The 57,671-nt window shown below is 39.6% G+C and carries 44 protein-coding genes, 1 rRNA gene and 1 pseudogene (1 of these 46 running past the window's edge); 21 read left to right on the forward strand and 25 right to left on the reverse strand.

Features of this window, described 5'->3' with window-relative positions; genetic code table 11:
* From KME09_00315 to KME09_00325, 3 genes are all read right to left on the reverse strand, one after another.
* Window positions 1–76 (reverse strand): 16S ribosomal RNA (locus KME09_00315); the annotation flags it as partial.
* A gap of 361 nt (window positions 77–437) precedes the next feature.
* Complete coding sequence (locus KME09_00320; GenBank protein MBW4532363.1) at window positions 438–1,694, reverse strand: 50S ribosome-binding GTPase; 1,257 nt, start codon at window positions 1,692–1,694, stop codon at window positions 438–440.
* A 20-nt stretch (window positions 1,695–1,714) separates the two neighbouring features.
* Window positions 1,715–2,053, reverse strand: a complete 339-nt coding sequence (locus tag KME09_00325; GenBank protein MBW4532364.1) for a hypothetical protein — start codon at window positions 2,051–2,053, stop codon at window positions 1,715–1,717.
* A gap of 122 nt (window positions 2,054–2,175) precedes the next feature.
* Here KME09_00325 and aat point away from each other — a divergent pair, with 122 nt between their 5' ends.
* Both aat and polA read left to right on the forward strand, forming a co-directional pair.
* Window positions 2,176–2,751 (forward strand): leucyl/phenylalanyl-tRNA--protein transferase, encoded by a 576-nt coding sequence (aat, locus tag KME09_00330; protein MBW4532365.1) that lies wholly within the window; start codon window positions 2,176–2,178, stop codon window positions 2,749–2,751.
* Window positions 2,752–3,468: 717 nt separating this feature from the next.
* Window positions 3,469–6,396, forward strand: a complete 2,928-nt coding sequence (gene polA, locus KME09_00335; protein ID MBW4532366.1) for a DNA polymerase I — start codon at window positions 3,469–3,471, stop codon at window positions 6,394–6,396.
* Window positions 6,397–6,644: 248 nt separating this feature from the next.
* Here polA and KME09_00340 read toward each other — a convergent pair whose 3' ends face one another.
* Both KME09_00340 and KME09_00345 read right to left on the reverse strand, forming a co-directional pair.
* A complete protein-coding gene (locus tag KME09_00340) occupies window positions 6,645–7,823 on the reverse strand; it encodes a tetratricopeptide repeat protein (GenBank protein MBW4532367.1) in 1,179 nt (392 codons plus the stop codon).
* 3 nt (window positions 7,824–7,826) lie between these two features.
* The gene (locus KME09_00345; protein ID MBW4532368.1) at window positions 7,827–10,370 is read right to left on the reverse strand and encodes a DNA topoisomerase 4 subunit A; all 2,544 of its coding nucleotides are present in this window, start codon (window positions 10,368–10,370) and stop codon (window positions 7,827–7,829) included.
* Between the two features lie 238 nt (window positions 10,371–10,608).
* Between KME09_00345 and KME09_00350 the strand changes: the two genes are divergently transcribed.
* Window positions 10,609–11,007 (forward strand): response regulator, encoded by a 399-nt coding sequence (locus KME09_00350; GenBank protein MBW4532369.1) that lies wholly within the window; start codon window positions 10,609–10,611, stop codon window positions 11,005–11,007.
* 205 nt (window positions 11,008–11,212) lie between these two features.
* Here the strand turns inward: KME09_00350 and KME09_00355 are convergent, their stop codons facing one another.
* From KME09_00355 to KME09_00370, 4 genes are all read right to left on the reverse strand, one after another.
* On the reverse strand, window positions 11,213–12,358 hold the full coding sequence (locus tag KME09_00355) for a glycosyltransferase family 4 protein (protein ID MBW4532370.1): 1,146 nt from the start codon (window positions 12,356–12,358) through the stop codon (window positions 11,213–11,215).
* Between the two features lie 188 nt (window positions 12,359–12,546).
* Window positions 12,547–13,020, reverse strand: a complete 474-nt coding sequence (locus KME09_00360; protein ID MBW4532371.1) for an SRPBCC family protein — start codon at window positions 13,018–13,020, stop codon at window positions 12,547–12,549.
* Between the two features lie 109 nt (window positions 13,021–13,129).
* Window positions 13,130–14,587 carry a 9,9'-di-cis-zeta-carotene desaturase gene (gene zds / locus KME09_00365; GenBank protein ID MBW4532372.1) on the reverse strand — a complete coding sequence of 486 codons (1,458 nt, stop codon included), beginning with the start codon at window positions 14,585–14,587 and terminating at the stop codon, window positions 13,130–13,132.
* Window positions 14,588–14,648: 61 nt separating this feature from the next.
* Window positions 14,649–15,263 (reverse strand): hypothetical protein, encoded by a 615-nt coding sequence (locus tag KME09_00370; GenBank protein MBW4532373.1) that lies wholly within the window; start codon window positions 15,261–15,263, stop codon window positions 14,649–14,651.
* Window positions 15,264–15,826: 563 nt separating this feature from the next.
* On the opposite strand from KME09_00370, the gene KME09_00375 reads away from it, so the two are divergent.
* Both KME09_00375 and KME09_00380 read left to right on the forward strand, forming a co-directional pair.
* The gene (locus tag KME09_00375) at window positions 15,827–17,332 is read left to right on the forward strand and encodes an anion permease (GenBank protein MBW4532374.1); all 1,506 of its coding nucleotides are present in this window, start codon (window positions 15,827–15,829) and stop codon (window positions 17,330–17,332) included.
* A gap of 139 nt (window positions 17,333–17,471) precedes the next feature.
* Complete coding sequence (locus KME09_00380; protein MBW4532375.1) at window positions 17,472–18,647, forward strand: glycerate kinase; 1,176 nt, start codon at window positions 17,472–17,474, stop codon at window positions 18,645–18,647.
* Between the two features lie 10 nt (window positions 18,648–18,657).
* Here KME09_00380 and KME09_00385 read toward each other — a convergent pair whose 3' ends face one another.
* From KME09_00385 to KME09_00395, 3 genes are all read right to left on the reverse strand, one after another.
* A complete protein-coding gene (locus KME09_00385) occupies window positions 18,658–20,193 on the reverse strand; it encodes an anthranilate synthase component I family protein (GenBank protein MBW4532376.1) in 1,536 nt (511 codons plus the stop codon).
* Window positions 20,194–20,509: 316 nt separating this feature from the next.
* Entirely contained in the window at window positions 20,510–20,944 is a 435-nt protein-coding gene (locus tag KME09_00390) for a photosystem I reaction center subunit II (protein MBW4532377.1), read from the reverse strand.
* Window positions 20,945–21,101: 157 nt separating this feature from the next.
* Window positions 21,102–23,141: a GAF domain-containing protein gene (locus KME09_00395; GenBank protein ID MBW4532378.1), complete on the reverse strand. Its 2,040-nt coding sequence runs from the start codon at window positions 23,139–23,141 to the stop codon at window positions 21,102–21,104.
* A gap of 238 nt (window positions 23,142–23,379) precedes the next feature.
* On the opposite strand from KME09_00395, the gene KME09_00400 reads away from it, so the two are divergent.
* The 6 genes from KME09_00400 (at window position 23,380) to KME09_00425 (ending at window position 31,672) form a co-directional block, all read left to right on the forward strand.
* Window positions 23,380–24,234, forward strand: coding sequence for a M23 family metallopeptidase (locus KME09_00400; protein MBW4532379.1), 855 nt, complete (start codon window positions 23,380–23,382; stop codon window positions 24,232–24,234).
* Between the two features lie 84 nt (window positions 24,235–24,318).
* Window positions 24,319–28,500, forward strand: a complete 4,182-nt coding sequence (locus KME09_00405) for a hypothetical protein (GenBank protein MBW4532380.1) — start codon at window positions 24,319–24,321, stop codon at window positions 28,498–28,500.
* A 53-nt stretch (window positions 28,501–28,553) separates the two neighbouring features.
* On the forward strand, window positions 28,554–29,498 hold the full coding sequence (locus KME09_00410) for a hypothetical protein (protein ID MBW4532381.1): 945 nt from the start codon (window positions 28,554–28,556) through the stop codon (window positions 29,496–29,498).
* Between the two features lie 188 nt (window positions 29,499–29,686).
* Entirely contained in the window at window positions 29,687–30,235 is a 549-nt protein-coding gene (locus tag KME09_00415; GenBank protein MBW4532382.1) for a late competence development ComFB family protein, read from the forward strand.
* Window positions 30,236–30,358: 123 nt separating this feature from the next.
* The gene (locus KME09_00420) at window positions 30,359–31,015 is read left to right on the forward strand and encodes a sigma-70 family RNA polymerase sigma factor (GenBank protein MBW4532383.1); all 657 of its coding nucleotides are present in this window, start codon (window positions 30,359–30,361) and stop codon (window positions 31,013–31,015) included.
* A 150-nt stretch (window positions 31,016–31,165) separates the two neighbouring features.
* The gene (locus KME09_00425; protein ID MBW4532384.1) at window positions 31,166–31,672 is read left to right on the forward strand and encodes a zf-HC2 domain-containing protein; all 507 of its coding nucleotides are present in this window, start codon (window positions 31,166–31,168) and stop codon (window positions 31,670–31,672) included.
* 27 nt (window positions 31,673–31,699) lie between these two features.
* On the opposite strand, the gene KME09_00430 is transcribed toward KME09_00425, so the two are convergent.
* Window positions 31,700–32,098 carry a hypothetical protein gene (locus tag KME09_00430; GenBank protein ID MBW4532385.1) on the reverse strand — a complete coding sequence of 133 codons (399 nt, stop codon included), beginning with the start codon at window positions 32,096–32,098 and terminating at the stop codon, window positions 31,700–31,702.
* A 413-nt stretch (window positions 32,099–32,511) separates the two neighbouring features.
* Between KME09_00430 and KME09_00435 the strand changes: the two genes are divergently transcribed.
* Window positions 32,512–33,228: a heme oxygenase (biliverdin-producing) gene (locus tag KME09_00435; protein MBW4532386.1), complete on the forward strand. Its 717-nt coding sequence runs from the start codon at window positions 32,512–32,514 to the stop codon at window positions 33,226–33,228.
* Between the two features lie 258 nt (window positions 33,229–33,486).
* On the opposite strand, the gene KME09_00440 is transcribed toward KME09_00435, so the two are convergent.
* From KME09_00440 to KME09_00450, 3 genes are all read right to left on the reverse strand, one after another.
* The gene (locus KME09_00440; GenBank protein MBW4532387.1) at window positions 33,487–33,720 is read right to left on the reverse strand and encodes a hypothetical protein; all 234 of its coding nucleotides are present in this window, start codon (window positions 33,718–33,720) and stop codon (window positions 33,487–33,489) included.
* A 239-nt stretch (window positions 33,721–33,959) separates the two neighbouring features.
* Window positions 33,960–34,616 (reverse strand): glutathione S-transferase family protein, encoded by a 657-nt coding sequence (locus tag KME09_00445; protein ID MBW4532388.1) that lies wholly within the window; start codon window positions 34,614–34,616, stop codon window positions 33,960–33,962.
* Between the two features lie 96 nt (window positions 34,617–34,712).
* Window positions 34,713–35,627: an ROK family protein gene (locus KME09_00450; GenBank protein MBW4532389.1), complete on the reverse strand. Its 915-nt coding sequence runs from the start codon at window positions 35,625–35,627 to the stop codon at window positions 34,713–34,715.
* A 144-nt stretch (window positions 35,628–35,771) separates the two neighbouring features.
* Here KME09_00450 and KME09_00455 point away from each other — a divergent pair, with 144 nt between their 5' ends.
* Window positions 35,772–36,572 (forward strand): DUF975 domain-containing protein, encoded by an 801-nt coding sequence (locus KME09_00455; GenBank protein MBW4532390.1) that lies wholly within the window; start codon window positions 35,772–35,774, stop codon window positions 36,570–36,572.
* A 22-nt stretch (window positions 36,573–36,594) separates the two neighbouring features.
* Here KME09_00455 and KME09_00460 read toward each other — a convergent pair whose 3' ends face one another.
* Together KME09_00460 and hslO are read right to left on the reverse strand one after the other, a co-directional pair.
* A complete protein-coding gene (locus KME09_00460) occupies window positions 36,595–38,634 on the reverse strand; it encodes a chromosome segregation ATPase (GenBank protein ID MBW4532391.1) in 2,040 nt (679 codons plus the stop codon).
* Between the two features lie 280 nt (window positions 38,635–38,914).
* Window positions 38,915–39,808, reverse strand: a complete 894-nt coding sequence (hslO, locus tag KME09_00465; GenBank protein ID MBW4532392.1) for an Hsp33 family molecular chaperone HslO — start codon at window positions 39,806–39,808, stop codon at window positions 38,915–38,917.
* Window positions 39,809–40,397: 589 nt separating this feature from the next.
* Here hslO and KME09_00470 point away from each other — a divergent pair.
* A complete protein-coding gene (locus tag KME09_00470; GenBank protein ID MBW4532393.1) occupies window positions 40,398–41,426 on the forward strand; it encodes a HEAT repeat domain-containing protein in 1,029 nt (342 codons plus the stop codon).
* 12 nt (window positions 41,427–41,438) lie between these two features.
* On the forward strand, window positions 41,439–42,497 hold the full coding sequence (locus tag KME09_00475) for a glycosyltransferase family 4 protein (protein ID MBW4532394.1): 1,059 nt from the start codon (window positions 41,439–41,441) through the stop codon (window positions 42,495–42,497).
* 13 nt (window positions 42,498–42,510) lie between these two features.
* Here the strand turns inward: KME09_00475 and tatA are convergent, their stop codons facing one another.
* Entirely contained in the window at window positions 42,511–42,684 is a 174-nt protein-coding gene (gene tatA / locus KME09_00480; protein ID MBW4532395.1) for a twin-arginine translocase TatA/TatE family subunit, read from the reverse strand.
* 137 nt (window positions 42,685–42,821) lie between these two features.
* Between tatA and KME09_00485 the strand changes: the two genes are divergently transcribed.
* A complete protein-coding gene (locus tag KME09_00485) occupies window positions 42,822–43,598 on the forward strand; it encodes a phycocyanobilin:ferredoxin oxidoreductase (protein MBW4532396.1) in 777 nt (258 codons plus the stop codon).
* 11 nt (window positions 43,599–43,609) lie between these two features.
* Here the strand turns inward: KME09_00485 and KME09_00490 are convergent, their stop codons facing one another.
* A complete protein-coding gene (locus KME09_00490; protein ID MBW4532397.1) occupies window positions 43,610–44,905 on the reverse strand; it encodes a tetratricopeptide repeat protein in 1,296 nt (431 codons plus the stop codon).
* A gap of 88 nt (window positions 44,906–44,993) precedes the next feature.
* Between KME09_00490 and murJ the strand changes: the two genes are divergently transcribed.
* From murJ to KME09_00505, 3 genes are all read left to right on the forward strand, one after another.
* Complete coding sequence (gene murJ / locus KME09_00495; protein ID MBW4532398.1) at window positions 44,994–46,592, forward strand: murein biosynthesis integral membrane protein MurJ; 1,599 nt, start codon at window positions 44,994–44,996, stop codon at window positions 46,590–46,592.
* A gap of 286 nt (window positions 46,593–46,878) precedes the next feature.
* Complete coding sequence (locus tag KME09_00500; GenBank protein MBW4532399.1) at window positions 46,879–50,769, forward strand: amino acid adenylation domain-containing protein; 3,891 nt, start codon at window positions 46,879–46,881, stop codon at window positions 50,767–50,769.
* 414 nt (window positions 50,770–51,183) lie between these two features.
* Window positions 51,184–51,411, forward strand: a complete 228-nt coding sequence (locus KME09_00505) for a hypothetical protein (GenBank protein MBW4532400.1) — start codon at window positions 51,184–51,186, stop codon at window positions 51,409–51,411.
* A gap of 119 nt (window positions 51,412–51,530) precedes the next feature.
* Here the strand turns inward: KME09_00505 and KME09_00510 are convergent, their stop codons facing one another.
* From KME09_00510 to KME09_00520, 3 genes and pseudogenes are all read right to left on the reverse strand, one after another.
* Entirely contained in the window at window positions 51,531–52,592 is a 1,062-nt protein-coding gene (locus KME09_00510; GenBank protein ID MBW4532401.1) for a M42 family peptidase, read from the reverse strand.
* 82 nt (window positions 52,593–52,674) lie between these two features.
* Window positions 52,675–53,976 (reverse strand): annotated as a pseudogene (gene glnT / locus KME09_00515) (type III glutamate--ammonia ligase).
* A gap of 105 nt (window positions 53,977–54,081) precedes the next feature.
* Entirely contained in the window at window positions 54,082–54,999 is a 918-nt protein-coding gene (locus tag KME09_00520) for a fatty acid desaturase family protein (GenBank protein ID MBW4532402.1), read from the reverse strand.
* 96 nt (window positions 55,000–55,095) lie between these two features.
* Between KME09_00520 and KME09_00525 the strand changes: the two genes are divergently transcribed.
* Window positions 55,096–55,830, forward strand: a complete 735-nt coding sequence (locus KME09_00525; GenBank protein MBW4532403.1) for a GntR family transcriptional regulator — start codon at window positions 55,096–55,098, stop codon at window positions 55,828–55,830.
* A 21-nt stretch (window positions 55,831–55,851) separates the two neighbouring features.
* Window positions 55,852–56,685 carry a pentapeptide repeat-containing protein gene (locus tag KME09_00530; GenBank protein ID MBW4532404.1) on the forward strand — a complete coding sequence of 278 codons (834 nt, stop codon included), beginning with the start codon at window positions 55,852–55,854 and terminating at the stop codon, window positions 56,683–56,685.
* A gap of 31 nt (window positions 56,686–56,716) precedes the next feature.
* Here KME09_00530 and KME09_00535 read toward each other — a convergent pair whose 3' ends face one another.
* Both KME09_00535 and KME09_00540 read right to left on the reverse strand, forming a co-directional pair.
* Window positions 56,717–57,352 carry a LysE family translocator gene (locus KME09_00535; GenBank protein ID MBW4532405.1) on the reverse strand — a complete coding sequence of 212 codons (636 nt, stop codon included), beginning with the start codon at window positions 57,350–57,352 and terminating at the stop codon, window positions 56,717–56,719.
* A 223-nt stretch (window positions 57,353–57,575) separates the two neighbouring features.
* Window positions 57,576–57,671, reverse strand: partial view of a hypothetical protein gene (locus KME09_00540; protein MBW4532406.1) — the 3' end only. 117 nt of this gene lie beyond the right edge of the window; 96 of the gene's 213 nt are visible here — the last part of the coding sequence; its start codon lies beyond the right edge, outside the window; its stop codon occupies window positions 57,576–57,578.

The raw sequence follows: 57,671 nt of genomic DNA on the forward strand, positions 1-57,671 counted from the left end.
GAAGACACCGTTCGACTTGCATGTGTTAGGCATACCGCCAGCGTTCATCCTGAGCCAGGATCAAACTCTCCATGATGAACTAATTTCATCAATCACAAGGTTGATTTTTCGCTCTTATTTAACTTTCACCAGCTCTTTTGTGAAGTTTTGATTAAGTTTACCAAAACTTGCTCTATCCTCTCACTTGGAGTGGTTTATAATTGACTTTTTATCCAAAAAACTTGGGGGCTTTAAAACTGTCAAACTATTGTATTGTCTTGGTTCTCACGCTTTGAGTGACCGAAGCCCCTCTCAACCGCGCATTTACCAATATAAGCAACATTTCTAATAAAGTCAACCCCCTTTTCCAACATTATTTGAGGATTTGAGTCCTTTTGGCTCTTAAAGTGTTTCCAGACTTGACTTTAAGAGATTTGAAAAAAGTTGAAATTGTTATATTAAACATTTTTAAATTGTTCTTTGGCGGAAGTAAATGATTCTTTCATCACAGACTGAATTTTCTTGGGGTCAGGTTTTTTCCCTCCCATTAAATCGCCGAAATAGACACAAGCGCCTTCTCCAAGTGACCAAGTATAAGCTGCTGCCCAAGATGCTGCAATAACGCTACCAAAACCAGGAATGAATTTAACTAATTCCCGCCCGATCGCTTGAGCCAAAAAGCCACCCGCGATCGCACTAGCAATTCCTCCAGCCTGAGAAGGGGATAAAGTCTGGCCATATAATTTGCCCAACAACCCAACTAGGGATATTTGCAAAGCAGTTAATACAGGCATTGTCGCAAAAGGCAAAGGAACAGCAGCTAAAGTAGCAGCCATAGTGGAAAATGCAACTAGATAACGTCTAGCCGTATCACGGTAAAGATTACCCAGTTCATCACTCATGCTGTTGTCTAATAATTGAGCAATCGTTCTCGATTCAGCTTCGGGAAGTAATTCTGCTATAGCTTCTGTGAATGCCTTTAAGCCATAGAAAGTAGGATTAAATTCATCTTCTTCAAGAGTAAAATCAATTAGGACAGAGCGATCGCAAAATTGCTTAAAGTCTTGTTGAATTGCCTGAAATGCTCGTTTAACTGCTTCATAGTTGGGTGGATATTCGGGGTGATCTGCCACGTCAGCAGGATAGATTTCATGTAGACAAGTAACTGTCAGCAAGCAAGGTATGTTGGGATAGTCTTGACGTAATTGTTTAGCTATCTGTTGCAAAGTGTCGGTAGCAAAGTCGTTGATTTTGACAGTGAGGATCAAAATTCGGGCGCGTTGAGTATCTTGCTCAAGTTCGGCTTTGAGTTCTTTAATAATATTTTGAGTATCTTGATTAAGATCTCCCAAGCCTACTGTATCAGTGAAAATTAATAGGGGAAGATCTTCTGAAGGATAAGCGTATCTTTCAGTATTTTGAGTATGAGGACGAAAACCCTGACCAACAATTTCCGCCGCTACTCCTGTTAAACCTCGAACAATTGAACTTTTACCCGCTTGAGGCTTGCCAATTAATAAAGCCTCGGTTGTCGGTAACTTTTCTCTGACAGTAGTTAATATTTCCGCAACTTGCTCATCGCTGACATTAAACCAACTAGTAGCTTTTTTAGCCACACTATCGGTAGGCAGCAATTTTTTTAAACGTCTTGTAGCATCATCTACATTTTTTGATGCTCGATCTTTCCAATCATTCAACCAGGAAAATTTGCTCATCTTTCGCTAAGTTATAGAAATTATGCGCCACAGCAACGATCTATACCTAGACTATCTAAAATTAAATCGCTGACGGCATTAGCAACAGCAAATTCGCTGTAAAAACTTCGACTAAAATCAAAGGCTCGCATTTCAGCAATAATAGCTATTACTAGTGAACCTAAATCGTTTTCTCCTTCCATACGTTGACGAACAAATATTTTGGCTGCTCTTTCGGCTATTTTGCCATTAACTATTTCGGGTAAAAACTCTTCATCTAACCAGATACGTAGAGAATCCCTGAGCCATGCTTCCTCTTTCTCAGGATGTTGTATGTCAGGTAAAGTTATAGGAGCGATTGGACTAGCAGAGTCTGTCATGGTAGTTAGTTTAGTTAAATTGGTATTTAAAAAGTCAATAATCAACTATGAGCTACTAATAGATTAATACAGGTAATTTTTAGTCTAAACATCTTTATTTAGAAATAGATGATTATAAAAGTATGGAAATTGATATTCCTGTAATTGTGGAAGGATACAGTCAGGGTTATTTTTTAATGGCGGGCGATGAGGGTCAGTTGGACTGGTATTCTAGTCGTCAGCGTACCCTTATTCCCTTAGACGATCGCTTTCACTATCCAAAATCTTTACAAAGAGTACTTAATCAAGAACGTTTTACTGTAGCGATTAACCGTGATTTTCCAGCAGTTTGTGAAGGTTGTAGCGATCGCGAGAGTACTTGGATTTCTGATGAGCTAATGGAGATTTATTTAGCTTTACATCAAGCTGGTTGGGCGCATAGTTTTGAGACTTGGCAGGGAGATGAGCTAGCAGGGGGAATATTGGGTATTGCGATCAAAGGCGCATTTATTGGCGAATCAATGTTTTATCGGATTACTGAAGGCTCGAAAGTGGCGATGGTAAAATTAGTTGAACATTTAAGGGCAAGAAAATATGTTGTATTTGATGCTCAATTACAAAACCCTCATTTAGAACGTTTCGGCTCGGTCATTGTTGCTTCAGAAGATTATCAGAAAATGTTGCACCAGGCTTTGATACGAGATTGCATTTTCCCCTAAGCTCATTAATTCTTTGCTCTACTTTTTATCTGCTATGGATATGTTGCCAAATACTAAAAAACGACCATGACATATGTGTCCATGAATCGCATCTTTCATTTAAATTCTTTGAAAATTTATTTAGTTTATTATTTAGTTTTTTTTAATTCTCTAAATTGGGTTGGAGAGGAGTAAATGTAGGCTAGGCTTTGATAGACCTCCTTTTTAGGACTTTAAAGACGTAAGTGTGAAACTAAACTAGCCTTCAAAATACTCCTATCCATTGTCTTTTCGCAAACTTAACGAGACTTCCCAATAAACTTATCCGTAGCTTCAAATTCGAGAGCAAAATGTTCAAGTAGTTTTAAATAGTTATAGTGTGAAGTTTATCGACCGCACAACAGCTTTTTTCAATATTCAGATTTTGGTAATTAGCCATATCTGGTAAAGATTGCGACTTGTACTAATGCTATTTACCTAGCAAATAAAGGATAATAGTTAGATAAGTCGACCTATTTATTCCCTTCAATCTGATGATACGCTATTGTGTAGATTCATAACGGGAGGTACTTGCTAGAATCTATCTTGGAAAGAAGCTTGGTGTACTTCTTTGTACCTGCTGTTAACCTAACACTCTTGACTTTACAAAACAAGATATGTTTAGCAACATTTACAGTATTTAATAAGCTGCAATATTGTCTTGATTTAACTAAATTTTTTCTGTTTTAAATTAATCATATGTCATCTACTGTTGTAATCAATTCCACTTTCAATCAGATTAAACCACTGTTAATTTTGCTAGACGGGCATTCTTTAGCATTTCGTGCGTACTATGCTTTTAATAATTTGAGAAACGAGCCTTTGGTCACTTCCCAAGGTGTTCCTACTAGTATTTGTTTTGGTTTTATCAACTCTTTATTGCAGGTATTAGAAATAGAATCGCCTCAGTCTATGGCGATCGCCTTTGATTTAAGTGAAGCAACTTTCCGTCATCAAGCTGATGTGAACTATAAAAGCGATCGCCTTGAAACTCCCGCAGACTTTATTCTCGATCTGCAAAATCTGCAAAAGCTACTTCAAGGCTTTAACTTGCCGATGATTACTAAGGCGGGATACGAAGCCGATGATATTTTAGGCACGCTCGCCACCAAAGCCAGTCAGGCGGGGTATAGAGTTAAGATTGTGACGGGCGATCGCGATTTATTTCAGATGGTAGATGATGACAAAGAAATTAGTGTTCTCTATCTCCACAATCAAGCTTTTCGGAAATCAGCCAGCAGCTACACTGAATTTGATCGTGCCGGGGTAATTGACAAGATGGGGGTTACTCCCGAACAGATTGTAGATTATAAAGCCCTCTGTGGTGATAAATCTGACTGTATCCCAGGTATAGCAGGAATTGGCCCTAAAACGGCAGTGAAGTTTTTACAGGAATATCAAACCTTATCTGGAGTATATGACAATCTAGACAAGATTAAAGGAGCAAACCAGAAAAAACTAGCTGAGGGGAGAGAAGATGCTTTTCATTCTCAGTTTCTCGCCCAAATCGAGATTAATGCCCCAATTGAAATTGAATTAAAAGACTGCGATTTGGTTGGCTTTGAGCCAGATAAGGTATTACCTCTTCTGGAAGAATTAGAACTAAAAAAAGTTATTAAAAATCTAAACAAGCTCCAGATCAAACTTGGTGGATTAGGGGAAATTAAACAAATCGATCTTATACCCTCTGCTGCTAAAAATGATAGCAGTGGTCAATTATCTCTGTTCGATCGGATTGAGCCAGAAGCGCCACCAGAATTATTTAAGCCTGAGTTAAACACCCAGATTATTGATACCGAAGAGAAGCTAGAGCAGCTAGTTCAAACCTTAAAGCAGCATAGCGATCCCCAAAAGCCTGTCGCTTGGGATACAGAGACTACTTCTTTAGAAACTCATTTAGCCAAATTAGTGGGGATTGGCTGTTGCTGGGGCGATCGCGATACAGATATTGCCTATATTCCTCTGGCTCATATAGCAGGAACACAACTAGAGGCAAAGTTTGTTTTAGAGACTTTAAAGCCTATTCTAGAGAGCGATCGCTATCCCAAGGCTTTCCAAAATGCGAAGTTTGATCGTCTGGTACTAGATCATCAGGGAATTAAACTGGCAGGAGTGGTATTTGATACGATGCTAGCCAGCTATGTCTTAAATCCTGAAACAACTCATAATCTGGGAGATTTATCAGAGCGCTATGGGTTAGAAATTACGGCGAAAAGCTACAAAGATTTAGGTATACCCAAAGGTAAAACCATCGCTGATTTAGATATTGCGGTAGTTGCTGATTACTGTGGTTTAGATGCCTATGCAACCTACTATCTTGTAGGTAAACTTAAAGCTAAATTAAGCGAATTTCCCGAATTAGCCAAGCTGTTATTGGATGTAGAACTACCTTTAGAACCTGTGTTGGCGACAATGGAAAATACAGGTATTAGATTAGATATTAAATATCTCCAGCAGTTTGCGCGACAACTAAATCAAGACTTACAAAAGCTCGAACAAGATACTTATCAAGCAGCAGGAGAGGAATTTAACTTAAGTTCTCCTAAACAACTGAGTGTAATTCTGTTTGAAAAACTAGGACTCGATCTGAAAAAATCGCGCAAAACCAAAACAGGTTATTCTACCAATCAACAGGTATTAGAAAAGCTGCGGGGAGATCATCCCGTCATTGACAACATGCTAGAACATCGAACTTTAGCTAAACTTAAATCCACCTACGTTGACGCTTTACCTGCTCTGGTAAGAAAGTCTACAGGAAGGTTGCATACAGATTTCAATCAATCAGTGGTAGCTACAGGTAGATTATCCTCTTCTAACCCAAATTTGCAAAACATTCCCATCCGTACTGAGTTTTCTCGCCAGATTCGTCAGGCGTTTATTCCTCAAGAGGGTTGGTTGCTAGTGGCGGCTGACTATTCCCAAATTGAATTAAGAATTTTGGCTCATCTAAGTCAAGAGCCTGTGTTAGTAGATGCCTACCGTAATGGTAAAGATGTTCATCGCGTAACGGCACAACTGCTGTTTGATAAATTAGAAATTACTTCAGAAGAAAGACGCTTAGGCAAAATTATTAACTTTGGCGTAATTTATGGCATGGGAGCGCAAAGATTTGCGCGTGAATCTGGTTTTAACACGGATGTTGGCAAGCAGTTTATTGAAAAATACCGCGAGCAGTATGCTCAGGTGTTTGGATATCTAGAAAGCGTCAAAAAACAGGCGATCGCTTTAGGTTATGTCAATACAATTTTAGGTAGAAGGCGTTACGTGAATTTAGTTAGCGACAGTCTTAAATCATTGCGAGGAACTAATTCAGCAGCAATTAATTTGGATCATCTCGATTACAGTTATACCGATGCTCAAACCCTTAGAGCAGCAGCTAATTCACCAATTCAGGGTTCTAGTGCAGACATTATTAAGCTAGCTATGATTAAGCTACAGGATATTTTAAAAGATTATCAAGCTAGATTATTGCTACAGGTTCATGACGAATTGGTACTAGAAGTTCCTCCTGAAGAATGGCAGGAATTACAGCCGATTATTAAAGCGACGATGGAAAATGCTGTCAAGTTGAGCATTCCTTTAGCCGTGGATATTAATGCTGGTAAAAATTGGATGGAAGCAAAATAGAAGAGCTATAAGCTATAAGTGAAGGCTAGTAAAACTCGCGCAAAGGCGCAAAGGCGCAAAGATTTTAGAGAACCTATTTAAGATCTCGATCTCTAAGAAGCTACTGCTAGTCTCCTAATCATTAGCCTAACGAAACATAAGATTGAGCTTGGTTGTTGCATTCGAGCTTATTTCTCTCAAAGTTGTCTATTGGTTGAACAAGCGATCGCCAAAGCTCTGATATTTTTTTGGCTTAGAAGCACCAGGATTTATTTTGTAATTAGCTGCTGAAAATACTCGACTTTATAATTTAAAGTCTTAGCTAATTCTAAAGCCTGCTGAAAATACTGCTTCGCCTCCTTTTTTTGCTCTAGCTTCAAATATATTTTGCCTAGGGTATCGTAGGTATTAATTAAGCCATAGTGGTTATAAGACTGGCGTTGTACCTTCTCTAGCTGAGTAAAAGTGGCGATCGCCTTTTGTTCTTGTCCTTGTTTGAGATATAGTTTTCCCAGGCTCTCTAAGGCATCATTGGCGATCGCTAATTGTTGTGTTGCGGATGCTAAGGTAAACCCTCGCTCATAGGCTTCTCTAGCCTTTGTAGTTTGGTTAAGAGCTTCATAGTCGTGGGCGATCGCCAATTCTAATCCTGCTACTTGGTCTAGTTTGTTATTCTTGGTATAGTTTTTGATTAAACGTTTTCTCTCGGCTATGGCTGGTTTAGTTTGACCAGTGCGATCGTAGAGATCGATTAAAGTAGTGAGATAAAAATTAACTTGCTCTGAATTAGATTTTGATTCAGCCAAAGTTAATAATTCTTGATAGGTTTTGACAGCTGAAGAATAGTCAAAATTGGCTACATAGAGTTCAGCTAAAATTTGGAGATTTTCCGTAACCGCAGCTAAATTCTGTTGCTGCTTACTGTTGTTTAAGATTTGTTGCTCAATGGCGATCGCCTGCTCCAGATATCTAACCTGTTGATAGGCTGTGGCAAGGCTTTCTAGTAATTGAGGAGATAAATTGGCAATAGTTATTCCTTTTTCAATCGTAATTAAACGATTAGCAATATTGCGTAGATCTACAGCTCGATTTTCTTGCCAAGCGATCGCGCCAACTTTACCTAAAGCCTCAATTTCCACCTCGGTATTAATAGCACGAGCAAGTTTTAACTGACGATACCATAGTTCAAATGCTCTATTCGTATTACCTTGTTGCAACTCCTGCGATGCCGTTTGCTGGAGTTGGTTAATTTTCTGCTCAAGGCGATAAATTTCAAAAGCAGATAACTTCCGTCTACCATAACCAGGTGGAATTACAGGATCGCGGCGATCTACTCCTGTTTGTAAAGGATTAGCTATTTGGCTTTGAGCTAATAATTGATGGTGAACACAAAAAAGATTAATACCTCCCGCTAATAAAACGCTCAATACAATCTTCCAACTATTCACTCCTTACTCCTCATTTCCCGCAAATGGATATACTCCAGTAATAACCTCATTTGCTTTTAATTGACCAACTCTCGCTCCTGGATCATTTTTGTCTGCTTTGACGAGGCTTTCGACAGGTAAGACTAGCCTGCGATCGATACTCGTAGTGAGAACAATATTTTCTCTACCAGTAGTCGCGATAATTCCCACCAAGGTATCTTCTTTGGTCGTAAATTGAATTGCTTGAGTTCCAATATCCCCTCGATTACCCAATCTTAGGGAGTTAACGGGAATCTGTTTACCAAATCCTAACTGAGAAATGACAGCCAGAGAATCCTCGGATTGTACATTACAACAACCCGCCAGATTTTCTTTGACTCGTAAACGCATAACCCTACTTCCCTGAGCATTTCTACCCATCAAAGGAATTTGCAGATCGTCAATCGGCAAACGTAAAATACGTCCTCCAGTAGTGGCGATCGCCATTTCTGTTTTAGTAGTAAAACCAAAATATTTAAGAGTATCTTTTTCTTTAAGCTTAATCAGAACTAATCCCCGATTGCCTAAAGCATCTAACTCTTGAGCAGCTAAACGTTTAATAATGCCCTTTTCCGTCAGCATCATCAAGTCTAAATCCTGATAATTTTCAGGGAGAAAGAAATGTGCCACCGTAGTCTTGGCATCTCTTTGTGCTGCGGATGATAGTAATTCTACAGCAGGTAATTCAGTAGTTTCCAAGCTGGAAGGGACTTCTTTAAGGGTTACGGGATAAGCTTTACCACTGTCAGTAACCACAATTAACTGATCGCGATCGCCAATCGGCTCTTGATGGAGGAGAAAATCTTGACCTTTTTGGGGAATAGTCTGATTAGCTTCTGACTCTGTAGATGGGTTTGACCAATAAATACAGCCAGAACTGGTCACCTTTAATTTAGCTTGAACAGAGCGTTCAAAACTAAGAGTCGGCGACACTGTTAAAGCGGGATTTGGGTCAACAGTTTGCTTCGCTGACTGAGCTGGAGATTTTTTCTGAGTAGGCGTACTAGGAAGATCTTCGCTAACTGCTACGTTAATAATGCGCGTGCGACGTCGATCGTTAAACTTGCGTTTGAGAGCGCGTAATTCTTTTTTAAGAGATTTCAACAGTTCATGGCGATCGCCTAAAATACTATTTAACTCGCTAATCCGTTCTTGAAGATCTGCTGATTCTGTTTCCAGCTTCTGTCTCTCTAAGCCTGTTAAACGGCGCATCGGCATTGCCAAAATTGAATCTCCCTGAGTAGGGGACAAGTCCAGCTCATCCTGGAGCCGTAATTTGGCAGTAGTACCGTCAGGAGCGTGGCGGAGGATTTCGATTACTGCATCAATCTGGTTTAAAGCCAGTAATAATCCTTCTACGAGATGCAGCCTTTGATTAGCCTGCTCTAATTCATGACTATATTGTCTTCTAAGAGTTGCTTCGCGGAATTTAAGGAATTCTTCCAGGATACCGCGTAAGGGTAGCTGAACTGGCTTATTATCCACCAATGCCAGCATAATTGTCCCAAAATTACTTTGTAATGCTGTCTGGCGATAAAGCTCATGCAATACTTTCTTAGCCGTAATGTCTTTTTTGAGTTCAATCACGACTCGCATCCCACTGCGATCGCTTTCATCTCGAATATCGGAAATTCCTTCAATTCTGCCTTGGTTAACTAAAGCTGCTACCTTTTCAATCCACCCCGCCTTATTTACTTGATAGGGTAGCTCGGTAATCACCAGCGCTTTTTTTTCTTTCCGACGTTTTTTCCCTGTGGCAATCTGTTCAATTTGAGTAATACCCCGCATCTTAATGATGCCTTTTCCCGTGCGATAGGCATCCTGGATTCCCTGAACCTCAACAATTTCACCACCTGTCGGAAAATCGGGCCCAGGTATCAGTTCCCAGAGTTTTTCGTCGGTTACGGTAGGGCGATCTATCAGGGTAATTAGACCATCCACCACTTCACCTAAGTTGTGTGGCGGAATATTAGTTGCCATGCCGACGGCAATTCCCGAACAGCCATTAAGCAGCAGAATCGGCAGCTGAACGGGTAAAACAACAGGTTCGGTTTGAGAACTATCAAAATTATCGCTAAAGTTAACCGTAGATTCCCCAATCTCCGTTAACATTGCCTCATAAGCGACAGGCGCTAATCTAGTCTCGGTATAACGCATTGCTGCGGGGGGATCGTTATCTACCGAGCCAAAGTTACCATGACCATCTAAAAGCGGATACCGAGTTGAAAAGCTCTGTACCAAACGAACTAAAGCATCATACACCGACTGATCGCCGTGAGGATGATATTTACCTAAAACATCTCCCACAACACGAGCGCACTTACGATAAGGACGATCTGGAGTCAGTCCTAATTCATACATGGCATAGAGAATACGTCGATGTACAGGCTTTAATCCATCTCGTACATCGGGCAAGGCTCGCCCCACAATGACGCTCATGGCATATTCCAGATATGACCTCTCCATTTCCTGATGTAGAGGGGTAGGGATAATCTGACCATTTCCTAACAAATTAAGCTGCTGTGCCATTCAAAATTCTCCAAAATTTACGGAAGAAGATGCCTGAAAATTAAGTCTAAAAGAAAACAGAATCATAAAGATTTAAAAATATAACGTGGTTAGGCTTTGATTGTGTACGGTTAAACTTTGCGATCTCGTCTTTTTAAGCCACAATAAACAAAAGCTGATCTAATTTTTAGCAGTTTTGATCCTCATCGTTTTTAAGCTTAAGTTTCCCTAATTCAACCAGACTTTCTGAGTAACATCCATGACAACGGTTTTGATTGTAGAAGATGATCCCATCAATTTGCGCGTTTTCTCCAAAATACTCGTAAAAAGAGGCGGTTTGCAAGTCAAAGGGACAGAAGTTGTCGAAGAAGTCTTACAATTTGCCCAATCTGGAGAAATAGATGCAATTTTAATGGATGTTGCTCTAGCGAATAGTTCTTATCAGGGTAAACCAGTAGATGGCATCAAAATCACTCAAATGCTTAAGGCAAACGACAAAACTGCCAATTTACCCATAATTTTAGTGACGGCTCACGCCATGGAAGGCGATCGCGAAAACTTTCTCAAACAAAGTGGTGCAGACGGCTATATTTCTAAACCAGTAGTCGATCATGAAGCATTTATTCATCAAATCGTTTCTTTAATCAATAAAACATAATCTAAAATTTTGCAATCAAGCTTAATCGATCTTCTTTTTCTCTGGACTCTATCTTAGTACAATAGTTCTTTTACTTTGTTTTTGGCAACTCTGATTGCGATCGGTTCGTAAGTAGGAAATAGGAAGTAGGAAGTAGGAAGTAGTATTTCAAATTATTGTCCTTTAACCTTTAACCTTTACCCTTTTCCCTGATCCCACAAGTCAGTTACCGGTTAGGTGCAAGATCTGAGAATACCCGACAAACGCCTTTTGCTGTCTTATCCCAACTAAAAAGCTTGGCTCTGGCTAATCCCTGGTGGATCAGATTAGTTTTTAATTCCGTATTAGTTAATATTTGATACATTCCCTGAGCAATACTCTCCACATTCTCAGGAGCGACATACAATACGCTATCTCCCGCGATTTCAGGAATAGATGTCACTTTAGAGGTAATCACAGGACAACCACAAGCCATTGCCTCTAATACAGGTAGTCCAAACCCTTCATACAGTGAGGCAAAAACTAATGCTTGAGCCATTGAATATAGGCTAGGAAGAACAGCGGTTGGGACATAATCGAGGAAGATAATCCGCTCTTTAGCAGCAAGTTTAGCGGTTTGACGCTCAATTTCGGGATAGAAAAAATTGTCTTTTTTTCCTGTAATCACAAACTGATAATCTTTGAAGGGTAAACTGTCAAAAGCTTCCAAACAGCGACTCAAATTTTTATAAAAGCGCATATCCCCCACATAAAGCAGGTATTTATTCAAGTTGTATTTCTGGAGAATTGCGCGATCGGGTTGAGGATAAAATAAATCCTGAGCATAGCCATTGTAAACTACGTTAATCGAGTCAGGATTCAGCCGATAGTTTTTGACCAGATCTTGCTTAGTATATTCAGAAACACAGATAATGCCTTGAGACTGTTTTAGGAGAAAAGGTAGAGCGTAAAGATAATAATACTTCCACTTAGGACTTAGTTCGGGATACTGGAGGGGGATTAAATCATGAACAGTAACTATTTGCGGAATACGAGGAAAAAAAATCCCTTCAGCTACGGGAGAAAAAAATAAGTCGGCTTGCTGACGTTTAAGCTGTTGATTTAATCTGGTTTGATACCAGAAAATCCGCTTAATGTGTCCTGACAAACCGCGATCGGGGGATAATGAGGGATCTACAGCAATAGTCTGCTGTGGATATTGAGATTTAAAGTAATCTGCTTGAGAATACAGCTGAAAATCAAACTGGCGCTTGTCGAGTGAATCTTTTAGGCAATCACCATTCATTAATTTAGCAATTAAGTTTTGATTAACTACCCCCAAACCACTACCTTGTTCTTGAATATAAGTGCCGTTGATAGCTATTTTGGGCATTTACTGATTACTAATTACTGATTACTGATTACTGATTACTGATTATTAATTACTTTTCGTCTCAGCGTTGCTGGATCGATGTATAATTCTGCTTTTTTCTCTATGCAAGCAAATCAACTAAAAAGCTAAAGGCTAATAGCTAAGAGCTAAAAGCTATATGCGTAGCGGTATCCTTTAGGACGTACAGATTACTTTTCGGTTTCATACTTCAAATCAGCAATGCCTTCGTCTCTTTTCATAATTGCATATTCTTTAAATCGTTCCAGATCGGCCATCACTGTAGACTCCACTACATCGCCGATTAAACTATCCATCAGCTTGCCAATAATCCCAGGAACAGCATAGGCAAAAGACATTTTAACAATACAACTATCTTTGCGATCGTAAAAGCGAATTGCACCTTTGTTAGGTAGACCATCTACAGATTGCCATTCGATTATTTGCTCAGGAACAATCTGAACAATACGAGACAGCCAAGAAAAGTTAAAACCTCCACTAGCTAGTTTCCAGCGCGATAGTTCGGGGTTTTCTTCTAAGATTTTGACCGACTCGATCCATTTCATCCAGATTGTCATCTGTTCGAGATCTGACCATAAACTCCAGGCTAATTGTATAGTTACGGGGACTTCAATTTGGACGGTATGTTCAAGCCAATCAGTCATCGCACTTCTCCTTTAAAGATTGTCGGGTGGGCTAGACCCTGTTTTTAATTACCTAATGTTCTCACAACTCACAACAACTATACCCACCCGATCTAAAAATGCGATCGCACTATACAGCCACCGCTTTTAACTGTTCAGCATGGGCTAATATTGCTTTGGCAGCCTGTTTTCCCGACATAGTAGCACCTTCCATACTGTCGATATAATCTTGCTGAGTATAGCTCCCAGCCAAGAAGAAATTATCTATAGGAGTTTGCTGAGGCGGACGATAGGGATCCATTCCTGGCGCTTCTCGATAGAGAGATTCTGCTAGCTTAACTACGCTGTACCAAGTCATGTTTAATTCTCTAGCAGAAGGAAATAGCTTGTGTACCTGCGCCAGTATTTGATGAGCAATATCTTCGTTCTTTTCCTTAATAAAAGGATCTCCTGGGGTTAAGACTAACTGGAGTAGTGAACCTTCCCCTGGTTTATAGTAATCTGCTGGACTGGTTAAAGCTAAATCGGCAAAACAGGAAAAGTCCGCATCAGGAGTATAGAGTAGATTATCGATTCCTACTGCCTGTTGTAATTGCTGGCGATTTTGCGCATCATTTAATTCTGTTACCCAACCATCGAAGCGCAACTGCACTGTGGCAACGGGAACGGCATCCAGCTTGTAGATGTTATCGAATTCTGGCCATTTACGCCAAGCTTGAGGAAGGACTTTTTTAATGCCAGGAACGTCACAGGCACAGACATAAGCATCTGCTCGGATAGTTTCGGTGGTTTCGCCATTGCTCACGACAATTCCTGTAACTTTCGTGATCTCGCCCGAATCTTCAAACAAGATTTCTTTAACTCGATGACGAGTATGAATTTTTGTACCTCGCGTTTCTAGATAATCGACAATTGGCTTGTGAAGATACTCACTAGGAGAGCCTTCTAACATTCTTAAAACAGAGGCTTCAGTTTTGGTAGCGAAAAACTGAAAAATGGTTAACATACAGCGAGCAGAGATATTCTCTGTATCAATAAAGCCCAAAGCATAGGCAATCGGATCCCACATCTTTCTCAAGCTGCCGTTATTACCCCCATGACTGCGAAACCAGTCAGCAAAGCTAATCGAATCGAGATTGCGAATTGTTTTCATTGCCCCTTCTGGGTCAATTAAAGCTCTGACAATGGGACTTGTACCTAAAGCTAGAGAGTTAGCTGCCTTATCAACTGTGGAGAGTTGCGAGGTAGTGAAAAAAGCCTTGAGACCGTTAAAAGGCGCTCCAGTCAGAAAGCGAAAATCTAGTTCGCCAATTTTCCCTCCTTCATTCACAAAAGTATGAGTGTGCTGCTTGAGACGTAGATTATCGATCGCACCGACCTTGGCCATTAAACCAAATAAATTATAATAGCAGCCAAAAAAGACGTGCAGCCCCATTTCTAAATGATTGCCGTCTTTGTCGATCCAGCTACCGACTTTCCCGCCCACAAACGGACGAGCTTCAAATATTTCTACTTCAGCACCCGCATCAACTAAATCAATAGCTGTTGCCATGCCTGCTAATCCTGCACCAACAATTGCTACGCGCATTAAATTTCCGATTTCTGAACAGCGGTTACTTTACATATTGTAATATAAATCGCTGCCCTGATTATTTCTCTTCACCAAATGTTTTAAGCTTGGCGAAAAAAGAAGACATGTCGGGCAAAGGAATAAATTGATGAATGATCTTACTTTTTGCCGTAAAATCTGACCAAAGAGGATTGGAAGATAATCCCCAATTATAAATTAGGCACACATTCCCAGCTGAGGCTGAACTCTTCAATATTGGTGCTAAATTTAGATTATCTCTTGGTTTGGTGTCCCTCAGTGTTGGATTCTCTAATACTTGTGCTGAGGCTGACATTTCAGATTTAGGCTGATATAAACTAATAGTGTCAGGTTCAAAGGTACTTGCATCTGAGTCTGACAGCTGGCAAAGATGTTTGGGCAATCTACGACAAATCAATCGTTCAAATTCATAAGTAAAATGAGGATTGGGAGTGCCGATACGCAACCAAACATTTAAGATTTGCTCAATCGAAATTGCTTTATAGCGTCCTAAGTAGAGTGCTTCGATAGTTGCCAGTCTAATCCAGTTAGCATGATACATCTCTAGCCAATACTCTAGGAGTTTTTCGGCCTGCTCGCGCCCTAAATCAAAAGCATAACTATCAATCAAAGAGCGAGCTTGTGCCAAGGATAAATCTTGAGTTAGTTCAGTCATTGATCTTTGTTAATTAAAGTTGCTTAAAAATACAGATTTTTTGATTCGAGAAACTTAAAGTCAAGTCAGAAGTAAAACTTCGATCTATTCTAGCGACTAAATTAAAATCTATCTAGATTAAATGCGATCGCACTTAATTTAATGAACAACTAGAATGCTTATTTAAGTTAAACGATTTATTTCAGCTTTATTTTGCCCCAAAATTATAATTAAATTAGCATAGCCCTCAAATAAAATCGGCAGGAGCAGGTTTGGGTTTAGCAATTGTCAGAGCGATCGCCGAAGCCCATAAAAGTTCGATTCGTCTTGATTCCCATTTGAGTATGGGATGCTCCCGTTTCCGGTTGTCTTACCTTTAGCAGCACAGAAGGTAATAGGGGAGAGATAGATAACAATCAACAATTAACAATTAACAATTAACAGAACCATGAAAAACTTCTCATGGTTTTTTAACAACACATTCATCAAGATTAATTTAAATAAAGTTTAAGCCAAGGTTAATAATTCAGATTCTTGAGAGGACTTTGAACTAGAAGCGGTTGAGAAAAGCGATTGGCTACGCAATGGTGTGGTGTAGCTGCCTTATGCATAGGCGATCATGCCTACCACCAGATGACTTAAATACTGAGGAAATGACCCCAAAAACTATATATCTAAGCAAATGTTTATTCAATCAATCAGCCTATTTCTGGCAGCGAAAAACTTTTTTAGTGCCTGTCTTAATTGCCATAGCGGGGATTATTGTCAGCTTGCCTGATAGTTTACCAATTCAGGGACGTTTAGCCTTATTTATTTTTTTAGTGGCGACCATTTTTTGGTCAATTACCAGCATCAATGCAGCTTACGTTGCTGTGGGTTCAGCAATCATGCTGGTCTTAACAGGGGCAATATCCCAGGAACAGTTTTTTGCTTCCATGGGTTCAGATGTAGTTTGGTTAATGATTGGGGCGTTTATTTTGGGCTATGCGGTTAAAGAGACTGGTTTAGCAGCCAGGTTAACCCACATGGTAGTAGCCAAAGCTAATAATGTTGCTAATCTTTTTTGGTTATTAACAACAGTCCTGATTCCTCTTTCTTTCCTAATTCCCTCAACTTCTGGTCGGGCGGCTGTAACCTATCCTGTCTTTCGTAGTATTACGGGGGCGATCGCCGACAAGCAAATTAGACGCACTCTCTGTTTATTGATGCCTACCATTATTTTGGTTTCTACCATTGTTTCTTTAACAGGTGCAGGTTCTCATTTAGTTGCTAACGATCTTTTAGAACAGATTGCCCAACAGGAAATTTCTTTTGGTCAGTGGGTGCTTTATGGTTTGCCTTTTGGGGTAGTTGCTAGTTATATCTCTTGCTGGGTTATTTCGCGGATGTTTTTGAATCAAAAACAGTTACAGCAGCCATTGAGCCTACCACAATTACCAGCGCAATCTTTGTCGCTCAAAGAACGCCAAACCCTTGGCATTTCGTTACTGATGCTGATTTTTTGGTTAACAGAAGCTTGGCATGGACTAGAAATTGCCACCGTCACCATGATGGGAGCAGTATTACTGACAATGCCTAAATTTGGGGTAATTCAATGGAAGAACAGTGTTAAAGCTGTTGCTTGGAATTTGATTATGTTCGTCGCAGCTACTTTAGTTTTGGGACGTTCTCTAATTCAGTCTGGTGCATCTAAGTGGATTTTCGATCACATTTTTCACTGGAGTGACGTTCGTAGTACCCAATCTAGTTTGATTATTTTTGTCTTGCTGGCAATTATTTCTCTCACCTCTCATATTTATATGACTTCTCACACAGCTAGGGCAGCAGCTTTAGTGCCTCCTTTGCTTTATCTTGCTAGCAGTTTAAACCTTAATCCAGTAGCAGTGATGTTTCTCAGTACTTTAGGGATGGATTATTGTTTAACTTTTCCTGTCAGTTCTAAAGCTTTGCTGGTTTATCAAGAGTTAGATGAAGGCGGTTTTAAACCCAAAGATTTGCTTCGTCTCAGTTCGGTGCTGATTGTAATTCATCTCGTCCTAATGGTCTTGTTTTATTACACCTGGTGGCGATGGGTGGGGTTGTCGCTTTGAAAAGTCAAAAGTCAAAAGTTAAAAGTTAAAAGTTAAAAGTTAAAAGTTAAAAGTTAAAAGTTAAAAGTTAAAAGTTAAAAGTTAAAAGTTAAAAGTTAAAAGTTAAAAGTTAAAAGTTAAAAGTTAAAAGTTAATAAAAATGACACTTAATATTTTAATTGCTCCCTCTGGATTTAAAGAAAGTATCGATGCCGAACAAGTTGCCGATTGTATTGCCAAAGGCATTGTCAGAGCTTTACCTGATGTCCGAATCCTCAAAGTACCTTTGGTAGATGGTGGAGAAGGCTTTACCAAAACCTTAGTTGCAGCTACGGGAGGGACGATACATCATCTGGAAGTAACTGGCCCTGTTGGCGAAAAAGTCACCGCTCATTTTGGCTTTCTGGGCAAAACTAAAGTTAAAACTGCGGTTTTAGAAATGGCAGCAGCAGCAGGCTTACGTCTTGTGCCTTCAGATTTGCGCAATCCTTTAATAACGACTACTTACGGTGTTGGCGAATTAATTAAAGCTGCTTTAGATGCTGGTGCGGAGAGAATTTTAGTTGGTTGTGGCGACTCTGGTACTAATGATGGTGGTGCAGGAATGGCACAAGCCTTGGGAGTAAAATTATTAGATGAACATGGCAAAGAATTAGGTTTAGGTTGCAGTGAATTAATTAAACTCAGACAAATTGACATTGACCAAAGAGATCCACGTCTCGATCGAGTACAAATTGATGTCGCTTGCAATTGGCATAATGTCTTGTGCGGATTTCAGGGAGTAGCAAGAGTCTTTGGCCCACAAAAAGGTGCATCTCCCGCAATTGTCGAACAGATGGAGTTAGCATTGGAACATTACGCTAGCGCGATCGCAACTCATTTAAATATCGATGTCAGAGAAATGTCTGGGAGTGGTGCATCTGGTGCTTTAGGAACTGGTTTACATGCTCTCATTGGAGCTAGATTATACCCCCGTTACGAAATTGTCATGCAATATTTAGAGTTGGATAAATTAATCCCAGAAGTCGATTTAGTGATTACTGCTGAAGGGTGTATCGATTATCAAACACCACGGGGTAAAATTCCTGCCGAAGTTGCCAAGCGAGCTAAACTTTATGGACTGCCTGTAATTGCTTTAGTAGGGACAATTGGCGAAGGTGCAGATCTGAATTTACACCACGGCATCGATCACTATACAAGTATTTTGAGCCATCCTTGTCAACTTAATGAAGCGATCGCTCAGACGGCAACTCTCCTAACCAATACTGCCGAACAAATTGCCCGTTTGCTTTTGGTAGGAAAACAAATTCGTCGTGCGACTTTCGCTGGATGGTAAAGTCACTGGCTTAATTGATACTTCTAATGGCTTCTAGTAACCCTCTGGCTTTGTTTAAGGTTTCTTGATATTCCGACTCAGGAACTGAATCCGCTACCATTCCCGCCCCTGACTGTACCGAAACTAGACATTGATTCTCGGAATCGGGGCGAACAATCATCGTCCGAATAGTGATGGCACTATTAAGTTGTCCTTCAAAGTCATAATAGCCGTATACCCCAGAATAAGGCCCTCGTCTTTCTGGCTCTAATTCGTTAATAATTTCCATTGCCCTAATTTTAGGAGCGCCACTTACTGTCCCTGCGGGAAAGCAGGCCTTGAGTAAATCCCAGGCAGTTTTATCGGGTTCAACTTCACCCACTACGTTACTAACAATGTGCATGACATGGGAATAGCGTTCAATAACCATCAACTCATCTACAGTAACGCTACCCTTAACGCAAACTCGACCGAGATCATTCCGCCCAAGATCGACGAGCATGATATGTTCAGCAACTTCTTTGGGGTCAGCTAATAAGTCGGCTGCATAAGCTTGATCTTCTTGAGGCGTTTTGCCCCGAGGGCGAGTACCTGCAATGGGTCTTAGAGTAGCGGTGAGTTTACCGTTTTCGTTGAAATCCGCCTTCACCATAACTTCTGGAGACGAACCAATCAGCTGCCAGTCACCAAACTGGTAGTAGCTCATGTAGGGAGAGGGATTAACTAAACGGAGAGAGCGATATAAATTAAAAGGATGTCCTTGATAAACAGTAGAAAGTCTTTGGGAAAGGACAGCCTGAAAAATATCCCCTGCACGAATATATTCTTTTACCTGGTTAACATTATCGCAAAATAGCTGCTTATCAGTATTACTACAGTAAACTATTCCTCCATCTTCTGAGGAACCGCTTTGATGGGGATTTTTCCAGGACAATACTTTAGCCTCGATTGGTAAAGGTAGCTGAAGCTTGAGCATTAATTTAGTTACGCGATCGCCAGCTAACTGATAGGCTTGTTCTATGGTCTGCTCCTGATCCCGTAAATCAGCATAGGAAATTGCCCAGATTTTGCGCTTTACCTGGTCAAAAATAATCACATTATCTACCTGCATCCAGACTCCATCGGGTAAATCTTCAGGCTGGAGTTCCTTAATCGGCACTCGCGGTTCAATCCAGCGAATTAGTTCATAACCCCAGACACCAAATAAACCACCAATACCAGGAGGCAGTTCTGGTAGTTTGACAGGCTTAATGGACTCAAGACATTGATTACAAATCTCAAACGGATTGCCTTTAAATGTATTAATAGAGCCATCGCGATGCGTCTGAGTCGTTGTTTCTCCTCTAGCTTCTAATACCCACATAGGGTCGCAACCCAAAAAGCTATAGCGACCCAATTTTTCTTCTCCTTCAACGGATTCTAAAAGAAAGTTATATGGTTGACCCGCACATACCTTATACCAAGCCGACACAGGTGTTTCCAAATCAGCAACTAATTCTTGATATACAGGAACAAAATTACCTTGTTGCGCTAGTTCAGTAAACTGATCGAAATTGGGAAAGATCATATTAGAGTAGGTGGGAAGTGGGAAGTAGGAAATAGGAAATAGCGCGAAATTCCGTTGCCCTAAAGGACTAGCTTCGCGTCGCGCGGGTCTCCCGCGTTGAGGAAATTTCGTAAGACGGAAGTATTATTTCAAAAATGCCCTAACGTTTTTGCGTATGGCTATATCTCTAAAAAGCTGATAGCTGATAACTTAAAACAGTATTACTAAAGATTTTATATTTAGACTAGCAACACCAGAAAACTGCCATAAAAAAGAAGGATAAGTCAGAAACATCATTTGTTTTTGCTTGATCCTTCCTCAAGTTATCTGCTGTGGGCTATACCTCGTAAGGTGCTTTCCCAGAAAACTTAATTGTAGCTGGCTGAGGGTTTTTACCAATTCCACGGTCTATTTTGCCGTGATATTCCCGTCCCTCATTCACTTTTTCAGGGAATACACCATCTGCGGGGTGCAAATATTGGATTTCTCCACTGGGGAAGACGCGATATATTTTGTAGTCCAGAATTTTTGGCTTAAATTTATTGCGCAATTGTGACCCTAAAGCCAAACACTGTTCTTTGCGCGCTAAATAAAGCAGATTCTCTCCTTCATTCATAATCGCTGCACCACCAGTAGGCATTTCAAAAACTTGCTCTTTACTGCTTGTCCAGGTAATAGCGTATTTTTCTTCTACTTCTGCCTTGGTTAGTAAGCCGCCTGTACTACCACCAAACTGGGGAGTTTTCCCAGAAAGCTTCATCTCTTGTGCCATGTTAATAAAATCCTCAATTAAAGGTATTTAGCGCATCCTATCATTCACTTCGGGGCAATATTGTGAGTGTGTCAAAAACTGTAACAGTTTTTAGCAGCGCTAGCTCACAGCACTGGAAATCATTTTCAAGTGACCGAGTTAGTTGTGTTGCCTTTTCTTACTTTTTATTACTTTTCTTAATGCTTTTTTGATATTTAGCAGAGAGAGAATTTTTGATTGGTTGCTTGTGTTTAGTTGCCTTGAGGGGAATGGTGAAATGAAAGATACTACCTTGCTCTTTGCCTGGGGATTCTGCCCAAATTTCGCCACCCCAGTTTTTAACCACCTGGCGACAGATTGCTAAACCTAATCCTGTTCCGCCAGCACTACGACGTAAAGCCCCTTCTTCTTGATAGAAACGGTCGAAAACAGTTTCTAAACTGCCAGGTTCAATACCTCTGCCTGTATCAGACACCGTAACTTCTAAGGTTTTAGCACCATTTGTTTTAACAGCGATCGCAATTGTGCCGTCAGCCTGAGTAAATTTGCAGGCATTATCTAGCAGCTTGGCTAATACTTCGACTAACCATTCACCGTCAATCTCAATTAGAGGCAGATCTCCTGGAGATGTGAGATTTTGGATTTTGGGCAGAGACTGTTCTAGTTTGCGCGCCTTAACATTACTAATTGCCAAGTCAATACATTCAGTAATAGACAAAGTTTCAATATTCCATTCCACTCCACCCCCTTCTAGGCGAGAAAGAGTGAGGAAATCTTGAACTAAGTTACGCATTCTTTCTGCATCTTTTAGGGCTGTATCCAGCATAATCTGGCTCAATTCTGAGTCCATATCTGGTTCACTCGCTAGACTCTCCAAACAGACTTGAATCGTTGACAGGGGAGTACGTAGCTCATGACCGACGATCGCGACTAAGTTAGAGCGGGTACGATCTAAGGCTTCTAGCTGTTCGTTCAGGTGTTCCAAGTCAGCATAGGCTTCTGCTTGAATCAGTGCTACCCCTACCTGAGTGGCGATCGCATCTACCAAGGCGATATCATCTGGTTTCCAGGCAATTGGCTCTTGGGCGCAATGGTGAAGTTCCATGACACCTAATAGTTTACCGTGATAAAAAATTGGTACTAATAGACAGGAACAAAGAGAGTAATTTTGAATTAGATTTTGAAAAAATTCTCCCGTACCTTTCTCCCAAGCTACTGTAGTTAGCCGTCGATCTTCCAGGGTATTATCAACGCTAACAGTTTCGGTTGTGGCGATCGCTTCTTCAAATAACGGATTATTGGCTAACTGCCACTTTTGCCCCTTAACCGATTTAATACCAGGACTAGTAAACTCTCGGTCAATGGTAGCTATAGCATCATTTTCGTGACAGCGATAGACAATACAGCGACAGACTTCTATCCCTTCTCCGAGTTTTTGTACCGCTACCTGCAAAATTTGCTTGGTATTGAGCGATCGCCTAACGGCATCAGTTACCGAATTTAACAGTTGTTCTTTTTGTTGCTTGACTGCCAGGGATTTATTAGCCTTAAGTAATTTATATTGGCTAGCCTGAAGATAAGTTACTAGCCTTTGGACAAAAGGATCGGGGTTAGCTAGGGGAGATTCTATTTGCACTGTCGCTTGAGTGATTGATGAATCGCTAATATATAAATTCTGAGCTTGGGCAATCTTATCTGCTAACTCTGGTCGATATACACCAATCCTCTCCAGCATGATTTTTCCTGCCTTCATCGTCACGGAGCGATCGAATGTCCAGATTCCTTCAAAGCGACGATTGGTATCCATTGCCGAAACGTATTTGTTATCGGTAACAGGCACATTGCGCTCACGACAGATCAAGCAACTAGCATAGTGCTGTCCAATAATTACCAAATGCCACTCTTGAGCCAGCGCATCATCCGATTCAAATGCCACGGTTTCATATTCTCCAGATCCGTTACTAAACTCTGTTTCTGGAGCAGCTAAAACATATACTTGATTTGATTTATGGGCGATTCGCCGATAACGATGGGATTCTTGACGATAAAAACGCTCTCTTTGAAAGCTCGCAATTACTAGAGGGGTATCAAAATCATTTAATACCAAATCCTCCATCGCATGAGATAGAGCGGTTAAGGAGGACTTAAAGTACATTTGTGGTCGCCAACCCGTACAATTATCAAGCAGCTGCTGCACCACAGATTTAGAAATACTCATCTATAATCTATAAAAATTTTTAGTTAAAAACCATTCCCGCAGGAATCATGGTAGCTTCGCTGGTCTTGAGTGGCGAAGATAGGCGACGAAAACTGCCCTACATCAATATCCTACAAAAAACTTGTTACCTTGCTGCGATTCGCAATCATAATTCGCAACAATCCAGCTAAATTGGCAAAAGCTAAAATAAACTCTAAATTAAATTTACATCTACCCCTAAGCGCTTCCATAAATTAATATGTTTGATCGTTTTCGACCCACCCTAACAGGAATTGCTGCCACTTTACTATGGGCGATCGCTTCACCCTCTAAAGCTCTAGAAGTCAAGATTTCACCCCAAGCTCCTCAGTTGGGAGATACGATTTCGGTGATGGTGACAACCGATGATCCCACCAGCAAACCAACTGTTAAAGTCAATCAACAAGAGCAACCCCTGTTTAAAATCAACGACCAATATCGCGCTTTTATTCCGACTTCACCTCTCAATTCCCCAGGAAAAATGACGGTAGAAGTGGCGGGAGACAATAGCACCAGTAATGTTGGGGTCTGGTTGAAAAATCGAGTTTTTCCCGTACAGCGAATCACGCTAACTGGCAGTGCTGCTCGCCCAGCAACTCAACTAGAATTAGATCGGGTTACGGCATTTAAAAATTTGGTTACTCCGCAAAAATTTTGGCAAGGAGCTTTCTTGCGCCCCAATGCCAGTCGAATTTCTACAGGTTTTGGTGTTCGTCGTTACTACAATAATGTTTTTGCCGAAGATTATTATCACAAAGGTGTTGATTATGCTGGGGGATATGGTTCTCCTGTAGTTGCTCCCGCAGCAGGTCAAGTTCGTCTCGTTGGTCGAGAAGATGAAGGCTTTCACGTTCACGGCAATGTAATTGGGATCGACCATGGACAAGGGGTCTTAAGTATTTTTCTGCATCTCCAAGATCTTGAAGTTACAGAAGGAGAAATGGTTAAGGCAGGACAGCGTATTGGCACAATTGGTGATACTGGAGCTTCCGCAGGGCCACACCTACATTGGGGTCTATATGTTAACCAGGTGTCGGTAGACCCTGTACCCTGGAGATTTGGCGCGATCGAATAAATATGCTGTGGTAATACTTAAATAATTTATACTACTTGAGTAATAATGTACTAAAAAGTTATCGATAATTGAAGCAGAAAAAAAATGCAACGATTGATTTCCCTGGATGCTAATACTTTAAAGTCTTTTGGCGATCGCCCTGAAACGATCCTAACTGAAAATCTAGCATTGCAAATTGCGATCGCTACTCATCCCGACACTCCCCCTCATGTTTTGGAGGTATTGGCAAACAGCGACCAGCCAGAAGTAGCCGAAGCTGCACGACTGCACGTTAATTACGCAGGGGAATTAGCAGGTAATTGGCAAGATGTAGTTGATGAACTCTTTAAAAATCGTTATTTAGGGCAAAACGACAGATTAGCCGTTGAATTACTCAAAATCGCCCCTGTACCTGCTTATTTCTTCAGCGAATACGTTCCTCCAGAGTATCTAATTCAAGGTTTAAACAATCCTTACTTACCCTTACGCTACCGATTACAACTACTAACTAGATTGGCACAAGAACCCACTTTAGAACCCCGTCTAGAGGTAGCAGAATCTCCCGATGCTCCATTACCAGTTTTAAAACAGTTAATCGGCGATTTAGAATTACCCATCCGCATCGCCGTACAATACAACCCCCATTGTCCCCCAGAGTTGGTTCAGTTAGTTACAGGACAACATGAGGTAGCCAGTAATTGGGATACGGATACACAACAGCTAGATAATTTAAGCAATAGTAATTGGGATTGGATTAGACTGGCTGTAGCGCAAAACCCCTCAGCTTCTGAAGCAACGTTATTAAAATTAGCAGGGGATCGAGCATTTAAGATTCAATTAGCAGTAGCCAAAAATCCTGTTACTCCTGCCAATATTTTAGTAGTATTAGCTCAACATTCTAGTCAAGAAATACAGGCAGAAGTAGCCAAACATCTCAAGGCGACGGAAGAGATTTTACATAGTTTATTCGATACTCAACAAGGAGTTATTAAGAGTCGCCAAGATTTACCAGCGAGTATATTAGAAAGAGTTTTTAATAATAGGAATACGAATTTTTCTGTATGGAAAGACACAAATATTAGAGATTTTTTATTGAAACAATCTAATACGCCTAATTGGATTTTAGCCGAATTTGCTGATGTGGATTTGGATGAAATGAGAACAGCTAAGTTAGCTAAACGCAGTCGTCAACCTAAACCAGAAGTTTTAGAAAAGTGGATTCAAGACGATCTGAAATTCTTAATTGATATTGCCAAGCATCCTCAAGTGTCGGTGGAAATCATAGAACAAATAATTCCGTATCCCAATTTCGGAATTAAACTAGCTGCTGCTCAAAATCAAAAAACTCCTGAAGCTATTAGAATACAGTTGCTAAATAACTTAATTCAAAGTGAATGTAAAGAGCGCATTTTAATGCAAATTTTGATGGAGATTGCAGGAGACTCTAATACCCCTATTCCTATTTTAGAAGAGCTAGCAGGAGAATTATTTTCAATCGGTAAAGTTATAAATACACTAAGTAATATTGTCCCTATTACTTCCCAATCCTTATTGGACAAAATTGTTAATTTTATCGATAAACATCAATCTCCAGACCAAATATTGTTTTGGTTAAGACAAGATTCAGTATTTTGCAATCCTATTTTGCAAGACTGGAATCAAATTGTAAATTCTCTAGATGAAGCTGAAATTCTGCAATTAAATGTGATGTCGATGATGATGATGCCAGCGATAGGACTCAATGGAGGTGTTCCTAGTCATGATAAACGTTGGTTAGATAGAGGCTTAAATAATTCTTCAGTAAACCCAGCCGACTTGTTGGAGAATTTACCACCAACTTATAGCCTTTATGGTCTATTAATATTAGCTGGAATGTCACACCAAAGTGATAGACGTACTCAAGGAATTATAATTGGCTTGTTAAGAAATCCATCTACTCCAAATGATATACGAAATAACTTATGGGAAAGATATCAAGAACAATCTGATGACTTAAACTGCTATCGTCATGATGCTTTCCTACGATTTTCACTTGGTTGTAATCCCGCAGTAGAGGAAAATAAACGATATGAATATCTAGAACAAGCTCTTAGTTCTGGTTATAGCAATGTTATTGAAGCAATTGTTCTACATTGTGGAACACCAGTAGAAATATTAGAAAAAATTGCTAACAGAAGAGTAGGTGGATTACAACAAGTTGTTAAAAATCCTAATTGTCCCGTTCATCTTCTCAGACAAACTGTTGAAGAAATAGAAAATAATTCTGGACTTTCTCATACATTAGTAGATGTTGCGAAAAACCCTAACACACCTATCGATTTACTAGAAAAACTTGCTTTAAACAAAGGTAACTATGGAGTACGGGAAGCAGTCCTAAAAAACCCTAATATTGATTATTTAACTCTATATAAAATTAAATTACAAATACAAGAAAAAGAAGAAAATGATAAAGCAAATCAAATATTAGCAAAAAGAACAGATAGTCCTTACGCTTTAGCCAGGGTTTTAGAAACAGGCGATCGCAATGTCAAAATCTCCGCAGCTAGAAACCCTAAAACTCCCATCCAAGTATTAGAACAATTAGCTAAAGATCAAGATGAAACAGTGCGTTCAGTTATGGCACAAAATCAGAATTTACCTTTAAACATCTTATTGGAACTAGCAGAAGATTCTAGTGTCAGAATTCGATTAAATCTTGCACATAAAAATAATTACAGCAAAATTAAAACTCCTGTTCAATTACTAGAAAAACTAGCCAAAGATGAATTAGAAAAAGTTAGAGCTAAAGTAGCAGAACATTCTGATACACCAGAAGAACTTTTAGTGCAATTAGCGAACGATTCGAGTATTGAAGTTAAAAGAAAACTGGCTACTAATTTAAATACTCCTGCAACTGTTCTTAATCGTTTGGGGTTGAAAGACAACATCGTTAATAAACGCAATCCTAATACACCCCCGATGGTGCTTGCTCAAGCAGTAAAAAGAATAAATAGTAAAGCTTTAGCTGAATTTATTAAGCACCCTGTCAAAGGTACGCAAATGCCTGGTGAGACTTTAGCTGAATTAGCAAATCATCAAGACGCTTCTGTTCGTTATCGCGTTGCTGTTCATCCAAATACTCCTACTAGGATTTTAGAACAACTAGCTCGCGATTCTTATATTGCAACAATTCGAGCCGTCGCTAGTAACCCCAACACCCCACCTAGCGCACTAGAATACTTAGCTGATAATCCCGATCTCACTACTCGCCTGAGTATTGTACGTCATCCTAATACTCCCGCTAAAGTTTTAAGGCAAATCGTCGAAAATGCTCAAAGATCGGCTAATGCACCAAATACAACCAAAGATAGCCTGAAAAGTGGCTTATTCGGAGATGCTTACGATTTATTAATTGCGATCGCGTCTAATCCCAAAACTCCTATTGACGCATTAGAAATTATTGCCCGAAGAGAGTTTGTTAGTCCAACACGCGATCCTAAATCTATTTTGCCACCCAGAACGGATAATGATGTAATCAAATCTTTAGTTTATAATCCTAGTTTAACTCCAGAACTACTTAATATTCTCACTCAAGATCCCTGTCTTGATGTGCGAGTAGCTTTAACTCGTCATCCTAATCTAATTGAAGAATTATGGATAAAACTAACTGAAGATCAAAATATTTCTGTGAGAAAAGCTGTAGCATCTAAAATTAACGCGCCTATTAATATTTTAGAAACCATCGCACAAGATAACGTGACAGATGTTCGATTAGAAGTAGCGGGAAATAACAAAACTCCCAGTCAAGTTTTAGAACAATTATCACAAGACACAGAAGCAAAAGTAAGAACAAAAGTTGCAGCTAATCCTAATACTTCCATTAATATTCTAGAAATTTTAGCAGAAGATGAATCAGTAGAAGTACGTCGCGCTGTAGCTAATAATTTTAATACTCCTAAAGTAATTAAGAATTCTTTAAAAGATTTATTACCAACAACTAAAAGTAATAATCAAACAATTAGTCCTACTTTACGAGGACTTAGCCGTATTTACAACCACGCTACTGATGATTTACCTTCTCTATTATCAGAATATGTAGAACCAGAAGTTCCTTTTGTCCGTTTTATTTCTTTATTACATCCTTTAACGCCAATAGAAATATTAGAAAATGGTGCAAATTCTGTATCTTGGATCGAACGTTATGCAGTAGCAAATAATCCTGCTACACCTACAGAAATCAAACAACAACTTATCCAAGATAGTAATCAAATTGTTAGAGCAGTTGCTCTTAATAATTTACTTTTGTAGAGATATTTATGTAACTTTTAACTTTTTTTTAAAATAGTAATTTGGTACAAATAATGCATCCTGAAACCGAACAACGTTTAGCTACTTTGGAAGTAATTTTACAAAAAAATATAAGATATTATCTTCCTTGTCATGAAAATGGTGCTAACTTACAACCCTATGTTTGGAATACAAATATACAAGATAAATTCACGTCATTAAACCTAATTACATCTGAAGGCTGGATAAAAGAAACAGATCCCGAAGTTATATTTACAAACTGGCTATGGTCAGAACAAAATGGTTTGGCATCTCAAATTATTTATCTTTACAAAAAAGATAAAGCAAATATTTTGTTAGACGAAATTACTAAAAATACAAGATATCAACATTATTATAATTTATTATCATTATTAATCGACAACCTAGAAAATTTAAAAGCATTTAATATTAGCTGCAATGACAATTACTCTTTATCGCTTGTCGTTGGCAAAATTCCTGATCGTCAACGATGGATTTGTCTTTCTACAACTGTTCCTCAAGAAACACCTGAATTTATTAAAGATCTAATTCAGTGTTCGCCATTGATCGAAGAAGTAAGCTCTGATTTAAAAATAGAAAACCTTTCAAAAGTAGAAACTCAAATTAATGATATTTTAATGCAATTAGATACTATTAATATATATGGATATTATGATGGTGGTTACTGTCACACCCATAAGTTCAAAGTAATTTGTACATCAGAAATTACTCAAGAGGCTGCCGTCAACAAAGCTTTATTATCATCAGGTTTAGTAGAAATATACAATTTTGAAAAATTTACTATACAAGGAAGAGGAGGATGGGGTTTTGATAATTATGAAGAAAGTTTGACTAAATTTTTAAATGCTGTATTTCCTGATCTATTACTCTATCGTTTTTGTTTTTGGGATTACGAGCATCTTTATCTCTTAGGAAAAACAGGCGATCGCGATTTTGTTGGTGTTGCTCTCCATAGTCAGTTTACTTACAATCCTTAATCGAACTTGCCAACATCAAATACTCAAGAAAGTGCGATCGCCACTTCGGCAAAATCTAGTAGTTAACAACGATCCAGAGGAAGTAAGATTTTTAGCCAAACTATTGTGCCGATTCAGGAAAATAGAGATTAAGATAGTGCGAAGGATTAGCTTGATTTGCATTTATCTATCACTATTTAATTTTAACTATGGGAATTAATTCAATTGTTGAACAAGCTCTACAAGACGGCTATCTGACTCCGAGTATGGAAGCTGAAGTCGGCAGAATTTGTGATACAGCAGCCGAGTTATCAGTAGAAGAATACATGGCTCTAGACAAGCTTATGGGTTCTCTACTCACAGGAGAAGTGGTAGCTGTGCCTCGTAAGCAATTTATTAACGTCATGGAAGAATTAGTTCTCAGTGAAGCGATCGCCCGTGTAGCCGAAATTGAACAAACCAGCGATTCTTCTCTAGATGTCGGGGATATTGCTGCTTATGCCCTAAACCGTTTACCTCCTCTATATGCTACCACCGAAGAAGGGGCTAGTTATCAGCGTCAAAGAGCTAGGCAAGAACTACAAAATCTGATTCAAAAACAGGTTAACGAAGCGATCGCTCGCTATTTGGATCGCCCAGAATTCTTCCCCGAAAGACAGGCAATTAGCCAGAAAAACGATTCTCAAGTGGCAAGCCAACTCAGCAGCCTTTTAAAAGACTATGCCCCCAGCTACGAACAAAATAATAACTTCTCTTAAACTTTAGTTTGCTCAGTTCGATCGCGATTAAAATAACTGAACCAGCGCTCTTGGAACTTTTGTAGTTATTTTTTAGTCTAAAATAAGCATCCAGAAAGTCTATACTGAGGTTTATTTAAGTACATGAGTCTATCTCTTTCTGCATCCTGGTCAAAAGCTAAGATGAGCAATCAAAGCTTAGTGTCTCCTGAAAAACTTTCTAATTACGAGCTTATTGTTTTTTGCCAAGCAGGTGCCCAGCCAGATAAGGCAGCTTTTGCGGAATTGCTGAAAAGATATCAGTCTCATCTCAATCGCCTGTTCTATCATTTAGCTCCAGATTGGCAAGAACGAGCCGATTTAGCCCAAGAAGTATGGATTCGAGTTTATCGTAATCTCCACCGTTTACAAGAACCTGCCAAGTTTCGTGGTTGGTTAAGCCGCATCGCCACTAATCTTTTTTACGATGAATTACGTAAACGTAAGCGTGTTAATCCTCCCCTATCTTTAGACGCACCTCGATATGTTGAAGATGGTGAGATGAGTTGGGAACTTCCTGATGAGGCTCCCAGTCCTAGTGATGATCTTGCAACCCAAGAGTTCTATGAGCATTTACGAACAGCAATATCTCAGCTTCCTGAAACTTTTAGAACTACAATTGTATTAAGAGAAATTGAAGGATTGCCTTATGAAGAAATTGCTGAAATGACAGGGGTATCTCTAGGAACAGTAAAATCTAGAATTGCTAGAGCTAGATTAAAACTTCAGTCGGTATTGCAAAAATATATTGATGAAGAGTAGATTAGTAAAGATAAGCAGATTATAGATAGCTGAGATCAAATCAATTAAATCAAATTGAATTGAAAAAGTTTTTGCTGTTTATAACTAAAGATGATGCTGTGAATTAGTTAAAGATTATTTTTAACATTTTTTTATAACGGTGATGCCAAAATGACATCCAAATTTGAAGATTTAAAACAGGATAAATCTATGGCCAGCTTAAATAAAATGGAATTACCGAGCGATAGTTTTGAGCTGCTCAGTGCCTATCTTGACGGAGAGCTATCCCCAACAGAAAGACATCAAGTACAAACCTGGATCGATCGAGATCCTCAGACCAAGGCGCTTTATTTTAAACTATTAGCTTTACAAAGTCAAATGCAGGGTTTAGAAGCACCTCCTAGTCAAATAACTGTAGGAGAAATGACAGAGCAAGTATTCCAAGCTCTAGATCGTCAACATCATCAGCGCAGACTAGTTTTAAGTGGAAGTGCGATCGCTGTATCTTGTCTAGCTACCATAACAGGCTTAATCTTCGGAATTACGTCTCCAGGCTTAAAAGTAGCTCAGTCTCCCAACTCAGGCGAAAATCTCTCTGATAATGTCATGTTAGCTGTAGCTCTAAACAAGCCTACCATTAACATTCCTAAGTCAGTAGATGGTTACAGTACCCAATAGCCAAACTCGCTCAAAAATCAAATCTAGCTATTTGAATTCAAAAGGAATTTCTAGTTCCAACACAATTTCATTATTATTATTGGACATAACAGAAGAATAATAGCGATCGCTGTCTATGCCGACAAAATAAGTTGTCTGATCGGCTTGAGCTTGAAAAACACTGCCCCGAACAACAGCTTCAGCAGGAACCAAGATATTATTGGCATTCGCCTTAGATTGACGATAATAGTAAAATTTGTTGCCCAACTGGCAAATATTTATGTGATGGTTTTCTGTTTCAAAACCATATACTTTTTGATAAGCAGTATTAATATTGCTACATTCAGCTTTCGTGACTATACTGTCAGCAACATCAGATGATTGTCCACTCCAAAAATAGGAAGTTATCAGCAACAATAAAGTATTTTGTTTGCACCAATTAATCATGGCAAAGCTAAGTGTTTTAAAATGTAAAAATATTTTAAGATTTATTAAATAATTGAAAAAATATTCTGATACATTATCAACATTATTTAAGAAGAAAATTATCAGTTATTTGTCTGATTATATTTCCTCAGCTTAAACTTAAAGAGTTAAGAGTTGGACAACGCCACAATATTGTAAAGATAATTGTATAAGTCCAGTCAGTTACTAGTTCGATTAGCGCTAAAGAATCAATTGGATTAATTCAGCGTAGAGAATTTTAACAAAAGGCTGTTGGGAAACCAGTATGCTAAACGTAAAAATTCTTAATAACAATTGTCATTAATTCGGTTTACGCTAACAAACTAGGTAGTTTTTTGAATCTTTGGTTACAGAATAAGATTTAGTACGTTAATCATAAAAATAAGGAATTTAGTATGAGCGTTAATTTAGCCACAATGTTGCGCGAGGGGACAAAAAAGTCTCACACCATGGCAGAAAACGTTGGTTTTGTAAAATGTTTTCTCAAAGGAGTAGTTGAAAAAAAATCTTATCGCAAGCTAGTGACTAGTCTTTATTTCGTCTATTCCGCCATGGAAGAAGAGATGGAACGACTAAAAGACCATCCAGTATTGTCTAAAATTTATTTTTCTGAACTTAACCGTAAACAAAGTTTGGAACAAGATTTGCATTTTTATTATGGTGCTAACTGGCGCGAAGAAGCAAAAAACACCAAAGCAGGTAAAGCTTACGTGGCACGCATTCGCGAAATAGCTCAGACTGAACCCGAATTACTAGTCGCTCATTGCTATACTCGCTACTTGGGTGACTTGTCTGGGGGACAAATTTTGAAGAAGATTTCTCAAAGAGCCATGAATCTTACCGACGGTGAGGGAACAGCTTTTTATGAATTTCATGATATTGCCGATGAGAAAGCTTTTAAAAACAAGTATCGTGCAGCAATGGATGAGCTACCTATCGATCAGGCTACCGCCGAGAAAATTGTTGATGAAGCTAATGCAGCTTTTGGCAAAAACATGGAATTGTTCCAAGAACTTGAAGGTAACTTGGTTAAGGCGATCGGCGTAATGCTGTTTAATACTTTAACTCGTCGCCGTACTCGTGGCAGCACAGAATTAGCTACTGCTGAGTAAATGATCGAGTAAATGATAAATGGGTGGATAAAATCAAATATAAGATGCTTAAATCACTGATTTATCAGTAAAACTAGAGATATCAAAGCTAATTACTACACTCTAGCTTTAAGTTACACAAAGATTAATATAGACAAAAACAATCCTGAAAGTTGGGTTGCGGTTAGAACTAGGTTTAGACTTAGCTTAATCGCTTACTGACTCTCAGGATTGTCTGCTTTTGAGGCAAATTATGGAATTTGAGACTTTTTTATACTTTTATGCTTTAGGGAGATTGTTGCTGGCGTAAGTATCTAAAGAAAAAGCAGGGATGCGCTCGCCATAATCAGTATCTTGTCCTGTAAATGATTTGGCTAGTAGTTCAAAGGATTCAGATTTTAGGTTGCGCTCATGAATGGGCTTAGTTTGTTCTCCGCGAAAATAAGCTTGAGTACCAATCACTGCTGCTGCTGTCCAACCAATCAAGATTACGGCAATTAATAGGGTTATCATAACTGACCTCTACTTTGTTATTTTTTTAAGTTTTTTATCCTTATGTAAAATAATGTAACAAAAACTTGATTTATAAACAAGATGCAACAATTACGGTTTTCACTACCAATATTAATTCCAGCTAACATCGGCGATCGCTTCGGTGACAGTTGAAGGGTTGATGTTAGCCATAAGCTCTAGTCTTTTTAGGTAGTTTCTCCGCTTTGTTGGTAATTCAACGAGATTGACTGTTTGGCAGGCTAGCGGTTTTGTAAAATTGCTTTCATAACTGCTTTTGATCTTTCAATTTCTTCTGAAGAAGGTGCTGTTTGTTGCCAACTAGAACGTTGATTTAAATTTTCAAGCCATTTAGTTACTTTAGGATATGGTTCTAAACTAATTCCGAGATTAGGAATTGCTGCGACTGCTGTTCCTGCGACGATATCGGCATAGGTTAATTTTTCTTGGACAAAATAAGCTCGATCTTTTGGTAAACTAACTTCAAAATATTGCAATACTGTCGCCATACTTTGTCTAGCTTGTTTAATTTTCTGCTCTTCAACTGCTATGTCTAACATTTCTTTCATCAACACAATCGAAGCAGGTGGCAGTTCATTTATGGTTATTAATTCAATCATGCGTACCTTAGCTATATCCTCAGCATTGGCAGGCATAAAAGAAGGATCGGGAAATTTAGCTTCGAGATAATCTAAGATTGCTAAAGACTCAAAAATTTTGAAGTTTCGATCTATTAAGACGGGAATATGATGAAAAGGATTAAGTTCCAAAAAATCTGGCTGGAACTGATCGCCATTGAGTTTTAATAAAATTGGTTCAAACTCTAGTTTTTTTTCTAATAGAGTTACCCAAACTCGACGGGCATTGATTGAAAGACGAGAATAGTAAAATTTCAGCATGATTAAAACCTCATAATTACGACCAAAACTTTTCATTTACAATTTACAGCAATTGAAGCAAAGAGGAGGCGCTGAAAAATTAATCATTGCTCGACGCTATGATTTGATACGCTGCTTTTCAATCTCGTTCCAAATCAGCTTGGCAGCACCCAACATTCCTGCTTGATTACCCAACTGAGCAGGAATCAACTGTAGACCAACACGAGAAGGAGAAACCACTCGTTGCTTAATTTCAGCTAAAGTACTGGTAAGAAAAAATTCACAGCTAGCACTAATTCCCCCGCCAATAATTATCGCTTCAGGGGTGAGTATGTACACTAAGCTAGCCAGTCCTGCTCCCAAAACTCTGCCATAGTCCTGCCAAAACTCAAGAGCTGCGGTGTCTCCTGCTTGAGCTAACCATCCTATTTCTGCGGGTTCTTTGCCTGTTCGACGCTGAATTGCGCCAATCGAAGCATACTGCTCCAATGAACCTTGGTTACCACTACGACAGGGATAACCATCAGGATTTAAGGTAATTAAACCCAATTCCCCTGCTGCACCGTCGCGACCTGTAAACAATTTACCGTCGATAAAAATTCCCCCGCCGACACCAGTTCCCAAAGTTAATAAAATAAAATCTTTAAATGCTCTACCTGCACCTAACCAAGCTTCGCCGATCGCCGCACAGTTAGCATCATTTTCTAAGACAGTAGGCAATCCTGTCTGCGCTTCCAGCCAGTCAGCAACGGGAATATTGTCCCAACCAGGTAGATTGATTGATTTTCTGGCAATACGTCGGGCTTTATCTGTAGGGCCAGGCATCCCTAACCCGATCGCCCTACAGGTATAATTTAGATTAAGTTGTTTAACTCCTTGAGCGATCGCCTTTACTACAGCTTGTGGATTAGCAGGTTGAGGAGTAGTCAGAGAAATCGTTTCCAGACAAGTGCCATCCTCTAAAAAACGCCCCAGCTTAATCGCTGTTCCCCCCAAATCTATGCCGATTACCTGCTCGATCATTTGATTAATATTTATCTCAGTTAACTTAATAGTTAGTTGTACAGCTTTTTCGGGCAAGATTAAACTATGAACGATTAGTACTTAATTGTCTATAAATATCTAAATAGTTGAGTTGTTAGACAACGAATTACCTTTAGGAGTTAATTGTTAACTATGAAACCTTTAAGTGTGGGAAATATTGTTAGTGCTGGGTTAAGAATTTATCGTGATAATTTTAAAAACTATTTCAAGTCGGCATTTTTAGGCTATTTGTGGATTCTTGTCCCAGTTTATGGCTGGGCAAAATATTCAGCTATGATGGGCATGATTGCCCGTTTAGCATATCAAGAAGTTGCCGAACAGCCAGAAACAATCACAGAAGCACAACGTCATGTCAAGCGAAGAATGTGGGATTTTTTGGTTGCGGGTATATTTGTCGGTCTAATCATATTTGTCGCCATTATTCCCTTTTCCATCATTGCGGGTATTGTAGGTGCGTTAGCAGGTTTTGTGCTGGATCGAGATTCGGCAATTGGCATGATAGCGGGTATCTTATTGATTATTGTTGCTCTACTGTTATTTATATTTGGCTTGTTATGGCTTATTTCTCGGTTATTTCTGGTGGAATTGCCTTTGGCGGTAGAAGAAAATATAACTGCTACTAGTACCATTCGTAGAAGCTGGGACTTAACTAAAGGTTCTGTTGGTCGAATTCAATTAGTCGTATTAATTGGATTTTTAATTAGCGTGCCAATTCTATTAGTAACCAATATAGCCAGCCTAATTTTCCAAACATTGATTGGTGCAGGACTAGAGAATGCCCCCAGTCTTGCAGCTATCGGCACAATATTATACCTATTGCTAGCTTTTGCAGGAGGAGCCTTGATGATTCCTTTCTGGCAGGCAATTAAGGCTGTGGTTTATTACGATCTGCGTATCCGTCGTGAAGGTCTAGGCATGAACTTAAGAAAATAAATTATTGGTTTAAATTACTGGTTTAGTTTTCCTCTTCTCGCTCTTTTTCGAGCTTATCTAACTTAAAGGTAGGCGGTAATGCTTCTGGTTGAGGAGGATTAAGTCTGATTTGCCAAATTTTAATTTCTTTTTGGGCGGGAGTATAGCTGTCTGTACCAGAAGGGACTTGTTGGGCGATCGCGATCGCTCTTTCTAGAGAATCATCCGAAGCCTGTCTGGCAATAGCCAAGATTTGCGCCGACCATTCGTTGATATCCTGCACCATTTGAAAACCAACTGAACTTCTAGTGGAGGCTTGCCTAGCAATTCTAATCGCTCTGGCTAGATCTTCTGGCGTACCTTGACTAGCTAGTTCTGTAGCTTCTCGTAAATATCTTTGTCCGTCTATTTCCCGTTGCCAAGTGGCAATTTCAGTTTGAGCTTCCGAGTATAACGATCGACCAGAACCAATCCTTTTAGCTGCGGCAATGGCAGCAGGATAATTATTAGCATTAGCGAAAGATTGCGCTTCATCCAGAATAGGTCGATCTTCAACCCGCTCAATATTAGCGCGCCAAGATCTAACATCTCTTTGAGCTTCATCGTATAGAGGGCTATTGCTCGCAATCAATCTTGCTTCAGCGATCGCTCTACGCCAAGCACTAATACTGTTGCCATAGGATAGTTCTCTGGCTCGGCTTAAAATGGGTTGATCTTCAATCGTCTGGATTTGTCCACGCCAATCGGATATTTCTCGACGCGCATCACCATAGCGAGGATTACCGCTAGGAATCAATTCTGCTTCGGCGATCGCCTCCCTAAGATTAGAGATCGTGCCTACTCTGGCTAAATCTCTTGCTTGAGACAGATGAACAATATCTTTAGTTTCCAGCTGCCAACGATTTGTTAAAGTTTGTCTTAGCTGATAATATTCACTCTTCTTGTCTATTTTTTTAATTTCTTCAATTGCTTCTTCCATGCCAAATACCGTATCCAGTTTGGCGCTAGAACCCGCATTGGCTAAAATCTGCCAATCTTGACGACGCTTTTCTAGTTTGAGGCTTTTGGGAATACGACCTGTTACCTGAAGTAATTCTTGCCATTGTCTTTGCTCAATTAGTTGTTCAATAATAGCAACGAGCTTTTCTTTACCTTGAGCAATCACTGCTTGAGCTTGTTGATAGGCATAGCTGTTTGGCTTAATATTATCGGCTTTATCAATTGCTAAGAGCAGCTCGTCAATGTTGCCATTGGAAACCTGAGTTTGCGCTTTGGTGATGCTGGCGTTTTCTTCTTGAGCAATGTTAATGTGATCGACGCTCTCTTCATATTTTGTCGTTGCCCAATATTCATTCGAGCTATCAGTCAGACGAACCGCCCAGGTAAAGGCACCGTTCCAATCAGCTTCCCGCAGCTTTTGCTCTACCTGTTGATAAATTTCCTCTGCTTCTGACCAAATTGATTTCCACTCAGTAATTTTCGTTTCTACGATTTTCTGTGCCGAGACATTATTGGGAATTCTTCTGGCAGTGGCGATCGCTGTATCTAATTTTCCTGACTGAAACTGAGCTTCTCCCAGTTCCAGAATTGAAGTTGCCCAGCGATCGATATTGCGGTCAATTTCTGGTCTGAGGGGATGGTCTTTTGGTAAACTTGCCACTAATCTAATGGCTGAGAGCAAACCTTCAAGTTCTTTATCTTCAGCAGCGGATTGAGCGCAGTAAAGGCGCACTGATGCTGAAGCAAACGGCCAAAAGACTCGATCGCAGCTTTGGGTCTTAGGTAGCTTTAAAAGCATTGAGGTCGCACTGTAACCAATGACCCCAGAACACAACACCAGCAAAATACCCCAAAGTTGCCAGATCTGCCATAACTGTCTTTTTGGGCGCTGAACTTGAACAGTTGATTGACGAGCTGTATGACTAGAAGTTTGAGCAGTCACTGGAATCAAAACATTCTCGGAAAAATCTGGCAGATTGTTTTTCAAATCCGATCGTCGCAATTTTTCACTATTTGCTTTACGCTCTGAGTCTTTGCCTGCTGCATCTGAGCCAGAGTTTTGTGGTTCTTGATTTATCGCCATAAATTATCTGAATGTGATGCCAGTAACTTTCTGTTTGATTTAGCCATCGCGACGGTTAAATCGTAACTCATCTTATCATCTGATTTTGTTGAGTATATATCGTGAATGCATCAAGTCAATGAAGTTTTACTTAAGGAAATATTTCAAGCTCTGTGGTTTGGGCCATAGAAGCAATTGATTCGATCATTACAGTTTTTTACACCCAACTTGTACTTGGCTTTTAAATGATCAACTGATTGTAAGAGTAATTTTCTTCAATCCACAACTTTTAGACTGACTTTTATTCGCTTTTTAAGTCAGCGATCAATTGAGTTAGTTGAGTTTCATCAGCTTGATAGACTTCACCACAAAACTGACAGATTGCTTCTGCACCCTCGTCTTTTTCGATCATATCCTGTAGCTCCGCTGCTCCCAGCATTTTGAGTGCGCCCAATACTCTTTTCCAGGAACAGCCACAGTAAAAACTGACGGGATGAGATTCAGGAAAGATAAATAAATTTAAATCCCCCAATAACTCCCGCATCATTTCTTGCAGACTTTTACCCGCCTGTAATAAGGGCGTAAATCCCGATAGTTGAGATACACGCGACTCTAGTAGTTCAACCAAAGATTGATCTCTGGCTGCCTTGGGCATAATTTGGAGTAGGATCCCCCCAGCTGCGGTAACGCCCATATCGCCTACAAATACCCCAACCAAAAGAGCTGAAGGGGTTTGTTCAGAAGTAACTAAATAGCTAGCAACGTCTTCTCCTACTTCACCAGAAACCAAACTCACAGTGCTGGAGTAGGGCTGCCCGTAACCCACATCTCGAACTACATGTAAATAGCCATTGTGACCTACTGCTTTACCTACATCTAGCTTACCACGGTCATTTGGCGGCAGTTCAACACTGGGATTCTGAACGTAGCCCCGTACCGTACCATCCAATCCTGCATCAGCTAAAATTGTTCCTAATGGGCCGTCGCCTTTGACGTGAATATTGACTCTAGAGCCTTCCTTTTTCATGCTCGAAGCTAACAATAACCCTGATGCCATCGATCTGCCTAAAGCGGCAGTAGCAACGTAGGACAGTTTATGTCTGCGTCTGGCTTCTTCAGTAAGATTAGTCGTAATTACGCCAACTGCTTTGATTCCGCCGTCTGCTGCCACGGCTCTAATTAATTTATCTGTCATGGAAATTAAAATTGATCGCTATATTGTTATTGTTATTTGTTGTCCTGTCTAAAGTTTAACTATCTGTAACTGATAATTTAAACGGCAGTAGTCAGATAAAAATCAACTAGAGAAACAAGAAAAATTGCTAGAAATGCAGTTGCTGCTTTCTACTTGCTTTGTCGTCTGACGGTAATTTCAGCGAAAGCTATGATTATGCTAGCGCGAGAAAGATACTTTTTTCAAATTCTAGTTTAATAGTTAGTTTTTAAAGTTTTTTTTGACCGCACTAACTATCAATCTTGAGCCAGAAATTATAGTCTTGATAATTTTATTTTAGTTAATTTTTAGTGATTAAATAAGGTTTGATTAGTTGTCTCTATTCAATGTTAAGATTAAGAATAAGTTAATAATATTAACAAGTAGCATTTGCTTCATCTGAATTAAAAAAATAAAGCTGCTTTTTAATCAGACTAAAATTGATATTTATAATGGCTAACCATAGTTTATGATTTGCGGTCGTTTTGCTTGTCTTATTATTTATTTTACATTATTTGGTTTTAACCCTGGGTACAGTTGGGCAGCAAAATCAAGTTTATCAAACACAAACATGATTAAAGAAAAAACGCTGCTTAATCAAAATGCAATTAATAGTCTAGAACAAAATTATTCTCAGGTTCAATCTACTCCAGCAAAAATAGCTAGTCCCTGGTTGCAATCAAAGCTAACTGAAAAAGCGATCGCTCAAAACCGTTCCCTCAATCCAAAGCCACCAACGGAAAATGAGCGCCTTTGGTCTTTGGGGGGAATGGCTCTTACCTCGACAATTGCGCTGTTTTTAATCTGGACTCTGTTTAGTAAGCCCAAGCAAAAAGAAACTTTCATAGATTTATCTTCTGCCAACAAGCAATCCAACTGGAGTAAGGTTGCGGGATTATCTACCGAAACATCAGCAGCTCAATCTTATTCGAGAAAAAATGATTTGCTCCAAGACGTAGTGGTCACAAAATTAGATCCAGATACACCTGTTGAGAATACTTGGGAAGTAAAAAAATCAGCAGTCCAGGATGAAGTAGACCCAGTAAATATTCCGCCTAATCTCGATCTGGTTCAAGAATTTATTAATTACCTCAAGCATTTAAACAATTGTAATGATTCCGCCTCAGTGCAAACTACTCTTAAACGCCGAGCAATTTGGAGATTAGCCAAGGCTGAAGAGTATTACAGTGTTGAACCGTTACTAAAAGTTATTTCTCAAGTTGGAGCAGAGGATCAAAACCTAATCCTCCAAGCAGTTACACAAATTAATCAGCGAAGTTACCAGTCGATTAACAATGAACTATTTACTGCTCTACAGCACGAAAATCCTGAAGTCAGACTTAAGGCGTTACGAGACTTAAAAAACTTATATCAATTTGTTTCTCCTGTAATTACCAAAATAGCGCAAATGCATTCAGACCAAGACTATGAAGTAAGACAGACTGCCATTAATATCTTACGGCAGCTTAATGCTAGCCCGTTACCTACGTTTTATAATTACTCTGATGATGAAGTCGGGGATTTAATTGTGGGGCAAGAAAGCGCAGCAAATCTACATTTAGTTGCTTATTTGTTAGCAGAGTTAGATGCTGAAAAATAATGTTAAAAATTCATGTTAAAAATTCTTTTTCTATCTACTTCAGTGGGTTCTCTGGGTTCAGGACAAGGGGGTGGAGTGGAGTTAACGATCCAAAATTTAGCCCAAGAGTTAGTTAATCGTGGTCATCAATTAGAAGTAGTTGCCCCTCAAGAATCTTGGTTAACGGATATTGCGGTAACTACCATCCAGGGTAATCTACAAGTTCCCGTGCAGACTCAAAACAGAGACATGACCATCTGTATGCCTGCAAATTCAGTTCTGGCAAATATGTGGGAGTATGCCAGACTAGTACAAAATAAATACGATTTGATCGTTAATTTCGCCTTTGACTGGCTGCCTTTTTATCTCACACCTTTTTTTACTACTCCTATTGCCCACTTTATCAGTATGGGTTCAATGACGAATGCTAGCGATCGCATGATGGAGCAGATTATCACTCAGTACCCTGGTACTTTTGGCGTTTATACTCAGTCCCAGGCTGATACTTTTACTTTTGGTCACCAGTGCCAAATCTTGGGTAGTGCTGTTGATTTATCACTTTATCAATTTAATCCTCATCCAGGTACGAGCCTTGCCTGGTTGGGGCGGATTGCCCCCGAAAAAGCTTTAGAAGATGCAGTGGCAGCCGTTAATCTGACCAAAACTCCCTTGAAGATTATGGGTAGAATTCAGGATCGAGATTACTGGGACAAGATCTGTGATGATTTCCCCGACGCACCAATGGAATATCTAGGGTTTTTAGATACCAATAAATTACAGCAAGAATTGGGCAAATGTCGCGCCTTACTAATGACTCCCCGTTGGCTGGAAGCGTTTGGCAATGTGGCGATCGAAGCTTTAGCCTGCGGTGTACCAATCATTGCCTATCGTCGTGGTGGCCCTTCGGAGATTGTCAAAGATGGTCAGACTGGCTTTTTGGTTGAACCAGATAATGTGCCAGAATTAGCCCATGCTATTACTAAAATCTCCCAGATCGATCGCCTTGCCTGCCGGCAACAGGCGGAAACAGAATACTCTTTGGCAGCTTTAGGCGATCGCTTTGAAGCCTGGTTTCAGCAAATAATTAGTTAAACAATTATTTGGTTTATTCTCGCTCCCTGTCTTGTGGTTCATCCAACTGAGGCTTATCCATTTCCTCTTTAAAACCTTTAATAGTTTTGCCTAAAGCACTACCAATTTCGGGAATTTTTTTAGGGCCAAACACAAGTACCGCAACTAGACCAATGATCGCGACTTCAGGTATACCTAAACCGAACATAATTAAATCTCCTGCACTAAAATCTATTACGATTAATAGCTATATATATCTATAAAGTCTGTCTCAGTATATCGTTAAACATAGAGACATCTGTGGCTATCAGTATAATTGCCTAGATCGAGTATTTTAATAACCTAATGTTAGAAACTTCCCAACCTTCACTACGCCAAGAACAACATCCTTTAATTCATCGACTAGCAGAGAGGATTCTCAATTATTGGCAAAAATATTTAGAACTCTCGGCTTATAATTTGCCTGAAGGATTGGGTTATGTCGAAGGCAAGCTAGAGGGAGAAAGATTGCGGATTGAAAATCGTTGCTATCAAACGCCTCAATTTCGCAAAATGCACTTGGAGTTAGCCAAAGTAGGCAACAACCTCGATATTCTCCATTGTGTCATGTTTCCGCGCTCTGAATATCCTTTACCAATGTTTGGCTGCGATCTAGTTGCTGGTCGAGGAGGCATTAGTGCAGCGATCGCCGATTTATCCCCCACTAGCCCCGATAAAACTCTCTCCCCTGGATATATTAAGTCTCTCAGGGATTTACCTCAGCTAGAGTTTAGCGAAGTCAGAGAATTACCACCTTGGGCAGATATTTTTTCTGATTTTTGTTTGTTTGTGCGACCTCATAATGCAGAAGAAGAACAAAACTTTCTTGATTTGGCTGCTAATTATTTACGGGTTCACTGTCAACAAGCGATCGCCTCAAATCCTGTTTCACCCTCAGAACAAAAACTGTATTTGGCAGGACAGAGGTATTACTGTAGTAAGCAGCAGCAAAACGATAAAACCCGTCGTGTTTTGGAGAAAGCTTTTGGCGAAACTTGGGCAGAAAACTACATGACTAACGTGTTATTTGATGTGCCAGAAGCAGTCATAACAGTTGAGAAAGTAGCAGGTTTAGAACCATAATTTCCTTAATGTTAGTTATTCATAATATTTTGGATATTATTCTGGATTTCTGCCCATTGACGGGGAAAACGATCTTTGCTGTAGATCAGCAAGGCTTTATTCAGAAAAGCGATCGCCTGTCGTTTATTTTCGGCTGGCTCACCCTTGACTCGATGACGATAAGCCCCACCGATATTGTTGTTGAGCATTGCCCAGTTGTAGGGAAATCTTTCTAAACTATGAATCGATAAAGCATTTTCATAGTGAGAGATCGAGCGCTCAATATTATTAGCTTTTTCGCCCTTAATACGGAATTGAAAAGCATTGCCTAAATTATTTTGCAACATTGCCCAACGATTAGGGTCATTTGCTAGGGTATAAATAGTTAAAGCTTTTTCCAAATGATTAATCGCAATTTCGATATTTTCGGCTTTTTCTCCCTCCAGACGGTTGGGGTAAATATCGCCCAAGTTATTTTGAGATGCTGCCCAATCTTGGGGATATTCGGCGAGACTATGTACTGATAAAGCTCGATTGTAGCAAGCGATCGCCGTTTCAATGTTTTTAGCTCGTTCTCCTGTTATGCGATAAGAATAAGCGATCCCTAGATTACGCTGAATGTTACCCCAAATGTAGGCATATTTTTCGCGGGTAATCACTTCTAGCGCCAGTTGATAGGTGGCAATTGCCTGTTCGACGTTTTCTTGACGACTACCTAAAACGCGATCGCGATAAACATTGCCTAAGTTTAACTGAATTATCGCCCAATCTTTAACATAAAGGGTTGGCAGATAAACTTTTAAAGCTGCTTGATAAGCGACAATCGCCAGTTCAATATTGTTGGATTTATCACCTGCGGGATAGCCACTAATCAAATTACCAAAATTAATTAGATCATTGGCGATCGCTTTGCCCTGATTTGGCTCAACCGAGATAATTGTTTCCTTTGCCCAGTTTTCCAGAATCTTGGTGGTATTATGGTCAAACCGATCCTGATTATCGCGAATTAAAGCATAAACTTCAGCTACTGGTAGACGATTGGAGATCTGCTGTAGCAAATTCATTAAAAACTCAAAATACTCTTTACGTCGATTGTTAAAAGTATTAGTTTTTTCTAACTGTAGTAACTTTCCTGCTAGATTAAGCAAACGTTCGGCAGCATTAAGATCTCCCGTCTGCCTGAGTGTTTCACCCACAGACATTAAACGGCTAATAAAATCTTGATTGACTAACTGAGGATGAGCATTGAGAATACTAATCTCCTGCTCTTGAGGATTGCTGAGTAAAGCATCAATTAATTTGAGGTAGTGAGATTCCAGCTTGCTCATGGGGATAAAGACTAATTGCACCTTATTTTATTCTACAGCCGTATAATGTATCGGACTCTATCCCTATATATATATTCATTCTGCAACCGTGACTGCAAATAAAAAATCATCTCCTTCTATAGGTAGTATTGCTAAGTTAGTCGCGATCACCACTTTGGCAAGTAAACTATTTGGTTTTGTCCGTCAGATCGCGATTACTGCCGCCTTTGGTATTGGTGCTGTCAGCAATGCCTATGCCTATGCCTATATTATTCCTAGCTTTTTTCTGGTGATTTTAGGCGGAATTAATGGCCCTTTTCACAGTGCTTTACTCAGTGTTTTAGCCAAAAAAGAGAAATCAGCAGCAGCACCGATTGTGGAAACTGTAAGTACTCTAGTCAGTCTTGCTTTATTAGTATTAACCTTATTAATCATCATTTTCGCCAGTAACCTAATCGATTTATCTGGCTCAAACTTAGCCCTAGAAACCAAAGAATTAGCCGTACTACAACTACGAATTATGGCACCTTTGGCTCTACTGGCAGGATTAATTGGTATTGGTTTTGGCACCTTAAGCGCCGTTGATAGTTATTTGCTCCCCAGTATTAGCCCTCTACTATCAAGCCTGACTCTGATTTTGGGAGTGGGCTACATTCTCTGGAGATTTGGCGAACAGATTAACACTCCTCAGTATTATCAATTAGGGGCGATCGTCCTGGCGGGGGGAACTCTGGCAGGGGGATTATTACAGTGGCTGTCCCAACTTATTTTGCAGTGGCGCTTGGATATGGGAACCTTGCGACTAAGATTTAACTGGCGTTTGCCTGGAGTTATGGAAGTTTTTCGCCTCATGGCACCAGCGATCCTCTCTTCAGGAATGGCGACGGTTAGTTTAACGGTTGATTTACAATTTGTTTCGGGAATTGAAGGAGCAGCTTTTGCCATCAGCAGTGCCAATTTTATTATGTTGACTCCTTTAGGGATTATTTCCAACATGATTTTGGTACCTTTTTTACCGATCTTTTCTCGTTTAGCTGCTCCAGAAAACTGGAGTGAATTAAAAGTTAAAATTCGCCAAGGATTGTTTTTGGGTGCATTGAGCTTGCTACCTTTAAGTGCCATTTTTATCTCTTTAGCTTTACCGATCGTCAGACTAGCCTTTGAGCGAGGTCAATTTGATGCCGATGCTTCCCAGTTTGTAGCTTCTTTGCTCATGGTCTATGGTTTTGGGATGGTTTTTTATATGGCGCGGGATGTACTAGTGAGAGTGTTTTATGGTTTGGGAGACGCTCAGACACCATTTAAAATAAGCATTGTCAATGTTCTCTTAAATGCTTTATTAGATTATCTCTTGGTCAATATTTGGGGTGCGCCAGGAATCCTCATGGCAACTATTGGGGTAAATATGATGGCGACGATCGCTTTTTTGTGGATCTTGAATCGTCGTTTAAATGGCTTGCCCTTATTACAGTGGAGTAAAGATCTGGCAGGTTTATTTATTGCTACAACGGTGGCGGGTGTTGCTAGTTATGGAGTCAGTCAAGGATTAGAAAAGGCGATCGGTCATGGTAATCTCTTATTACTGTTGCTAGAATTAAGTCTAGCTAGCGGTGTGGCGATCATTATTTTTAGTCTAATCGCGATGCAGCTTAAATTACCTGAGTTGAATATTTTAACGAGTAGGATTAGACAGAAGTTGGGGAGATAAATATATCAATGCAGGACAAGTTTTTTGCCTAAATTGCCACGCAAACGCGATCGGAGTTGGCGATCCGCCCTGTATCTCCAGATCTCGAGCAATTCTGTTATATAATGCAATCCCAAGATTATTAGCGCCCTCAATTTTAAATTTTAAAAATACAAACAAATGATAAATTTAATGTAAAGAAATAGTAAATAGATTGCTTTGAAGCTGCTAATCTTTGACAATTTTTAGTGTAATCCGATGTTAAAATTTTTGGTCACAGAAATCTTAAACATCCTCGCGATCGATTATGCCAGAACAAAATAGACAAGGAACAATATGTTGGCTGGATTTTAACCTCTGTGCCACCGAATTAGATTCTGGTTTTGCCCCCAATCATCCGAGGGTAGCAAAGTTGGCGATCGACGGTAACTTTATGCTTGCTTCAATTGAAGTATTAGACGAACTGTCACAATCCCTTCCTGGAACAATAACAGCTATAGAGCCAAACTTAGTGCGCGTTTCTGGCATAAGTTACGAGATTGCTCTGCGCCAAATACAAACTTTAGAGGGTCAACCTTTGTCAATTCCCGATCTAAGCAAAAGATTTGGACTACAGGTTGGTTATCAGTTTCAGGGGATCGATCCTCAGATAGTTCAGCAGGTTGAGGCGTTTAATAGTTCGATTGCCAAGCATGAAGCATTTTGGGTCGAGAAACTAGAAAATTTACAGCCCATCACTATTCCTTATGCAGATCGAACAGTATCCCACTTTAAAAAACAATTTAAAAGTGTCACAATTCCAATCCACGACGAAATTAGATCTTTTTTGAAAGGTCGAAACTCAAACTGGAATCTAGGCAATTTTCTCTGTGCTGCTTTTATCGGTTATCTGGCTCGTATTGGCGGAACAAATAGTTTTGATCTTGGATTTAGAGATATCAAATTAGCACAAGAACTAAATAATAGCGCAGGTTTTTTTGCAGCCTACGTACCTTGCCATTTAGACATAAATCTTGAGCAAAGTTTTGAGGAGTTTTTTGCAGCCATAAGAGTACAGATAGAGCTAACCAAACAGCACAAAACTTATGCACGGGATGTTGTGGTGAGAGATCCTACGCTGCGGAAAATACCATTAGCTAGCCCAGATATATTTCCCGTAGCGATCGAATGGGTAGAAAAAATAGCCGAACAACAAGGTAACCCTGGCAATGAGCTTACTTTGATCATTTCAGCGGATGAGACGGAATGCCTTTGGCTTTATAACACTGAAGCTTTTGATGCTAATAGCATTACTAGGATGTTGGAGCAATTTACGATTTTTCTCCAAGGTATTGCTACGAACTCTACTCAATCTCTGGCTCATCTACCACTGTTATCTGAGTGGGAACGCCAGACAATCCTGGTGGAGTGGAACGATACGGCAATTGACTATCCCCTCGACCAATGTATTCATCAGTTATTTGAAGATCGGGTAGAGAAAACACCAGATGCTTTGGCAGTAGTGTTTGAAGAACAGCAACTAACCTACCAAGAGTTAAATGAGCGAGCCAATCAATTTGCTGCCTATTTACAGGAGTTGGGAGTAAAGCCAGAAACCCTAGTGGGTATTTTTGTCGAACGCTCTCTAGAAATGATTATTGCTAATTTAGCCATTCTTAAGGCTGGTGGTGCATATCTGCCCTTAGATTCAACTTATCCTCAAGAACGCTTAGATTATATTATTCAAGATGCCCAAATCTCTCTGATACTGACCCAGAATCATTTACAAGCCAAAATTGCATCTTGTGTCACCGTAAGTCAAAACAACATACAAATAATTTCCCTCAATAGTAATCTTCCATCTAGCCCGACATCCCTACAGTCCCATACATCTAATCCCAGCAATCTAGCTTACGTAATCTACACCTCTGGTTCTACAGGAAAACCCAAAGGAGTGGAGATCCCTCATCGAGCTTTAGTGAATTTTGCTCAAGCAGCAGTGCAAGAATATGAAATTACTCAAAGCGATCGCATTTTACAATTCGCCTCGATTAGTTTTGATGCCTCAATTGAAGAAATCTATCCCTGTCTGATCGCGGGAGGGACATTAGTTTTACGTAGTGAAGAAATGAGCTATTCGCCCTCATTGTTACTAGAAAAATCTGGTGACTATGGCATTACGATTTTAGATTTACCCACCGCTTTTTGGCATTTACTCACGGCGGAATTAGCCAACAACCTGCAATTACAATTACCCCCATCAATTCGTTTAGTAATTATTGGTGGCGAAGCAGTCAATCCCAAGCAAGTAACAATTTGGAATCGATTAGTCGGAACTTGTCAGCTAATTAATACTTATGGCCCTACAGAAACCACTGTTGTGGCTACCAGTTATAAAATTCCTCATCAGCTCGATCACCTATCTACCATCCCAATTGGTAGACCATTGCCCAATCTCCAGACTTATATTTTAGATCAAAACTTACACCCAGTTCCTGTGGGAGTTCCAGGAGAAATCTATATAGGTGGTGCAGGTTTAGCCCGAGGTTATTTAAATCGTCCTGAGTTAACCGCTGAAAAATTTGTGGACAATCCCTTTGCTCAGGATCAAAAGTCAAAATTATATAAAACAGGAGATTTAGCCCGTTATCTAGCCACCCTAAAGGGTACCGCTTCGCGTCCTAAAGGATTAGCTCCTAACGTCGCGTCACACGAAGTTAGTGCTAAAGCATACCGCTCCGCATATCCTTTAGGGCATAATGCTAAAATTGAATATCTGGGACGAATCGATAATCAGGTAAAAATTCGTGGCTTTCGCATTGAGCTGGGTGAAATTAAAGCTACGATCACACTACATCAAAACATACACCAAACAGTCGTCATAGCTAAAGAAGACAACTTAGGAGACAAGCGCCTAGTCGCCTACATTGTTCCCCAGCCAGAACAAACAGTTACCACCGAAGAAATACGCGGATTCCTTAAGGAAAAACTACCGCACTACATGATACCAAGTACATTCATTTTTATAGAGGCTTTACCCTTAACTACTAATGGCAAAATAGACCATCGCGCTCTACCCGCACCTGAGCAAGCTAGATCTGAACCAAAAGAAACCTTTGTCGCTCCCAGGAATCAATTGGAACTGCAACTGGCAACAATTTGGCAAAACGTTTTGGGCATCCAGAATATTGGCATCCATGATAATTTCTTCGATCTTGGTGGACAATCTCTGCTGGCAGTACGATTATTTGCTGAAATTCATAAATCATTCAATCAGAAATTAACTTTATCCACTGTATTGCAAGCATCTACTATTGAGCAATTAGCAAAAGTTATAAGTCAAAAAGAATACTTGCCCGATTCATCGTATCTTGTACCAATTCAACCCCATGGGTCTAAAATCCCGTTTTTTTGTATTCATGGCGCGCAAGGTGAAGTTCTCTTTTTAAAAAGTTTAGCTAACCATCTCAATCGGGATCAGCCTTTTTATGCCATAAGATCACCAGGACAAAATGGAGAAACTGCCCCTCTAACCTGCATTGAAGAGATGGCAAAGCTTTATATTAAGGAAATAAAAACCATACAACCGCAGGGCCCTTATTTACTAGGTGGTTATTCTTTTGGAGGACTTGTGGCTTTTGAAATGGCTCGACAGTTTAAAGAACAAAGTCAAGAGGTTTCATTATTGGCATTATTAGACTGTTATGCTCCAGAAAGCCTCAAATATTTACCGTTACATAATAGATTGTTGCAACATTTTCGCAATTTTCTATCGATTGGGCCTGATTATCTTTTCAACAAATTCAAGACATTACGCACCAGAATCATGTATCGTCTGCTTAAGGATGAAGCTATGAGAAATAATTATTTTTATCACTTAACTAGTACTAAATATTTTTATAATTTAATTAATGAGTTTCCTAACTATACTGTTGAAGATTTAAAATTGTGGGAAAATCTTTATAAAGCTAATTTACAAGCAAGTTCAAATTATATCCCCTCAGTTTATGAGGGAAAAATTACTCTTTTTAGAGTCAAAACCGATCCTACTAAGAATTTTTATCAGCCAGTAGCAAAATGTGGATGGAGCAAACTATCTAATCAAGAAATAGAAGTATATGATTGCACTGGTGATCACTATACTTTTATAGAAGAACCTCATGTCCAAAGTTTAGCTAGACAATTACAGTCTTGCCTTGTTTTAGCTACAGAATTATAACTCTTTATCTGAAGATATTGTTCATTCTTTGACTGGCTGGGACTATATTTTAGATGCCTTATCTCTCTAGCCACTTTTGAGAATTGGTATAAATTTGGAATTGCTTGCTTTTTTTTTTAGGTGGTGTGGCGATCGCCTTAATTCTCCAATCCAAATATTGGTAATTGCTAATTAATTTAATTAAGTGAATTCGCCTAAGTAAATACAACTAAGTCTACCCAATATTCATATGTAATATAATTATTTGTTAAGCTTATTAATCATTATTTTGTTCTTATCTAATGGCGACAAAACCTACAGTAACTAGATTATTTAATATTGACAAAATATTGACATAAAAATAACACAAGAAAGTCATATTTGGACATTAGCTTGGACAAACATTTTCACAATTGACTCTAAGAGGACAAAAAAATGGAAAGATCTGTACAAGCTTTAAAAGTATTTAGCAGTTTTGCAGTGAGTACTCTTGCCTTAATTTATATTCCTTTTGTAGCTGCATCCGTAGATGCGGCTGAAGACAGCTCTAAATTTAGTTCTGGTTTTCTATCATCTCAAAATAATTCAACCAAAATTGAGATGACATCTGAAGATGCTGAGTATATTGAAAAAATACGCGAACATTATGGTTTAGATTTATAGTACGTAAGGGCGAATGGCAAGGCGGAGCTAGTTCTACGGTCACAAAGCTTACCCTTTAGAGCTATTCGCCCCTACCCAAAAAGCATCCGTTACAAACCTTAATTGAATTGGTATCACTTTTATATAGTTAGACAATAGGTAGCTAAAATCTCAATACAGTTGGCGATCGCTCCTAAATGAGCAATTTCATAACCGTGGGTATTTTGGGTAGGGAAACTCAGACAAGCACCCCGAGAAACATGACCAAATTTCATCGCAATTGAAGCATCACTGCCAAAACCATCAATTACCGCTAGCTGAAGGGGAACTTCGGCTAATTCGGCTGCGGTACGAATTTCCGCGTTGAGCAATTCATCATAAACACCATAGTTATCCTGAGAGAGCAAGACAGGAGCAACACCAGACTCTATGGGATATTCATCTGCTAGAGGACAAATTTCTAAAGCAATCAAGGATTCTAAAGTCTGATTTTGAGTAAAGTATAGTGCGCCAATTGCACCGACTTCTTCTTTGGCTGAGGCGACTAAATAAATATCAACAGGAGGATTTTGCACTCGTTCAGCAAGAGCTAAAAGAATAGCCACTGAAGCTTTATTATCTAAAGTGTAGCTAGCAATATAGTCTTTGAGACGAAATGGCTGTTTACGATGTTTGCCAATCACTACCCGAGTACCAGGGCGCACGCCTAAAGTAGTTAACTCAGATAAACTACACTTAGTTTCTACCCAAGCATCCTCCCACATCAAAGGTGTATCAATCTGCTGGGCTTTTTGTGGTGATTCATGGGAAACATGACGCGAACCAAAAGAGAGAATACCGCTAATAACCTTTTGATCTCCTAAAATATCAACGACCCCTTCACCGTATACCCAAGGAAACGAACCCCCCAAACGACGTACCTGAAGGCAGCCATCATCATCAATAGATTTAACGATCATGCCGATTTCGTCTTTATGAGCCGTAATAGCGATCGCTCTTGCAGAATCTTGTCCACGAATTTTAGCAATTACGTTGCCTGCTCGATCCTGCCAAGCCTCTACCTCAAACTCTTGAAACTGTTTTAACAAAAGGTCATCAATTTCTGTTTCTAACCCACTAGGTGAATGACACAAAACTAACTCTTGGATTTGAGCGAACAGGCGATCGCCTTCTTTGGTGTCTTTACTGCCGTTACTTTCCATGTTTCTGACAATCTGGCTTAATCAGCATGACTATATCATCAAAAAGTAGGTAAAAATGTCTTGGATGCGATCGCTAGTGCAATTAACAGTTAAGTGTATGATCTAATTCCCAATGAGAAATATGATCGCTGTATTGATTCCACTGTTGGTATTTTAGTTTTAGGTAAGAATCAACAAATGATTCTCACAAAGATTTTCGGAAAACTGAATTGGTTTCTAAGCAGCGCAGGGCATCTAATAAATTACCAGGAAGACGTTTTACTCCCTCTGATAGGGTTTCAGTATAGCTATTGTAGTTAGCGCGATCGCCTGGATCTAGCTTCCGTTCAATACCATCTAATTCTGCGGCAATAATTGCTGCTGGCAGTAAATAGGGATTGGCAGCGCCATCAGCTAGACGAAATTCAAATCGGCCGCGATCGGGAATACGAATCATATGGGTGCGATTGTTACCAGCATAGCTAATGGTATTAGGCGACCAAGTTGCACCCGACACTGTGTTTAAGGCATGAATACGTTTATAAGAGTTGACCGCAGGATTAGTAAAGGCACACAAAGCAGCAGCCGACTCCAGAATTCCGCCAATAAATTGATATCCTAACGTTGAAAGTTCTGATTCTCCCTGTTCGTCTTTAAACAAATTGGTCATGCCTACGTTGTCCCAAACTGAGAGATGAGTATGACAACCGTTACCTGTTAAATTGGCAAAAGGCTTGGGCATAAAAGTAGCCCGAAATCCGTATTTCTCGGCAATACTTTTAGTCATGTACTTGAAAAAAGCATGGCGATCGGCTGTAATTAAGGCATCATCATAAGTCCAGTTCATTTCAAACTGTCCGTTACCATCCTCATGATCGTTCTGATATGGTTTCCAGCCTAAAGACAACATCCCATCACAAATTTCACTAATCACGTCATAACGACGCATCAATGCCTGTTGATTGTAGCAAGGTTTAGCAGCGCGATCGCGACTGTCGGCAATTTCCAGTTCATCTGCCGATAAGAGAAAATATTCGCATTCAACTCCAGTTTTGATAGTATAGCCTCGTTGTTCGGCTGTTTCGAGCATTTGCTTTAATACTACCCTAGGAGTCTGCATGATGGGATTTCCATCTATACCATAGAGATCGGCGGGAATCCATGCTACATCTGGTTGCCAAGGTAGTTGAAATACGCTGTTGCGATCGGGGATTGCTAAGATATCAGGATCGGCAGGAGTCATATCTAACCAGGCAGCAAAGCCAGCAAATCCAGCCCCATTTTCCGCCATCTCATCAATACTTTGAGCAGGAACAAGTTTTGCTCTTTGTACCCCAAATAAATCGGTAAAAGAAATAAGAAAATAACGGATTTGGCGATCGCCAGCTAGTTCTGATAATAACATCGTCGTTAATAGTACCTGATAAAATAAACTGCTGCGCCTTTTTTAGCTTTTAGCTTTTAGCTTTTAGCTTTTAGTAATTAGTAATTAGTAATCAGTAATTAGTAATCAAAAAGAAGCCCTAATATCTCGATGTACATTTACATAACCCCGATCGACTACCGTAAAATGTTCCTTTAACTGCTGATGTGCTTGGGGTAGCGCATGAAAGGGAATCGAAGGATAAAGATGGTGTTCGGCATGAAAGGGAATGTTCCATACTATTACGGGAAACCAGGTTAAAGTAGTGCGGGTATTGGTTAAAGGATTGTCGTTGTTACTGCACCCTGTATGTTCGGCCAATAAAATAAAGCGTAAAATCGGCTGTCCTACAGCTAAAGGTAGCAACCACATGGTAAAAAACCAAGGCTGTTTAAAGATTAGAGAAATAGCGATCGCAGCAACATAGAAAGCTAGTTGCAGGCGAGTCGATCTGATTACTTCGTCGCGCGCATCTTCAGCGATAAAAGCATAATCTTCTAGCTTACCTGTGGCTACTTGATAGTGAGTTTTAAATTTGCCAATCCACCAGTTGAAACCGCTTAACTCTACTAAATATTCCCCAATGTTACTTGGTTTGGGGTCGTCTAGTTCGGGATCTTTGCCATTAACTTGAGCATAGCGATGATGCCATTTGTGATAGCGACGGTAAAAATCACTGTTATAAAAGGAAAAGAGTCCCGCTATCCAAGCCACAAGATCGTTGAGACGATTGCTAGCAAAAGCTGTTCGATGAGAACTTTCATGTAAGGGTGCAAACATGGCAGCAAAACTGAAGCCATAGATCATTAATGCTGGTATTTTAATTACCCAACTATCAACCGCGATCCACAAGTAACCACTACATACCATCACCAACAGATGTCCTGCTAGCTGGATTAACCCTCGCCGATTAGAACGAGCATTCAGAGTCTTTAACTCTAATGAAGCTAGAATTTGTTTTGGCTGATGACCAAATGCCGATCTGGTCTTGACTTGAGTGTTCATGACTAGCTTTTTAATTCACTTATTATAACAAGTCCTAAATTAACACAATCATACCAACTTGTTATAATAATTTGGTCACATAAGTTACCAATTGCCTTGAATTTGGTGAGATCGCAAAAACAAATACCACTTCATTTAGATATTTCCGAACAGATCCACCAACAAATTATTAGTGGTCGTTATTCACCAGGGGCTAAATTACCCAGTGAAAGAGAACTAATTAAAGAATGGCAAGTCAGCCGAATTACCATCAGAAGAGCGATCGCCAATTTAGTTCAGCAAGGTTTAGTGACTACCCATCAGGGGAAAGGAGTGTTTGTTACTCAAAAGCGCAAAGTAATTTATACTCTTTCCAATCCCCTCACGTTTCTAGAAGAAGATCTAGCCAATCAGGGCATCGAACTATATTTGCAAAATATAACTTTTGAACTGGTTACAGCACCACAACAAGTACAGGTAATGCTGCAATTACCCTCAGATAATCCGACTGCTTATTTACAAAAAAAAATCTTACTAGTAGATCGAGAACCTGGATGTGTCGATCTTACTTATATTCTGCCAGAGATAGGTTCTAAACTAGAATCAGAGTTAAAGCAAAATATGACCTTTCCTGTTTTAGAACGTAATAACTATCAGATCGAGCGGGTCGAAGCAATTATTGAATGTACTAATGCTAGTTTAGAACTGAGTGAATATCTAGATGTACCTCTGGGTCATCCTTTATTAGTTTATCGTCACACTGCCTATGCTCATAATCGCCCCGTAGTTCATGGAGAATCAATTTCTAGAGGCGATCGCTTCTGCTATTCAGTCAATCAAAATAATTATTGATAATCTAAACCATTTTAAACCATGCCGACTACAACCTCTAGTAATAAATCTCCTCATGCTGCTAAGATCGCTGCCAAAATTAAGACAGGAGAAAGTTTAGCCCATGCCGACTTTAATAACCAAGATTTATATGCGATCGCTCTTAGTCAAGTTAACTTAGAGCAGGTTAATTTTTCTGGCAGTGTTTTGACTAATGCCGATCTGGTGGAAGCAAATCTCCAAGGAGCAAACCTGAAAAATACAGATTTAAGAGGAGCAGATTTAACCAGAGCAAATCTAACAGGAGCAGATTTAACAGGGGCATATTTGAGTCGTGCCGATCTGCGAGGTGCTAATTTAAGCGGTGCTAATTTAACTAATACTCAGTTTCAAGTAACCATTTACGATCTCCAAACGGCTTTTCCTGAAGGGTTTGACTATCAAAGTTCGGGTGCAGTAGGGCCAGGAGCAAAATTGACTGGAGCTTATCTGAATACTGCTAATCTGCGTGGAGTAGATTTAACAGGGGCAAAAATGATTGGCGCTTATTTGAGCGGAACAGATTTTACTGGCGCAATTTTAGATGATGTTTCCTTTAGTGGCGCGATTTTGCAAAAAGCCATCATGACAGGAGCAAGTTTACGTAATGCTCGCTTAGGCAATACCGAACTAAAAGGAGTGGATTTGAGAGGCGCAGATTTGACAGGGGCAAACTTAGATAATCTACAAAATATTGCTGGGGCAGATTTTAGCTTTGTCAAAGGCTTAAGCGAGCAAGCTCGTTCAGCTATTTTAAATTTTCCTGCACCAGATCTAACTACCTGGAATGCTTATACACGCTGTAACACCAAAGATAGTTTGGCAAGACAAGCGTAAAAAGGCGAGCGCATTTTTTTACTTAATAAATTTACGTTGGTTGAGATTTACTTCTTAACAGATTCAAACCTAATCCAATATATACACAACCTGTAATTCGCTCTAACCAACCTGAAAATTGCTTATTTTCTCTAACCGTATTGGTTGCTATTGCAGCAAATCCAGCTAGTAGCAAGCACCATACTGTACCACCAGTCACAAACAAAATACCTAACAATAAAAACGGTAATGCTCCAAAACCTGCTGTTGGTTCAACAAATTGTGGAAGGAAGGCGAGAAAGAAGATTGCCACTTTAGGGTTGAGAACATTCGTTACAACTCCCTGACGATAAATTTGCCAGCTACTCATTGAGTTTATTTCTGGAGTAGATAGAGGTGAAGACTTTCTCAACCAAGCTTGAAGACCAAGATAAATAAGATATATAGCCCCAGCAATCTTGATGGTTGTAAATGCCCAAGCAGAAGTCGCTAAAATCGCTGATAATCCAAACGCAGCAAATGTCGTATGAACCAAAATGCCACTACTAATACCCAACACTGAGATTAATCCAGCTTGACGACCTTGGGATATACTTCGAGCTAGGATGTACATTGTATCTGTACCAGGCGTAATCCAGAGTAAAAAACTTGACAGAAGAAAAGCCGACAGATTGTGAGTTCCAAACATTTTCTTGCTGATTAAAAACAAAACTTAAACGATATTATCAGTCTAGTTTTTAGTTTGATGAGAATACAAGCTATTTAGTTACTTATTAACACCTTTAAAGTTCAAATGGAACTACGTCATCTTCTTCAGCAACATCAGTAAAAATATCCCGATCTCCATTCTTCTTTCTAGCAATGATTTTTGATCGGGATATTCTCTCAATTTTTAACCTAATAGTCTCTGGTTAACTTAACTTGGCAGTTTTTTTGCGCCAAAAGATAAAATTTTCAATTACAGACTTGCCTTTTTCCATCGCAGCTTGAGGACTGGAATAAACACC

This window comes from Pleurocapsa minor HA4230-MV1 (genome assembly GCA_019359095.1).
Lineage (GTDB): Bacteria > Cyanobacteriota > Cyanobacteriia > Cyanobacteriales > Xenococcaceae > Waterburya > Waterburya minor.

What these genes read in the sequence shown, in the direction of transcription:
- KME09_00360 (MBW4532371.1), bottom strand. Translation starts at nt 13,020, where the DNA reads ATGACTGATTGGCTTGAACATACCGTCCAAATTGAAGTCCCCGTAACT.
- KME09_00345 (MBW4532368.1), bottom strand. Translation starts at nt 10,370, where the DNA reads ATGGCACAGCAGCTTAATTTGTTAGGAAATGGTCAGATTATCCCTACC.
- KME09_00350 (MBW4532369.1), top strand. Translation starts at nt 10,609, where the DNA reads ATGACAACGGTTTTGATTGTAGAAGATGATCCCATCAATTTGCGCGTT.
- KME09_00320 (MBW4532363.1), bottom strand. Translation starts at nt 1,694, where the DNA reads ATGAGCAAATTTTCCTGGTTGAATGATTGGAAAGATCGAGCATCAAAA.
- KME09_00485 (MBW4532396.1), top strand. Translation starts at nt 42,822, where the DNA reads ATGTTAGAAACTTCCCAACCTTCACTACGCCAAGAACAACATCCTTTA.
- KME09_00375 (MBW4532374.1), top strand. Translation starts at nt 15,827, where the DNA reads ATGGTGTGGTGTAGCTGCCTTATGCATAGGCGATCATGCCTACCACCA.
- KME09_00475 (MBW4532394.1), top strand. Translation starts at nt 41,439, where the DNA reads ATGTTAAAAATTCTTTTTCTATCTACTTCAGTGGGTTCTCTGGGTTCA.
- KME09_00430 (MBW4532385.1), bottom strand. Translation starts at nt 32,098, where the DNA reads ATGATTAATTGGTGCAAACAAAATACTTTATTGTTGCTGATAACTTCC.
- KME09_00440 (MBW4532387.1), bottom strand. Translation starts at nt 33,720, where the DNA reads ATGATAACCCTATTAATTGCCGTAATCTTGATTGGTTGGACAGCAGCA.
- polA (MBW4532366.1), top strand. Translation starts at nt 3,469, where the DNA reads ATGTCATCTACTGTTGTAATCAATTCCACTTTCAATCAGATTAAACCA.
- KME09_00490 (MBW4532397.1), bottom strand. Translation starts at nt 44,905, where the DNA reads ATGAGCAAGCTGGAATCTCACTACCTCAAATTAATTGATGCTTTACTC.
- hslO (MBW4532392.1), bottom strand. Translation starts at nt 39,808, where the DNA reads ATGACAGATAAATTAATTAGAGCCGTGGCAGCAGACGGCGGAATCAAA.
- KME09_00470 (MBW4532393.1), top strand. Translation starts at nt 40,398, where the DNA reads ATGATTAAAGAAAAAACGCTGCTTAATCAAAATGCAATTAATAGTCTA.
- KME09_00325 (MBW4532364.1), bottom strand. Translation starts at nt 2,053, where the DNA reads ATGACAGACTCTGCTAGTCCAATCGCTCCTATAACTTTACCTGACATA.
- KME09_00505 (MBW4532400.1), top strand. Translation starts at nt 51,184, where the DNA reads ATGGAAAGATCTGTACAAGCTTTAAAAGTATTTAGCAGTTTTGCAGTG.
- KME09_00455 (MBW4532390.1), top strand. Translation starts at nt 35,772, where the DNA reads ATGAAACCTTTAAGTGTGGGAAATATTGTTAGTGCTGGGTTAAGAATT.
- KME09_00405 (MBW4532380.1), top strand. Translation starts at nt 24,319, where the DNA reads ATGCAACGATTGATTTCCCTGGATGCTAATACTTTAAAGTCTTTTGGC.
- KME09_00410 (MBW4532381.1), top strand. Translation starts at nt 28,554, where the DNA reads ATGCATCCTGAAACCGAACAACGTTTAGCTACTTTGGAAGTAATTTTA.
- KME09_00395 (MBW4532378.1), bottom strand. Translation starts at nt 23,141, where the DNA reads ATGAGTATTTCTAAATCTGTGGTGCAGCAGCTGCTTGATAATTGTACG.
- KME09_00530 (MBW4532404.1), top strand. Translation starts at nt 55,852, where the DNA reads ATGCCGACTACAACCTCTAGTAATAAATCTCCTCATGCTGCTAAGATC.
- KME09_00510 (MBW4532401.1), bottom strand. Translation starts at nt 52,592, where the DNA reads ATGGAAAGTAACGGCAGTAAAGACACCAAAGAAGGCGATCGCCTGTTC.
- KME09_00385 (MBW4532376.1), bottom strand. Translation starts at nt 20,193, where the DNA reads ATGATCTTTCCCAATTTCGATCAGTTTACTGAACTAGCGCAACAAGGT.
- KME09_00355 (MBW4532370.1), bottom strand. Translation starts at nt 12,358, where the DNA reads ATGCCCAAAATAGCTATCAACGGCACTTATATTCAAGAACAAGGTAGT.
- KME09_00500 (MBW4532399.1), top strand. Translation starts at nt 46,879, where the DNA reads ATGCCAGAACAAAATAGACAAGGAACAATATGTTGGCTGGATTTTAAC.
- tatA (MBW4532395.1), bottom strand. Translation starts at nt 42,684, where the DNA reads ATGTTCGGTTTAGGTATACCTGAAGTCGCGATCATTGGTCTAGTTGCG.
- KME09_00435 (MBW4532386.1), top strand. Translation starts at nt 32,512, where the DNA reads ATGAGCGTTAATTTAGCCACAATGTTGCGCGAGGGGACAAAAAAGTCT.
- KME09_00415 (MBW4532382.1), top strand. Translation starts at nt 29,687, where the DNA reads ATGGGAATTAATTCAATTGTTGAACAAGCTCTACAAGACGGCTATCTG.
- KME09_00425 (MBW4532384.1), top strand. Translation starts at nt 31,166, where the DNA reads ATGACATCCAAATTTGAAGATTTAAAACAGGATAAATCTATGGCCAGC.
- KME09_00445 (MBW4532388.1), bottom strand. Translation starts at nt 34,616, where the DNA reads ATGCTGAAATTTTACTATTCTCGTCTTTCAATCAATGCCCGTCGAGTT.
- aat (MBW4532365.1), top strand. Translation starts at nt 2,176, where the DNA reads ATGGAAATTGATATTCCTGTAATTGTGGAAGGATACAGTCAGGGTTAT.
- KME09_00400 (MBW4532379.1), top strand. Translation starts at nt 23,380, where the DNA reads ATGTTTGATCGTTTTCGACCCACCCTAACAGGAATTGCTGCCACTTTA.
- KME09_00380 (MBW4532375.1), top strand. Translation starts at nt 17,472, where the DNA reads ATGACACTTAATATTTTAATTGCTCCCTCTGGATTTAAAGAAAGTATC.
- KME09_00420 (MBW4532383.1), top strand. Translation starts at nt 30,359, where the DNA reads ATGAGTCTATCTCTTTCTGCATCCTGGTCAAAAGCTAAGATGAGCAAT.
- zds (MBW4532372.1), bottom strand. Translation starts at nt 14,587, where the DNA reads ATGCGCGTAGCAATTGTTGGTGCAGGATTAGCAGGCATGGCAACAGCT.
- KME09_00460 (MBW4532391.1), bottom strand. Translation starts at nt 38,634, where the DNA reads ATGGCGATAAATCAAGAACCACAAAACTCTGGCTCAGATGCAGCAGGC.
- KME09_00520 (MBW4532402.1), bottom strand. Translation starts at nt 54,999, where the DNA reads ATGAACACTCAAGTCAAGACCAGATCGGCATTTGGTCATCAGCCAAAA.
- KME09_00535 (MBW4532405.1), bottom strand. Translation starts at nt 57,352, where the DNA reads ATGTTTGGAACTCACAATCTGTCGGCTTTTCTTCTGTCAAGTTTTTTA.
- KME09_00370 (MBW4532373.1), bottom strand. Translation starts at nt 15,263, where the DNA reads ATGACTGAACTAACTCAAGATTTATCCTTGGCACAAGCTCGCTCTTTG.
- KME09_00390 (MBW4532377.1), bottom strand. Translation starts at nt 20,944, where the DNA reads ATGGCACAAGAGATGAAGCTTTCTGGGAAAACTCCCCAGTTTGGTGGT.